Here is a 56,184-nt window from a genome sequence, read left to right on the forward strand (position 1 = left end):
GGCATGATCCTCGGCGTCGTGGGCGATGCGTTCCCGCCGGAGCAGTCGCGGCTTGCTGAGCGTGGCGGCAGGCTCGCGGAGATGGGGCGCCACCTGATTCTCCTTGAAGAGCATGGGGCTGCGATGACCGGGACCGCGTAAAACGGCACTCGATCGCCGACGGGGCCATCGAACATGCGACTCTGAAAAGGATAACCGGAAAAAAACCGGGGTTCGACCCTGTTTGCATCAGGGATGACCCTGACGAACTGCTTGAAATGACGCACAATGAACGCTTTTCATTTGCCGGAAAGAGTCCAGATGTCACGCATAGTCCTGTTCGAAAACATACACGCCAGCGCCCGGGAGGTCTTCGTCGCGGCGGGGTTCGACGATATCGTCACGTACCCTGGGGCGCTCGCGGGGGAGGCCCTGCACGAGGCGCTCCAGGGCGCGCAGGCGGTCGGCATTCGTTCCCGGACCCATCTCGATCAGGGCCTGCTGGCCGAACTGCCCGATCTGCGAGCCATCGGCTGCTTCTGCATCGGCACCAACCAGGTGGATCTGGAAACCGCCGCCTTGCGGGGGATCCCCGTGTTTAATGCGCCTTTTTCCAATACCCGCTCAGTGGCCGAGCTGGTGCTGGGCGAGGCAATCCTGCTGTTGCGCCGCATTCCCGAAAAGAACGCCCGCGTGCATGAGGGTTTCTGGGACAAGACGGCCGATGGCGCTTTCGAGGCGCGCGGCAAGACCCTGGGCATCGTCGGCTACGGCAACATCGGCACGCAGGTCGGCATCCTGGCGGAATCCTTCGGCATGCGCGTCATCTATCATGACATCGAAGCCAAGCTGCCGCTGGGCAATGCCCATGCCACATCCTCTTTGAAAAAATTTCTCGGCCAGGCCGATGTGGTCACCCTGCATGTGCCCGGTGGCAAGGACACGGCCAATCTGCTCGATGCCGACGCCATCGCGGCGATGCGCCCGGGCAGCATTCTGATCAACGCCTCGCGCGGGACCGTGGTGGACATCCCGGCGTTGCAGCGCGCGCTGAAATCCGGCCATCTGTCGGGCGCCGCCATTGATGTGTTCCCGACCGAACCCAAGAGCCGCGATGAGGCGCTGGACTGCCCGCTGCGTGGCATGCACAACGCCATCCTGACGCCGCATATCGGTGGCAGCACCCAGGAATCCCAGGAGAACATCGGCCGGGAGGTCGCGGAAAAGCTCAAGCGCTTCATCAGCAGCGGCACCACCAAGGGCGCGGTCAATTTTCCGGAGATTTCCTACCACGAGCAGGCGGGCGCGGCCCGCATCATCCACATTCACCAGAACGTGCCGGGCGCCATGGGCGCGCTCAGCAACCTGATGGGGGAATACGGCCTGAACATCGTCAGCCAGCAATTGCAGACGCGCGGCAAGATCGGCTATGCCATCACCGACGTCGACGGCGAGGCCACAGATCAGGTCATCGAAGGTTTGCGCAGCCACCCCATCACCATCCGCTGCGACCGGGTGTGACATTTTGGCATAATATTGTCATGAAACCGCCTCTATACTGTGGAGGCCGTTTCAGGTGATTTGATACCGCGATGGGTTTTGTTTCAACTGTCGTTGTCTGGCGCAATATCCGGTCTTTGTTTGATCTAGATCATGGCTGGGAATGCGTGCGGGGACCTATGGTTAAGGGTCCCTGAACCAGGAGTCCTTGCATGAGCCTCCCGCCCAATGACGTAACGCCCGAGGCCCGCCGTGGCCGCTTGCTGACCGTCTGGACGCCCGAGGACAAGGCCTTCTGGGTTCGCGAAGGCAGCGCCATCGCCAACGTCAATCTCTGGATTTCGATTCCCGCGCTGTTCCTGGCCTTTGCTGTCTGGCAGATGTGGAGCGTGGTGGCCGTCAACCTGCCCAATCTGGGCTTTCGCTACACCGAAAACGAACTCTTCTGGCTGGCCGCGCTGCCGTCCCTGTCGGGCGCCACGCTGCGGATCTTCTATTCATTCATGGTACCCGTGTTCGGCGGGCGGCGCTGGACGGCGCTGACGACGGCCAGTCTGCTGCTGCCCACCATCGGCGTGGGACTGGCGGTCCAGAACCCGGACACGCCGTATTCCACCATGCTGATCCTGGCCCTGCTGTGCGGGCTCGGGGGCGGGAATTTTTCCTCCTCGATGTCCAACATCAGCTTCTTCTTCCCCAAGGAACGCAAGGGCTCGGCCCTGGGGCTGAATGCCGGCCTGGGCAACCTGGGGGTCTCCTCGGTGCAGTTCCTGGCGCCGCTGGTCATCGCCATCGGGATCCTCGGGCCCTGGGCCGGCGATCCGCAGATGGCCAAATTGTCCGGCGCCCATGGCGGCCCCGTCGAGGTCTGGGCGCAAAACGCAGCCTTCATCTGGGTGCCGTTCATCATCATCATGTCCATGCTGGCCTGGGTGGGCATGCACGACATCGCCGACGCCAAGGCGTCCTTCCGCGAGCAATCGGTGATCTTCAAGCGCAAGCACAACTGGATCATCTGCTTCCTCTACCTGGGCACGTTCGGTTCCTTCATCGGCTTTTCCGCCGGGTTCCCGCTGTTGACCAAATACCTGTATCCCGATGTCCGGCCGTTGCAATATGCCTGGATGGGGCCGCTGATCGGGGCCATGGCGCGTCCCTTCGGTGGCTGGCTGTCCGACCGGCTGGGCGGCGCGCGGGTCACGTTCTGGACGTTCTTCTGGATGGTGCTGGGGGTGCTGGGCGTCATGGCCTCGCTGCCGGGAGACCAGGCCTCGGGCAGTTTCCTGGGCTTCCTGTTGTCCTTCCTGTTCCTGTTCTTCATGACCGGTATCGGCAATGGCTCCACCTTCGCCATGATTCCGGTGATTTTCGATACGTTGGCGCAGCGCCGGTACGCGGCCAGCGGGCCGGGCGGCGTGGGTCAGGCCAATACCGAGGGGGCCAAGGAATCCGCCGCCGTGCTGGGGTTCAGTGGCGCCATGGGAGCCTACGGCGGCTTCTTCATCCCCAAGAGTTTCGGCACCTCTTTCGAGATGACCGGCACGCCACATGCCGCCCTGGTGTTCTTTATCGTGTTCTATATTGTTTCGATTGCCGTGACCTGGCGGTACTACTCGCGACGTCGCGCGGAAATCCCGTGCTGATGTGCGACAGCATCGCCAATCCCCGGTCCATTTCTTTCTAACGGAGCGTCTATCGTGAGCCATTTCATCGACCGCCTGAAATATTTTTCCCGACCGAAGGAGTCCTTCTCGGACGGGCATGGTGCCGTGGTCCGCGAAGACCGGACCTGGGAAGACGCCTACCGCAACCGCTGGCAGCACGACAAGATCGTGCGCTCCACGCACGGCGTGAACTGTACCGGCTCCTGTTCCTGGAAAATCTACGTCAAGGGCGGCCTGGTCACCTTGGAAACCCAGCAGACCGACTATCCGCGCACCCGGCCGGACATGCCCAACCACGAACCGCGCGGCTGTCCGCGCGGGGCCACGTTCTCGTGGTATCTGTACAGCGCCAACCGCGTCAAATATCCGATGGTACGCGGTCGCCTGGTCCGGCTGTGGCGCGAGCAGCGCAAGACGATGGGCGCCGTCCAGGCCTGGGAGGCCATCGTGTCCGACCCGGACAAGGCCGCCAGCTACAAATCCGCGCGCGGGCAGGGTGGTTTCGTCCGCTCCAACTGGGAAGAGGTCAACGAGATCGTCGCGGCGGCCAACATCCACACCATCAAGCGCCACGGCCCCGACCGCATCGCCGGTTTTTCGCCGATTCCGGCCATGTCCATGGTGTCCTACGCATCGGGCAGCCGTTACCTGTCGCTGCTGGGCGGATCGCTGCTGAGCTTCTACGACTGGTATTGCGATCTGCCGCCATCCAGTCCCCAGACCTGGGGCGAGCAGACCGACGTCAGCGAATCGGCCGACTGGTACAACTCGACCTTCATCATGCTGTGGGGCTCGAACGTGCCCCAGACCCGGACGCCCGACGCCCACTTCATGGTCGAGGCCCGTTATCGCGGCGCCAAGGTCGTCTCCGTGTTCCCGGACTATGCCGAGGGCGCCAAGTTCGGCGACCTCTGGATGCATCCCAAGCAGGGCACCGACGCGGCCCTGGCCCTGGCGATGGGACATGTCATCCTCAAGGAATTCCACCTGGCGGGCAAGAGCGCCTATTTTGACCGGTATTGCCGTCAGTACACCGATATGCCCTTCCTGGTGCGCCTGGTGCGCCAGGGCGACCGTTATGTGCCCGACCGCAAGCTGCGGTCGGCCGATTTTGCCGACCGCCTGGGCCAGGACAACAATCCCGAATGGAAGACCATCGCCTATGACCAGAACACGGGCGAACTGATCGTGCCGCAGGGCTCGATCGGTTTCCGCTGGGGCCAAAAAGAAGGCGAGGACGCCGGCAAGTGGAACCTGGAACTCAAGGACGCCCGGGGTCACGAGGTCGAGCCGCGCCTGTCCCTGCTCGACGCGCATGACGAGGTCGCGCCGGTCGCCTTCCCGTATTTCGGCGGCGTCCATCACGATCATTTCCAGGGCACGGAACACGACGAGGTGCTGGTGCGCAACCTGCCCGTCAAGCGTGTCCAGACCGTCGAAGGCGAGGTCCTGGTGGCCACGGTGTTCGACCTGTTCGTGGCCAACTACGGCATCGACCGCGGCCTGGGCGGCGAGAACGTCGCGACCTCGTTCGATGACGACGTCCCCTATACCCCGGCCTGGCAGGAACGCATCACCGGTGTGCCCCGCGAGCAGGTCATCACCGTCGCCCGCCAGTTCGCCGACAACGCCGACAAGACCGAAGGCAAGTCCATGGTCATCCTGGGCGCCGGCCTGAACCACTGGTACCACATGGACATGTCCTATCGGGGCATCATCAACCTGGTCTCCATGTGCGGCTGCGTCGGTCAGTCCGGCGGGGGCTGGTGCCACTATGTGGGCCAGGAAAAACTGCGCCCGCAGACCGGCTGGACCATGCTGACCTTCGCGCTGGACTGGCTGCGCCCGCCGCGGCACATGAACGGCACCTCGTTCTTCTACGCGCACTCCGATCAGTGGCGCTACGAAAAACTCCAGGTGCCGGAACTGCTCTCGCCCCTGGCGGACGCCTCAAAATACCAGGGCAGCCTGATCGACATGAATGTCCGCTCGGAACGCATGGGCTGGCTGCCCACGGCGCCGCAGTTGCAGACCAATCCGCTCCAGGTCGCGCGCGCCGCCCGCGCCGCCGGCCAGGAACCCAAGGACTATGCCGTCAATGGCCTGCGCGACGGTTCCCTGCGGCTTTCCTGCGAGGACCCGGATCATCCCGACAACTTCCCCCGCAACCTGTTCGTCTGGCGCTCCAACATCCTGGGCTCGTCGGGCAAGGGGCACGAATATTTCCTCAAGCACCTGCTGGGCACCCAGCACGGCGTGCAGGGCAAGGATCTCGGCGAGGCGGGCGGTTCCAAGCCCCTCGAGGTCGCCTGGCACGATGAGGCGCCCCAGGGCAAGCTCGATCTGCTGGTCACCCTGGACTTCCGCATGTCCACGACCTGCCTGTATTCGGACGTGGTGCTGCCCACGGCGACCTGGTACGAAAAGAACGACCTGAACACCTCCGACATGCACCCCTTCATCCACCCGCTTTCGGCGGCCGTGGATCCGGTCTGGGAGTCGCGCAGCGACTGGGAGATCTACAAGAATCTGGCCAAGAAATTCTCCGAGCTGGCGGCCGATGCGGACCTGCCCGACGAGGATCTGGTCTTGCAGCCCCTGCAACACGACTCTCCGGGCGAACTGAGCGATCCCTACGACGTGCGTGAATGGCGCAAGGGCGAGTGCGAGCCGATTCCCGGCAAGACCATGCCGGGCATGATGGTCGTGGACCGTGACTACAAGCACGTCTACGAACGCTTCACCACGCTCGGCCCGCTGGCCGAAAAACTCGGCAACGGCGGCAAGGGCATCTCCTGGGACACCAAGGAAGAAGTCGAATTCCTCGGAAAACTGAACTCCCGCGAGCGCGAACCCGGCGTCGGTCAGGGCCAGCCGCGCATCTTCACCGATATCGATGCCTGCGAGACCATCCTGACCCTGGCGCCCGAGACCAACGGCCACGTCGCCGTCAAGGCCTGGGAGGCCCTCTCCAAATTCACCGGCCGGGACCACTCCCATCTGATCCGCTCCAGCGAACACGAAAAGATCCGCTACCGCGACATACAGGCCCAGCCGCGCAAGATCCTGACCTCGCCCACCTGGTCGGGGATCGAGTCCGACAAGGTCAGCTACAGCGCCGGCTATACCAATGTGCACGAACTCATTCCCTGGCGCACGCTGACAGGCCGCCAGGAGCTTTACCAGGATCACCGCTGGATGCGGGATTTCGGCGAGGCCCTGTGCGTGTACCGGCCGCCCGTGGACACCCGGACCATCGAGCCCATGCTGGACAAGCGTTTCAGCAACGGCGAGCCGCATGTGGTGCTGAATTTCATCACGCCGCACCAAAAATGGGGAATCCACTCGACCTATTCGGACAACCTGATCATGCTGACGCTCTCGCGCGGCGGTCCGATCGTCTGGATGTCCGAAATCGATGCGGCCAAGGCCGGCATCGTGGACAACGACTGGATCGAGGTCTTCAACGTCAACGGCGCCCTGACCGCGCGGGCCGTGGTGAGCCAGCGCGTCCCCGAGGGCATGACCCTCATGTACCATGCCCAGGAAAAGATCGTGAACGTGCCGGGCTCCGAGGTCACCGGCAAGCGCGGCGGGATTCACAATTCCGTGACCCGCACCGTGGTCAAGCCCACGCACATGATCGGCGGCTATGCCCAGCTCTCTTACGGCTTCAACTATTACGGCACGGTCGGTTCGAACCGTGACGAGTTCGTGGTCGTTCGCAAAATGAAAAACGTCGACTGGATGGATGAGACCCATGAGGTCTCCGCCCAGACGCAGGCCTGAGGAGTCCATTCCATGAAAATCCGCGCACAAGTCGCCATGGTCCTGAATCTGGACAAATGTATCGGCTGCCACACCTGTTCGATTACCTGCAAGAACGTCTGGACGTCCCGCGAAGGCATGGAATATGCCTGGTTCAACAACGTCGAGACCAAGCCCGGCGTCGGCTATCCCAAGGACTGGGAAAACCAGGATCGCTGGAACGGCGGCTGGCGTCGCCGCGACAGCGGCCGCATCGAGCCGCGCCAGGGGGGCAAACTGCGCCTGCTCTCGCGCATCTTCTCGAACCCGAACCTGCCTGAAATCGACGACTACTACGAGCCGTTCACCTTCGACTACGATTACCTGCAAAAGGCCCCGGAACGCTCCACGCCCCCCGTGGCGCGGCCGCGCTCCCTGATCACCGGCCAGCGCATGGAAAAGATCAAGTGGGGCCCCAACTGGGAAGAAATCCTCGGGGGGGAATTCTCCAAGCGCTCGCAGGACTACAACTTCGAGGCGGTTCAGAAAGACATCTACGGGCAGTTCGAGAACACCTTCATGATGTACCTGCCCCGCCTGTGTGAGCACTGCCTGAACCCCACCTGCGTGGCCAGCTGTCCGTCCGGGTCGATCTACAAGCGCGCCGAGGACGGCATCGTCCTGATCGATCAGGACAAGTGCCGGGGCTGGCGCATGTGCGTGTCCGGATGCCCCTACAAAAAAATCTACTACAACTGGAAATCCGGCAAGGCGGAAAAGTGCATCTTCTGCTATCCCCGGATCGAGGCCGGTCTGCCGACCGTCTGCTCCGAGACCTGCGTGGGCCGGATCCGCTACCTGGGCGTGCTGCTGTACGATGCCGACGGCATCGAGGCCGCTGCCAGCACGCTGCACGAAAAGGACCTGTACCAGGCGCAGCTGGATCTGTTCCTGGACCCGTACGACCCGGAAGTCCGTCGTCAGGCCCTGGCCGACGGCATTCCCGAGAACTGGCTGGATGCCGCCTGCAATTCACCGGTCTACAAGATGGCCGTCGAATGGAAGATCGCCTTCCCGCTGCACCCGGAATACCGGACCTTGCCCATGGTGTGGTACGTGCCGCCGCTCTCGCCGATCCAGTCCGCCGCCAACAGCGGCCAGATCGGCGCGTTCGGTGAGATCCCCGACGTGCAGTCGTTGCGCATTCCCCTGCGCTATCTGGCCAACCTGCTGACGGCCGGCAACGAGCCGCCCGTGGCCACGGCGCTGGAACGGCTGCTGGGCATGCGCGCCTTCATGCGGGCGCGTTCCGTGGACCGGCAGGAACGCCACGACATCCTGGAACAGGTCGGTCTGACCCTGCATCAGGTCGAGGACATGCACCGCTATCTGGCGATCGCCAACTACGAGGATCGCTTTGTGGTGCCTACCGCCCATCGCGAAAACGCCGAGAATGCGTTCGAAATCCGCGGCGGCTGCGGCTTTACCTTCGGCAATGGTTGCTCGGGGGGCGCCTCCGAAGGCTCGCTGTTCGGCAAGCCTCGCAACAAGCGCAAGCCCAGCGTGGTGTTCCTCGATCCGGCCCGGACGGCCTAGACGGGAGGCGCGACATGAATTCCGTCACGACTTCCCGTCAGGCGCCGGTGTTCTCCGTCCTGTCCGTGCTGCTCAGCTACCCCGAGCAGGACTGGCTGGATGCCCTGCCGGAGCTGCATGCCACGTTGCCCGCCGAGGTGCGCACCCGGCTGGCGCCCCTGTTCGATTTCCTGGACCGGCAGGACGACCTGATCGATCTCCAGGAACAGTATGTCGCCACGTTTGACCGTCGGGCGATTCATTCCCTGCATCTGTTCGAGCACGTGCATGGTGAATCCCGCGACCGGGGGCAGGCCATGGTCGACCTGCGCAACGAGTATCTGAAGCACGGCCTGGAACCCGCCACCACCGAACTGCCGGATTACGTGCCGCTGTTCCTCGAATTCCTCGGCCAGATCCCGACCGGGGCGGCAGAGGAACTGCTGGGCGATGCCATTCACGTGCTGGCCCGGCTGGGTGACAAACTGACCGAATCGGACAGCCCCTACGCCTGTCTGTTCGCCCAGTTGCGAACCATGACCGACGTGCAGCCCGAGGTCCTGCCCGATCCCCCCGAAGGGGATATGGAGGAAACACTGATCACCTTCGGCCCCCAGGCCGATGGCACCGAACCGCTGCTCATGCAGCGTCAGGGTGGCGGAGATGGCGCGCAGCCTCTCGTGTTCCATCCCCCCCGTTCCCGCCAGGCCGGTCCGGCCGGCGGTCAGGCTTGAGGAGAATCCCATGAAAGACACACTCGAACTCTTTTTCTTTGGGGTGTATCCCTACATTGCGCTGACCGTGTTCTTCGTGGGCAGCCTGCTGCGATTCGAACGTGAGCAGTACACCTGGAAAAGCGATTCCAGCCAGCTGCTGCGCACGGGATCGTTGCGCTGGGGCAGCAACCTGTTCCATGTCAGCATCATCGCGCTGTTCTTCACCCACATGGTGGGGCTGCTGACGCCGCCCGAGGTCTATCACATCTTCGTCACCACAGAGGCCAAGCAGATGATGGCCATCGTGGTCGGCGCGATTCTGGGGATCATGTGCCTGGTCGGCCTTTTGCTGCTGATCCACCGCCGCTGGACGGAGATCCGGCTGGCCCATAACTCGAACCTGTCCGACTGGGTGACGCTGCTGTGGATCCTGCTGGTGCTGGTCGTGGGCATTGCCTCGATCTTCACCTCCCTGCAGCACACCAACGGCGCGGTCATGATCCAGCTGGGCGAATGGGCCCAGCGCATCGTCACCTTCCGCAGCGGTGCGGTCGGCGCCCTTGAGGGTGTGCCCGGCGTCTATCGCCTGCACATGGTGCTGGGCATGACGCTGTTCGTGATCTTCCCCTTCACCCGCCTGGTGCATGTCTGGTCGGGTTTCGCCTCGGTCGCCTATCTGGCCCGGGCCTGGCAGATCGTGCGGCCGCGCTGAACGACACGGGACACAGGATGATTACCGTCAACGACACTTCAATCTCCGAGGCCGAGATCCTGGCCGAAGTCCCGCGCCACCAGCACGAGGCCAATCCCCGTCTGGCCGCGGGTCAGGAGCTGGTGCTGCGGGTACTGTGCCGTCAGCGTGCCGTCGAGCTGGAACTGTCGGCCGAGGATGACGATGCCTTGCTTGAATCCGTGCTGGCGCACGACGTGCGCACGCCCGAGGCGGACGAGGCCAGTTGCCGGCGTTACTACGAGCAGCATCCCGACGAATTCCGCGAGGGCGACCGGATCGAGGCCTGGCATATCCTGTTCCAGGCCACCTCGGGACTGGATGTGCAGAAATTGCGTGCCCGCGCCAACGGGGTGCTGGCCGAACTGCACCGCGAGGGGCTGGGCGCATTCGCCGCCAATGCCCGGGCCTATTCCAACTGTCCCTCAGGAGCCGGTGGCGGCGCGCTGGGCGAGCTCAAACGCGGCGAAATGGTGCCGGAATTCGAGCGGGCGATTTTCGCGCTGCCTGAATATACGCTGGGCGGCGAGCTGGTCGAGACCCGTTTCGGGTTCCATATCGTGCGCACCGGGTTCAAGATCGAAGGCCATGCCTTGCCGTTCGAGGATGTGCGGGAACGGCTGGCGGGCTGGCTCGAAGAAGCCAGCCGGAGACGCGCCGTCCACCAATATCTGCAGCAGTTGGTCGGGGCGGCCGAGATTCAGGGCATCCCCATGCAAGGCGCGGATTCCCCGCTGGTGCAATAACAGGCCTGCTTGCGGGTCGTCCCGGTCGGGGCGCCTCTCCCGCACCGTTGCCGTCCGACCGATCCGGACGGCGTGCGGGGCGCCAGACGTGTTTTTTCAGACGTGCGTCGCCAGGCGATCCGGCGGTACGCGGATCGCGGCCGGCGGTGTCGCCGGGATCACATCCGCGAGAGTGTGGGCGTCCAGATGACTCATGAAGGCCTGCATCGCGCCGGTCACGATGGACTTCAGCCCGCAGCAGCCGCTCAGGATGCAGTGGTTGTCGGCGCCCATGCACTCGACCAGCGCCAGATCGTTTTCCATATCGCGAATCAGGGCGCCGAGGCGGATTTCGGCGGGCTCGTGGGCCAGCTCCATGCCGCCATTCTTGCCGCGCACCGTGCGGATCCAGCCGCGCTGGGCCAGACGATGCGTGATTTTCATCAGATGCGGTTCGGAGATGCCGTAGACCTGGGCCACCTCGGCGATCGTGCAGAGGCGGTCGCGGTGGCTGCCCAGATAGATCAGCAGCCGTACTGCGTAGTCGCTCATGTTGGTCAGGCGCATGATGGGTCCTGGTGTCGTGCGGGCCTCAACGCGCCTGGACCGTCGGGGCGGATGCAGAGGCTGGACGGGGCGCGGCCGCGACGGGCGCGGTCTGTTGCGGGCGCGGGCGGATCAGCAGGGGAGAGAAACGCCACAGGTACAGCCCCATGCACAGGATCCAGGCGGTGGCAGCCAGATGCAGCAGATAGGGGCTGGAAGCCGAGGGCCACAACGCGGCCAGGCGGAACACGACGGCCGCGATCATCAGCCAGTAGCTGGCCAGCATGCTGCCGTCCAGCGCCAGCGGGCGTCCCAGATGGCCCAGGGCCGTGCGGGTCAGCATGCCGATGATGAGGATGCAGAAGCCGGCCATGCCGATGAGATGGACATGCGTGGCGCTGCGGGCCAGCAGACCGCGTAGCAGCGTCGGGTCGAACAGGCCGCTGACCTGGATCGCCGCGACCAGCAGTCCCACGCCGATGAAGGCGTAGCCCAGATACAGAATCCACAGCATGGGTTTGTGCAGCACCGCCAGCGGCCGCCAGGCCAGCAACTGGCCCAGGCTGATCAGGCCGGTCAGCGCCAGACTGCAGGCCATGATCAGCGGCAGGAGCGCTGGCCCGCCAGTGGGGGGCGGCACGATCTGCGCCAGGATGCCGGCCACGAGCGCCAGCGCGCTGAAGACCATCTGCGTATGACCGGAGCGGGTCAGCATCGGGATCTGCAGACCCTGGACCATGCGCATGGAAAAGAAGGGGATGACGCGCCTGGCAATCAGCAGGGCGATCACGGCCATGCCGATCAGGCCCAGGTCGAAGCGCTGCATCAGCGTGATGTAGTCGCCGCGCAGCGCGGCCAGCAGATACAGCAGGTCGGCCAGGCCCACGGCCAGCATCAGCACGGGCAGGCCATAATTGCGACGGCTTCGCCCCTTGACCATGACGCGCATCAGACAGGCCGCGGAGATCAGGAAAAACAGCAGTTCAGCCACCGTGGCGAGCCAGAAGCCCGGCAGCCCGCCGGTCAGGAAGCCGATGCGGGCGATGAGCCACAGCAGGCACAGCAGGCCCAGAGGACGGCCGGAGAGCGGGTTGAACCCGGTCCAGGTCGCGCTGGCGGTCAACAGGAAGCCCACGGCGATGGTGATGATGAATCCCCACAGCATTTCGTGCGCATGCCAGTAGACGAGCGGCAGCGGGCCGTTCAGCACCTGGGGAGCAAAGATCCACAGGGCGATCGAGATCAGCGCCCAGGCCGCGCCGGCCATGTAGAGCGGGCGGAAGCCGAGGGCCAGAAAGGCCTTCATGGATGGCCGCGGTGCGGCTGCGGCCGGTTCATCAATATTGAGCAGGCGGGACATGCGTGTCGAACTCCGTCACGGGTTGGTCAGGTTGATGGCTGATCTGGTAGCCGTACCACAGGCTGCGGGCGATGCGGCGGGCAAAATCCTCGGCCATAGACGTGAAGGCCGGGTTGTCGAATTCGTCCAGGGTGTCGCGAAACAGGCTCAGCCAGTGCGCGAACATCGGGCCTTTCAGGCCCGGCAGAGCGATATGGCGCGGCATGGGCGCGCCGCTGTAGGTACCGGTGCGCCGCAGCAGCGAGGACCAGAAGCGCACCATGTGCTCCAGGTGCTTGTCCCAGTCATGGATATGGTCGTCGAAAATCGGCCCCAGCATGGCATCCTGGCGCACACGACGGTAAAAATGATGGACGAGCGTCGTGATCTCTTCCTCGGTACAGACCGGAGCGTCTTCCATGTGGGCTGAGGCGGGAATTTAAAAGATTCATATTATAGTTATCTTAACGAGGATCCGCAAAGGCGCGGCCCAACAAGGCGCGGCCCGATCCATGCGTCCAGGTCCATGCCCCGGCCGGCGCGTCCGGGAAGTGTATTCAGGCCGGCGTGCCCGGATCGTCGCGTCCGGATCATCGTGTCCACGCCCGACATATCGTTTTCCTGAACTGCCCCGGCGCGTGCTCTGCGGGCCGGTTCAGTTATGATCACCAGAATGACTCTTTTTTCTTTTTTTTACCAGGATCGGCTGCATCGCAGCATCGCTGGCATTTTCCTCCATGGCTGAATCCGTTACCTTGTCCTGCATCATTCCCTGCCTCAACGAGCAGGCCAATCTGGGTGTGCTGCTGCCGGAATTGCTCTCCGTGCTGTCGCATCAGGGATGCACCCCGGAAATCATCGTCGTCGACGATGGAAGCACGGACGGGACGCCCGAACTGATGCGTCACTGGACAGGCCTGCACCCGGAAATCATCTATCTGCGGCTGTCGCGCAATTTCGGCAAAGAGGCCGCCCTGACCGCCGGACTGAATATCGCGCGAGGCGAGGTCGTGGTCTGCCTCGACGCCGACATGCAGCATCCCCCGGACATGATCCCCGGGATGCTGGCGCGTTGGCGTGATGGTGTGCACATGGTCTATGCCGTGCGTGCCACCCGCGATGATGAGTCCTGGTTCAAGCGGATCGGGACCCGATTGTTCTATGCGCTGATGCGTACATCCGATGGCCTGGAGGTGCCGCCCAACGCCGGGGATTTCCGCCTGATGGACCGGGCGGTGGTTGAGGCGCTGAAACAATTGCCCGAACGTGACCGCTTCATGAAAGGACTGTTTTCCTGGGTCGGCTTCCGGTCCGAGGCCATGGTCTACACCCCGCCCCAGCGGCTGCATGGCGTCAGCCGGTTCCGGCCACTGAAACTCCTGCGTTTTGCTGTCGATGGCCTGACGGCCTTCACCACCTGGCCCTTGCGCCTGCTCAGCCTGCTGGGAGCTTGTGTTTCGCTGCTGGCCTTCCTCTATGGGCTGTACATCATCGTGACTCACCTCCTTTACGGCGACACGGTGCGCGGCTGGGCGACACTGATCGTCGTGATTCTGTTCCTCGCGGGGGTTAATCTGATGTCGCTCGGCGTGGTGGGCGAATATGTGGCGCGCATCTTCACGGAGGTCAAGGGGCGTCCCATCTATCTGCTGCGTGAACGCGCGGGGACGGGACTGGGCCACGCCGGTCCGGCGCAAGGGCGCGGCGCCGAGGGGCCGTCCGGCCTGGAGGTGCCGCCGCCGCGTTATGCGCAGGTTGACCCGGCCGTCGCGTCCCGCGGGACCGGCGCGCAGGCGATGCCGTCGGCTGATGAGCCGGCGGATGATCCGCTTTCACCGGGAGAGCGTCAGGCATGAGATTTCCCGTCTCTGGCACGCGGCTGGTAAATGCCGGCGAGACTGTCTGGCGCTGGCTGCAGGCCCGGCGCGCCTGGCCCTGGATCGCGCTGTTCACCTTCCTCTGGTTTGCGGCCACGACCGGGATGTATGCGTTGCTGCTGCCCGATGAAGGCCGCTATGTCGGAGTGGCCTGGCAGATGCTGGCTTCGGGGGATTATCTGACGCCGCGCCTCGATGGCATGCCCTTTTTCCACAAGCCGCCGCTGTTCTACTGGCTGACGGCGGCGTCCCTGTCCCTGTTTGGCGACAACGCTTGGGCCGGACGGCTGTGTTCGGTGCTCGCCGCGACAGTGCTCGTGACGGTGTGCTATGTCTTTCTGCGCCGCTATGCCAGCGGGCGCGCAGCGGGCAGAACGGCCCTGATTCTGGCGGTTCAGCCCTTTCTGTTTGGCGCCGCGCACTATGCCAATCTGGACATGCTGGTGGCCGCGCTGATGGGACTGACCGTCATGGCGGGTGCGGATGCGGTGTTCCGCCGCGAGCAGTCGCGCCCCGATGCCTGGTCGCTGACGGCCATGTATGCGGCGGCGGCGGCCGGCTTTCTGGCCAAGGGGCTGATCGGCGTCGTGCTGCCGGGCGGAGTCCTGTTTTTCTGGTTGCTGGGCCGGCGTCGGTACCGGGCGATGGGGCGTCTGCTGTGGTGGCCGGGCATGGTGCTGTTCCTGGCGATGATCCTGCCCTGGATGATCGTCATGGAGATGCGCCATCCCGGGTTCTTCGATTACTACATCGTCTACCAGCATTTTCAGCGTTTTCTCGAATCCGGGTTCAACAATCCGCATCCTTTCTGGTTCTACGTGCCGGTGGTGCTGGGGCTGACGCTGCCCTGGTCGATCCAGCTGTGGCGCTGGTGTCGCAGCCAGGGGCCGCTGCGCACGGCATTCGTGCCGCCCGCCCACCGGAGCGAACAGGTCGATCGTCCGGTGCTGCGCGGCCTGATGCTGTCCTGGCTGCTCGTGGTGCTGGTGTTCTTTTCGATCCCCACCTCCAAGCTGGTCGGCTATGTGATCGCCGTGCTGCCTCCGCTGGCCTGGTTCATCCAGGAGACCTTCGAGCAGCGGATGGAATCCACCGCCCCCGATGCGGGCCGCAGCTTCATCCGTCATGCCCTGGTGGCGGGAGGTTTGTGCCTGCTGGCGGTGGCGGTGATGGTGCTGTTCCCGCAGCACAGCAACAAGCGCCTTGCCCGGGCGCTGGCGGTGTCGATGACGCCGGGCGACCGCCTGGTCATGCTCGATCAGTATGCGTACGATGGGCCCTTGTATGCCGGCTGGCGCGACCCGGTCATCATCGTCTCCAAATGGAATGACCCGAATGCGCTGCGCCTGGACAACTGGCGCCGCGAATTGGCCGATGCGGCGGACTTCATGCCCGACCGAGGCGCCGACAGGCTGTGGCTGCCGCAGCGGTTGCAGGCCTACCTGTGCGATCCGGGCCATGCAACGACCTGGCTGCTGGGTGATCTGCGCGATGTGGGCGATTACCCGGCGCTGTCAGGGCGTGAGCCAGTGGCGCGGACAAAGAAAACCGGGCTGTGGCGTGTCCCGGCCGCCGAAACGGTCAATGGGTGCGGCGAAACGCCCAGTGACGCCCCAGAATGAAGGTCATCGCCGCGATGCCGGTCAGCACCAGGGCCAGCAGCACGTCGTAGCGGATCGTCGTCAGGTGCAGCAGCGTGGCATAGGCGGCTTCGTTGACGGCAAAGCCCAGGGCGGACACCAGGAAGAACCGTACCGCCGCGCGGCCCAGCGGGGCGCGCTGGTGGCGGAAGGTCAGGTGATAATGCCCCCCGAAGGAGACGCCGAACGCCACCAGCCAGCCGGCCACGTTGGCGGTCAGCGGCGCCAGGCCCCCCAGCGACACGCAAGCCACGGTGACCGCCCAGTGGGTGGCCGCCGCAGCGCAGCCTACAATGACGAACCAGCCGATCTGGGCAGCGAGTTTCTTGAACATGAGTACGGATTCACAACCAGCGGAGCATCGATATCGGCGCATTGTATTGTGCGCCGATGATTTCGGGATGAATCCCGCCGTGAATGCCGGCATTCTGTCGCTGGCCGGACGGGACCGCCTGTCGGCCACCAGCCTGCTGGTCGACGCGCCGGCGGCGGGGCGGGACCTCCCGGCGCTGCTGGCGTCCGGACTGCAGCTCGGCCTGCATCTGAATCTCACCGAATCCTTTGGCCAGCCCGGCTTGTGCCTGCCCCTGGGCCGATTGATCCGGATGGCCTGGCTGGGCCGCCTGCCCGAGGACGCCGTGCGCGCCGCCGTGCGCCGGCAGCTGGCCCTGTTCATGGACATCACGGGCCGGGCGCCCGATTACGTCGATGGGCATCAGCATGTACATCAGCTGCCGCGCATCCGCGATGCACTGCTCGACGCGTTGCCCGAGCCCCGGGACGGTCAGCCCTGGGTCCGCGATGTCGGGCGACCGCGCATGGCGGGACTGCCGCCGCGTCTGCGCTTCAAGGCGGCCGTGATCGCCGGGCTGGGGGCCGCCGGCCTGCGGCGGCGCGCGCGGGCGCGCGGTCATGCCCTCAATCCCGGCTTTCTGGGCGTGTATGATTTCCAGGGTGGTGCGCCAGCCTATGAGGGCTGGCTGCGCCGCTGGCTGGCGTCGTGCCATGACGGCGACGTGCTGATGTGTCATCCCGCGCTGGGCGTGGATGATGCCGATGTCCTGTCGGCGCAGCGCCAGGCCGAACATGAGGTGCTGGCCGGTGCGCTGATGACGCGGTTGCTGGCTGAACACCATCTGACGATTTCACCGCTGCTTTCCCGGCCCTAGGAGTCCATATATGAGCCTGAGTTACCAAACCCTGACCCCGGAGTTTTCCGTCGCGCCCCAGTTGCAACCTGCCGATATGCAGGCCCTGGCCGATGAGGGATTCAAGTCGGTCATCATCAACCGTCCTGATGGCGAAGGCGGCCTCGAGCAGCCCCTGTCCGACGCCGTGCTGCGCGCGGCCCGTGACGCCGGCCTGCAGGCGCGCTACCAGCCCGTGGTCAGCGGCGCGATCACGGTCGCCGATGTGGCCGAGTTCGCCGGCCTGCTGCGGGAACTGCCCGCGCCGGTGCTGGCCTTCTGCCGTTCAGGCGCGCGCTGCACGAGCCTGTTCATGGCGGCCCGGGACGCAGGCACAGATCAGGCCGAGGGCTGATCCGACTGTCATTTTGAGGGGGTAGCAGGTATGCTGATATCTCTAGCTTGTATTTTTGGATGATCCGAGCATGTTCAAGAAAATCCTGATCCCCACGGATGGCTCCAAGCTGTCTGCGCAGTCGGCCAACAAGGGGGTGTGTTTTGCCCGTTCCATTGGTGCCGAGGTCGTCGCGTTGCACGTGACCCAGCCGTTTGCCGCCACGGTCGGTTTTGACGGCATGGCCGCCGCCTACGCCATCACTGACGAGGACTACGACCGCACGGCCGCCGAGCAGGCCCAGAAATATCTCCAGGCCGTGCTCGACCGGGCCGAGACTGCCGGCGTCACGGCCAAGTCCCTGGCCGTGTCCAATTTCAATGTGGCCGACGGCATCGTGCAGGCCGCCCAGTCCGAGGGCTGCGACCTGATCTTCATCGGCAGCCATGGCCGCAGCGGTCTGTCGCGTCTGCTGCTGGGCAGCGTCACCGTCAAGGTGCTGGGGCTGGCCAAGATCGCCACGCTGGTCTACTGGGTCAAGGAAAACGACTGACCCCATGCCTGGCGTGATTCCCCGTCAGCCGGACCCGGCGCCCGGCGGTCCTGATGCGGCCCTGGCGTCGGGCGAAGCCGTGCGCGATGCGCTCGGGCGGCCCTTGCGCGACCTGCGGATCTCCGTCACCGACCGCTGCAATTTCCGCTGTACCTACTGCATGCCGCGCGAGCTGTTTGGCACGGACCATCCTTTTTTGCCTCATGGCGCGTTGCTGACCTTCGAGGAGATCACCCGGGTGGCCCGCCTTGCCCTGGCCAACGGGGTGCGCAAGATCCGCCTGACGGGCGGAGAGCCCCTGTTGCGCAAGCAGATCGAGTCGCTGATCGGCATGCTCTCGGACCTGCGCACCCTCGACGGCAACCCGCCCGAATTGACGCTGACCACCAACGGCACCCTGCTGGCCCGCAAGGCGCGCGCGCTGGCCGATGCCGGTCTGACACGCGTGACGGTCAGCCTGGATGCGCTGGACGACGCGCTGTTCGAGCGCATGAGCGACAGCGGCGTGCCGGTGGCCACGATTCTGCATGGCATCGAGGCGGCGGCCGCTGCGGGGCTGGCGCCCGTCAAGGTCAACATGGTCGTGCGCCGGGGCATGAACGATGCCCAGATCCTGCCGATGGCGCGACATTTCCGGGGCACCGGCCACACGCTGCGTTTCATCGAGTACATGGATGTCGGCAACACCAATGGCTGGCGCATGGACGAAGTCGTCACGGGCGCCGAAATCGTGCGGATCATCGGCGGCGAATTCCCTCTGCAGCCGCTTCAGGCCCGTTACCGGGGCGAAGTCGCGGCCCGCTGGGCTTACGCCGACGGCGCCGGCGAGATCGGCCTGATCACCAGCGTGTCCCAGCCTTTCTGTGGGGACTGTACGCGGTTGCGCCTGTCGCCCGAGGGGCGGCTCTTTACCTGCCTGTTCGCCGAACAGGGACATGACCTGCGCGCGCTGTTGCGCGCCGGGGCCGATGACACGGCGCTGGCGCGCCGGCTGGCGGGGGTCTGGCAGACTCGCGACGACCGCTATTCCGAACGCCGCGGCGAGGCCCATCGCGACCACAAGATCGAGATGAGCTATATCGGTGGTTGAGCCTTTTCCCGCCAAAACATCCGCCGCTGGTGCGATGCCGTCATCCGGTGGCGCAGTGCGCGATGGTTTCGATGGTCTGGTCCTGGCAGGAGGGCAATCCCTGCGCATGCGGTCGGCCGATGCGCCGCAGGCCGACAAGGGATTGATGCGCTGGAAGACGGATCCCCTGGTGGCGCACGCCTGCCGTTTCCTGCGAGCCCAGGGGGCGGCGGGGGTATGGGTCAGCGCCAATCGCCATCCGGATGACTATGCCGCCTATGGCCCGGTCCTGCGCGATGCGCCCGAATACGCAGGGTGTGGCCCCCTGGCCGGGGTGCTGGAGGGCATGCTGCGGGCCGAATCGCCCTGGCTGTTCGTGCTGCCGGTGGATGTGCTGCGCTGGCCCGCCGACCTGGGTGCGCGACTGGGGGCTGTGGCCCGGCCCAATGCCCCGGCCTTCGCGCGCACGCTCGAGGGGCCGCACCCGCTCTGCCTGATGGCGCACCGTGATCTGGCCGGCGGTTTGCGGACGTTCCTGGATGCGGGCGGGCGTCAGGTCCAGGCCTGGTTGCGCGCCTGTGGCGCCGTCGCCGTCGATTTTTCCGAGCCGGACATGCTGGTCAACCTGAATACGCCCGAGGACTGGGCGCGCTGGCGCTGAGCGCGCGCCAGTCCCGATGAGAGCATCAGGACAGCCAGTCCGACAGCGTCATCCAGTCGACTTCCGCCCCTGATTCCAGCCGCGCGCCCGCCGGGATGCGCGCCAGACCGTGCGCCCAGGCCAGGCTGCTCAGCGCGCCCGAGCTTTGTTGCGTGTGCGGGATCAGGCGGGGCAACCCCTGACCGTCTTGCGCCTGGACGGCCTGGATCCGTAGAAAGTCATCGCGGTCACCGCCCACCGGACGCGGGGTGTCCAGGATGCCGCGGCGCACCGGCGGCAGTACGTCCCGTCGGCCTTGCAAGCCCCGGAGCAGCGGACTGACCAGCAGGGTGAAGACCGCGAATGCGGAGACGGGGTTGCCGGGCAGGCAGACCACCGGACGATCGTTGAGTTCGGCCAGCGCGACCGGCTTGCCGGGTTTCATGCGTACGCGCCACAGGTCCAGCGTGCCGCCCAGGGCTTCGATGGCGGGCTTGACCAGGTCCTTTTCCCCGACCGAGGCGCCGCCCACGCTGAGCACCAGATCGCAGGCGGCGGTCAGTTCGGTCAGTGCCTGGCGGGTGGCCTGCGCATCGTCGCGGGCATGGCGCAGCACCGGCGCTGCCGTGCCCAGTCCGTGACACAGGCTGGCGAGCATCGGCGCGTTGGAGTTGTAGATGGCGGCCGGGGGCAGCGGGTGGCCGGGGGGGACGAGCTCGTCTCCGGTGGTCAGGATGCCGACGGTCAGGCGCGGAAAAACGGCCGCCCGATCGTAGCCCTGGGAGGCCAGGACGGCCAGCTGGCCGGCTGCCAGCCGGGTGCCTCGGGGCAGGACGATCTGGCCGGCCCGCATGTCCTCGCCCCGGCGCCGGATATGCTGCCCGGTCGCGGGCGGTGTGAGGATGGCGACCCGGCCGTCGTCCTCGCGGCAGTCTTCCTGCATGACGATGGTGTCCGCGCCTGCCGGGATCACGCTGCCGGTGAACAGCCGGGTGGCCTGTCCGGATTGCAGGGGATCGGGCGCCTGGCCGGCAAAGCAGCGCTGCTGGATGGGCAGCACGGCGCCGGGGGTGACTGCGTCGGCGGCACGCAGCGCATAGCCGTCCATGGCGCTGTTGTCGGCGGGTGGCAGATCCAGGCGGGCGGTGATGTCCTCGGCCAGGACGCGGCCATTCAGCGCATCGAGGCGGAGAGTCTCATGACCGGCGGGCGTGCGGCCGCGCGCCGCCAGACGTGCCTGGGCGGTATCGAAATCGAGCATGGTCAGGTTTCCGTGCGCGCGCGGTAGGCGCTGGCGAAATTGCAGGGGAGCTGGCGGCTGTCGAACTGGGACAGGAGGATTTTCTCCCAGGCCAGCTGGCAGGCGCCCGTCGAGCCGGGCAGGCAGAACACCAGGGTGTCGTTGGCTGTGCCGCCCAGTGCGTCGGATTGCAGCGAGGAGGCGCCGATGTCCAGCCACGACAGGTGGCGGAACAGTTCGCCGAAACCGGGGACGGTCTGGTCCAGCAGCGGCAGGACGGCGGGAATGGTGGATTTGCCGTGCGTGAAGCCCGTTCCGCCGTTGCACAGGATGATCTGAACGGCCGGGTCTGCGATCCAGTCGCTGAGGATCCGACGGAGCTGGTAGCGGTCATCTGGGCACAGCGCGCGGGCCTGCAGCGTGTGACCCGCCTGGGTCAGCGCGGTGGCCAGATAGTCGCCGGTCGTGTCGTCGGCGGCGGTACGGCGGCTGGAGACCGTGAGGACCGCGCAGCGCAGGCTGACGGGCGGCAGGGCAGGATTGGCTTTCATGGCGTGTCCTCGGGCAGATTCCATTGGGCGGTTTTTTCGGCGTCGGCGGCCTGCTGTTCGACCCAGAATGCCTGGCCATCGGCCAGAGTCTCGCGTTTCCAGAAAGGCGCGCGGGTCTTGAGGGCATCGATGATGTATTCGCATGCCTGGAAGGCCTGGCCCCGGTGAGCGGCGGCCACGCCGACAAACACGATGGGATCGCCCAGCGGCAGTTCGCCGACCCGGTGGACCACCAGCGTCTCGAGGACGCCCCAGCGCTGTCTGGCATGATCGCACAGCGCCTGGATTTCGCGTTCGCACATGCCCGGATAATGCTCCAGGAACAGGCTGCGGGAGCCCGCGTCGGGACTGTAGTCGCGCACCATGCCGAGAAAATGCACCAGCGCCCCGGCCCGGCCCGCTGCGCGCGCCTGCAGTTGCGCGGCCAGTTCGGCGACGTCGAAGCGTTCGGTCTGGATGCGGATCATGTTCAGCCGCCGGTGACGGGTTCGAACACGGCGACCTCGTCACCCGGACGGATCGTCGCGGTGCGTCCGACGTGTTCCTGGTTGATGGCCAGTTTCAGGCGGGCCGCAGGCCCCAGCGCGGGGCAGCGCACTGCCAGGGCATCCAGCCAGTCTCCCGCCTGGATCGGTGCGTCCAGGGGTTGGGTTTCGTGCCGCAGGCCCATGTGTTCCGCGACCTGGGCGAAATACAGCACCTCAATCGTTGCGCCAGTCGCCACTCTTGCCTCCGGTTTTGCTGAGCAGGCGGACCTGTTCGATGACGATGCCCTTGTCGGCCGCCTTGCACATGTCATAGACCGTCAGCGCGGCGACCGAGCAGGCCGTCATGGCCTCCATTTCGACGCCGGTCTGGTGGTGCGTGCGGCTGGTGGCGCGGATGGTCAGGGTGTGGCTGGATTCGTCGGCCGAGAAGTCCACCCCGACGAAGCTGAGCGGCAGGCTGTGGCACAAGGGGATGAGTTCGGCGCAGCGCTTGGCGGCCAGGATGCCGGCGACACGCGCGGTGTTCAGGACTTCGCCCTTGGCGTTGGCCTGGGCCGACAGCAGTCCCCAGGCATGGGCATTCAGCCGTACCCGGCCTTCGGCCACGGCAGTACGGTCGGTCGTGGCTTTGGCGCCGACGTCCACCATGCGGATCCGGCCGTTTTCATCCAGGTGGCTGAGGATGGGAGGGGTCTCTGCTTCGCTCATGGGTTCTATGATAAACGAGGACGCCGCAAGCCCGCATGCGTCGCTGCTATGATGCTCGTTTGCGAGCAGCGCTGAATCCGGCCATGCTCCCGACCGGAATTCCGCATGACCAAGACGATCGGCGCATTCTTTTCCCTGTATCTGGCCACCCTGATCCTGTTGCTCAGTTCGGGGTTGTTCAATACCTACCTGGGCCTGCGGCTGACGGCGTTGTCCGTGTCCGAGGTCTGGGTCGGAGCGATGATCGCCTCTTACTACCTGGGCCTGATGCTGGGCGCCCGTGTGGGACACCGGCTGATCATCGGCGTGGGGCACATCCGCGCCTATGCGGCCTGTGCGGCCCTGGTCACTGTCACCGTGCTGGCGCTGATCCTGGTCCAGGACCTGTGGTTCTGGCTGGGCTTGCGTTTCGTGGCGGGCGTGGCCATGGTCAGCCTGTTCATCGCCATCGAGAGCTGGCTCAACGAGCAGACCGAGAACGCCTCGCGGGGTACTGTCTTCGGTTTCTACATGATCGCGTCCTGTCTGGGCACCGTGCTGGGCCAGCTGTCGCTGGGCCTGTTCCCGAAACTCGATACTGAACCGCTGGTATTCGTGGCCATCTGCAGCGTGCTCAGCCTGATCCCGGTGACGCTGACCCGGCGGCTGCACCCGGCGCTGCAGGTGCCGGCGCCCCTGGCCCTGCGCTACTACGTGGCGCGTGTTCCGCTGTCCATGACGGTCCTGTTCCTGGCTGGCATGCTGACCGGGGCGTTCTATGGCCTGGCCCCCGTCTATGGTTTGCAGCATGGCATGGACAGCAGTCAGGTGGGGGTGTTTCTGGCGGTATCCGTGTCGGCCGGTCTGGTGTGCCAATGGCCGCTGGGCTGGTTGGCCGATCACATGAGCCGGGTGCGCCTGATCCGCTCCGGTGCGCTGCTGCTGTTGTGTCTGGGGGTGCCGTTGTGGGGCTGGTTCGATTTTTCCTACCCGGTGCTGGTGGCTTTCTCGGGGGTACTGGGCATCGTCCAGTTCACGCTCTACCCCATGGGTGCGGCATTCGCCAATGACAATGTCGATCCTGAGCGGCGGGTCGGTCTGAGCGCCCTGTTGTACATGGTCTATGGGCTGGGCGCGTGTCTGGGCCCGCTGGCGGCGGGCGGTCTGATGCGGGTCTGGGGGCCGGACATCTATTTTGTCTTTGTTTCGGCCTGCGCCGCTTTGCTGGTGGTGTTCATCCGCGAACGCAAGGTCAAGGGCACACACCGCAGCAAGGACGCGCCGACCCAGTTCGTGCCCATGGCCGACACTCTGCAGAATTCCAGCGTGATGGCCGTCCTGGATCCGCGCGTCGATCCGCAGCATGACATCTCGCACGATCCGGTGGTGGACGATCCGCTGGCGGCTTCGGATGAGGAACCGGCATCGTCGGATGGGGAACCGGGGCAGATCCGGGAGTCTGCGTCGCAACGGGCGGATGCGCCGGCATCTGTCTCACAACAGACGCAGATCCCGGCATCGGCGCATAGCAGGCTTCGACGCTTGAGCCCGGAACCTGGCCAGCCCTGACGGCCCTGTTCCTGTCCCTGGCCTGACCGGCCCTGAGTGACCCCGTGACGGGCCGGGCGCGTGTGCCTTGAGGGCGTGTGGGGTCAGCGGGGGAAGAGCAGCACGATCGCGCCCAGGGCCAGGCCGATGCCCAGCATGTTCAGGGCGCTCAGGCGCTCCCGGAACAGACCCGCGCCGACCAGGGTGCCGATCGAAATCACGCCGATATTCATGGCGGCGAACACCAGGGTGGGATTGTCCGGATAGGACTGATGCGCGCGGATGTAGAAATAGATATTGCCGAAATTCAAACCGCCCAGCAGGATGCCCGACATCAGGCTGCGGGCATGCCAGCGTGTGCCCCGGAGCAGCAGCCACAGGCCCATCAACAGGCCGGCCAGCGCGAAACTGAGCAGCAGGCTGCCGGTGAAACCGGCGCCGATGCGCGCCATCTGCTTGAACAGGATGTCGATGCAGCCGTAGCCCGCCCAGACCCCCAGCAGGACCAGCCAGCCGCGTGACGCGGTGCCTTGCGCCCCGTCGTCGGAAGCGGCGGACACCGGGGCCGGTGCGGCGCTGGCGGCCCGGGGGCGCGTCAACAGGCAGACCAGGGCGCACAGCGCCAGGGCGATCCCGATGGCCTTGCGGCCCGACAGGGCTTCGTGGAACACCAGGAAGGCGGCCAGAATCGGCAGAATCAGCGACAACCGCTGCGCCGTGTCGCTGCGCACGATCCCCGCCCGGCGCACGGCGGCGGCCATGACCAGGAACACGCTGGGCAGCAACACGCCCAGCAGGCTCAGGATCAGCCAGACGGCGGGGGGCTGCTGGAACAGTGTGTCCAGGGGGGGGCGCAGCAGCCACAGGCTGAGCGCCACGGCCGTTGCATAATTGACGGCAATGGCCTGGTCGACCCGGATGCCCCCGCTGCGGGCCAGCTTAAGGAAGATCGAGACGGCGACGCTGAAGGAAATGCTGAGGATCAGGGTATGCATGGTCGATGGACGGGTCGTGGCGCGAGAGGAGTGTGTGCCGGTTGCGGTAGCGGATGCTGCGTGGCTCAGGCGAGACTGGCGGCCAGCGGTTCGAAGGCGGACTCGACGGACTGGTCGGGGCCGGCTTCCTGGTCCGCGCCGGGTTCCTGATCCGCGCCGGCGTCGGGCATCGCGACCAGCCCCAGGCGCTCGAACAGCCGGGCATCGGCCTGCGCTTGCGGGTTCGGCGTGGTCAGCAGCCGCTCACCGTGAAAGATCGAGTTGGCGCCGGCCATGAAACACAGGGCCTGGGTGCTGTCGCTCATGTTCTCGCGACCTGCCGACAGCCGCACCACGGCGCGGGGCATGACGATGCGGGTGACCGCGATGGTGCGCACGAACTCGATCGGATCCAGATCCGGGGCATCGGCCAGCGGCGTGCCCGGCGCCTTTACCAGCTGATTGATGGGCACCGAGTCGGGGTAGGGATTCAGGCTGGCCAGGGCGGCGATCAGGCCGGCGCGGATGTCGCGCGATTCCCCCATGCCGACGATGCCGCCGCAGCAGACTTTCAGGCCGGCGCTGCGCACGCGTTGCAGCGTGTCCAGCCGGTCCTGGAAGGTGCGGGTGCGGATGATCTCGGCATAGTATTCGGGCGCGGTATCCAGATTGTGGTTGTAGTAGTCCAGGCCCGCGGCCTTCAGGCGCTCGGCCTGACCGTCTTTCAGCATCCCCAGGGTGACACAGGTCTCCAGGCCCAGGGCCTTGACTGCCTGCACATGCTCGATCACGTGATCGAGCTGACGTTCGGTCGGCGAACGCCAGGCCGCGCCCATGCAGAAACGTTGCGCGCCCGCCTTCTTGGCTTTGCGCGCGGCGGCCAGCACCTGGTTCAGCGGCATCAGGGGCGCGGGCTCGACTTCCGTTTGATGACGCGAGGATTGCGGGCAGTAGGCACAGTCCTCGGGGCAGGTGCCGGTCTTGATCGACAGCAGGCTGGATTGCTGCACGGCGTTGGCCTGATGATGCGCTCGGTGCACTGTCTGCGCTTGCAGCAGCAGATCGTTGAAGGGCTGGGCGAACAGATCCAGAATTGCCTGGACCGACCAGGCGGGCTCCAGGGTCTCGTGTCGGACGTGAGCGTGCATGACGATTGGGCTCCAAGGATGAAAATCAGCTCGGATCGTAGGCGCAGCGATGCGGTCGCGCAAGCGTCAACGTCGGTCAATTTGTCTGAAGATTAAGGGTAGTTTCGCGATTTCGCTGTTTATTTCTGAATAGCGAGGCGGCAGTCACGGATTTTCGGTTCGATTTTTTCTTGCGGATGGATTTGTAAATTATTGTTGCTTGTCACTTTCTGACACCCTGCCGGGACAAGGGAAAACCAGAATGTTCATTGCGCGATTTGAGGGATTCCGAGGTCGCTTGCACGCCCAAAAAAATTCGTGCATAATCTCATCTCTTCGCTAACGAAGACCTTTTTTGGGGGTATAGCTCAGCTGGGAGAGCGCTTGCATGGCATGCAAGAGGTCAGCGGTTCGATCCCGCTTACCTCCACCAAAATCTTCGTTAATGAATGTCCTGTCCCCTTCGTCTAGAGGCCTAGGACATCACCCTTTCACGGTGAGTACAGGGGTTCGAATCCCCTAGGGGACGCCAGTTTTTCTGGCACCGCTGCGGAGCGGTAGTTCAGTTGGTTAGAATACCGGCCTGTCACGCCGGGGGTCGCGGGTTCGAGTCCCGTCCGCTCCGCCAAAAGATTCAAAAAGGCACCTGCGCATGCAGGTGCCTTTTTTTCGTCTCCACGCGCCATCCCGAGCGATCCCGCAAGACCTTGGCGACCCATGCCTGAGCGTATTGTCCTTTGTTGGTGATCAAGTAATATGCAAGAGGATGGCGACCCTGGCCGCCCATCGGCAGGTCGCTGCCGCTGTTCATCACACAGGGATGACATGAGCACGCAGACATCACGTGCAGTCAGGCAGACAGGCATGGGGCCTTACGGATCGAGGACGGTGTTCGCCGTCTTTTTCCTGCTCATGCTGGCTTTTGTGTTGGGCAATGCCGCTGCTGTGCATTTCCTGTTGTCGCGCTATGAAAGCGCGCTCGATCAGGCCGCCACCCTGAATCGCATGCGCATCTCCAGTCAGCAGCTGGTGGTCCGGACGATCCGCCTGGCGGACGGCGCGTACATTCAGACGGGGCAGATCAGCCGGGAAATAGAGCTCATGGACCGCGCCTTGCAGATTCTGGACAAGGGCGGCGTGATCGATGGTCATGAGGTCCCCCCGCTGGCCCAACCGGCCGTGCGCAGTTTCTTGCCGCGGATTCGGCGGGACTGGGCCGTTCTGCGCAACCGGCTGCAGTCCGAGCTGATGGGCGTGCATGTGCGCGGGAAACCCCCGCCGGATGCGCAGGCGCAGGCGTTGCCGCAGACGCTCAAGCGCCAGTGGCTGGCCGATGAGGCCGAGGCGCTGCTCGACACCCTGGATGCCTGTGCCGATGTGCTGATGCCGCTGCTCAGCCGGGTCAAGGATCGCGCGCTGTGGTTCAGCGGCGGGTTGGCGTTGTTGAGCCTGCTGTTTCTGTTGGTCCTGTATCTGCTGTTGCGCCGGCATCTGGTCCGGCCTCTGTGTGAGCTGCGCAAGGCATGCCGTGAACTGGTCCGGGGGAATTATGCCGCCCGGGTCGGTTTTCAGGGCCAGGGCGAGCTGGGCCAGGTCGTCCAGGATTTCAATGACGGCATTCAGCAGGTTCACGATCAGTTGGCGAGGATGCGCGAGGATCAGGCGGGGTTGGTCCGGGCCGACACCATTTTTCAGGGGCTGGCGTCGAACTCCATCGTCGGCATTTTTCTGGTCGAGCACGAGCATTTCACCTTTGTCAGCCACAAGATGGCCGAGATCTTCGGCTACGAACCGCACGACATGGTCGATGTCATGACCCTGCTGGACATCGTGGTGCCGCGCGAACGGTTCGTGATGGCTGAATCGATCAAGGCCAGCAGGAGCCGGCGGGATGGCACGTTGCGATCCGAGCGCCATGGCCATCGCAAGGATGGTTCGACGATCAATATCGAGGTGTTCAGTTCGACGATGCGGGTGGGCGGGCAGGTCGCCATCATCGGTATCGTCCAGGACATCACGGCGCGCAAACAGGCCGAGTCCACGGCGCTGTTGGCCGCCATCGCCTATGAGAACAGCAGCGAGGGTATCGCCATCACCGATGCGGCTGGCGTGGTTCTCGATGTCAACCCCGCCTATACGCAGATCACGGGGGCCTGGCCCGACGAAGCCACCGGCGAATTGCTGCCCCTGTTGCGGCCCGGGCGTCACAACCGCGATTTCTACGACGAGATGTGGCATGCCATCAATACGCAGGGGCGCTGGAAGGGCGAATACTGGAGCCAGCGCAAATCGGGGGAGGAATACGCCGAGCGTGTGGCCATGGATACGGCCTGGAATCGCGATGGTTCTGTCAGTTGCCGAGTGGCGATGCTCAGCGACGTGACACAGAAAAAGCAGATCGAAGCCCGGATCTGGCACCAGGCGCACCATGATCCTCTGACGGGGCTGCCGAACCGCAAATATTTCAATGAACGCCTGCAGGCCGCTGTCGAGTCGGCGGATCAGTCGGCGCAGTCACTGACCCTGTTGTTCCTGGATCTTGATCTGTTCAAGGAAGTCAACGATTCCATGGGCCATGCCACGGGGGATCTGATGCTGGTCGAGGTCGCCCGGCGCCTGCGGGCCTGTGTGGAACAGGAGACCTGTTTCGTGGCGCGTCTCGGGGGCGATGAGTTCGTCGTCCTTCTGGACGACGGATCCGACAGGATGGAAATCGATGCGCTGTGCCGCACCATTCTCGACAGGATCACCGCAACCTATCCGCTGGGCGGCAGTCATCTGCGGATTTCGGCCAGCCTCGGGGTGGCGCTGTATCCCCAGGACGCCGACAGTGCCGAGGCGCTGATGCGTCACGTGGACATGGCGATGTACGCTGCCAAGGATTCCGGACGCAACCGCTTCCACTATTTCGACCGCAGCATGCGGGTGCGCGCGCGCATGCAACGCGACCTGATGTATGCCTTGCCGCAGGCCATCGAGGATGCGCAGTTCTTTCTTCAGTTCCAGCCGATTCATGCTTTCCGCACCGGCCGCATCGTCCAGGCCGAGGTCCTGCTGCGCTGGCGTCATCCGGAGCTGGGCGTGATCGCGCCGGCGGATTTCATCCCCTTTGCCGAAGAACGCCTGCTGATCCGGCCGCTGGGCGACTGGGTGTTTCGCGAGGCGGTTCATCAGCTGGCCCGCTGGCGCAGCGAGCTGGCGCCGGATCTGCGTCTGACGATCAATGTCTCGCCCGGCCAGTTGGGTCTCGAAGACGCGGGGTTGGAGGCCTTGTTCGGTTTGTTCAATGCCCTGGACCTGCCGGCGGACTGTCTGATCCTGGAGCTCAGCGAACAGATGTTGACGGCCCGGGAAACCCGGGTGGAGCAGGGTCGGCTGCAGCGTCTGCATGATGCCGGATTGCGCTTCAGCGTGGGCGCCGTATCGATCGGCATGCCGGCGCTGCTGGCGGTGCACCAGCTGCCATTCTATGCCCTCAAGCTGGAACGGGCGACGACGGAAAGGCTGCTGGACGGTGAATACGCCCCCATGGTCAGCGAGGCCATCATCACGCTGGCGCACCGGCTGGGCCTGCGGGTGACCGCCGAGGGCATCACCCGCGCGGCGCAATATGAGCTGTTGCGGGCGGCGGGCTGCGACGAGGGGCAGGGCTACTGGTTCGATGAGCCTCTGGATCAGGCCGACTTCGAGCAGCGCTTGCGCGCGCAGGCGGGGTAATACCGTGCCAGGGTCGCGAGCGCCAGCCCCAGTAACGTCCAGATCAGGATCGGCGCATTGCCCCAGCGCACATAGGGCGTCAGCCCCTGGGCGCCCTGGACTTCGGCGTCCAGGACACCGGGCCGGCCGGGTTCGAGGGCGCCCAGTATCTGGCCCCGGGCGTCGATGACCGCCGTGGCACCGGTATTGGTGGCGCGCACCACGGGGCGCGCGGTCTCCAGGGCCCGCATGCGGGCGATCCACAGATGCTGGCGCAGGGCCCAGCTGTTGCCGAACCAGGCAAGATTGCTCAGGTTCACCAGGATGCTGGCACCGGCCTCGCCGTCGGCGCCGGGGGCGACGGTTGCGGCGATTTCCTCGCCGAAGGTGTCCTCATAGCAGATATCGACCGCCAGGAACTGGTCGCCGACCGCCAGCGGCGGCTGTCGCGCCGGGCCGTGGTTGAAGTCCCCCAGAGGGATGTCCAGCGCGCGCACGAACCAGCGGAAACCGGGCGGAATGAATTCGCCAAAGGGCACCAGATGGCGTTTTTCGTAACGCCAGGGGTCGAGGTCGGCAGGGGACGAGGCGGTTTGCGGACGCAGGGCAACGACGCCATTGGTATAGCGGTCATCGGCCGCGGAGGCCTGATGTAGCGGCACCCCCAGCACCAGGGTGGCCCGCATGGTGTCGGCCGCGTCCCGCCAGGCCTGCCAGACGGGATCGGGCACCTGGTCCTGGAAGATCGGGAGCACGGTTTCCGGCAGGATGATCACGGCGGGACGGTCCGCCTCGCTCTTGGGCGTCAGCGTAGCCAGGCTCTGGATGCGGGTCTGGGTGGGCAGGAACTGCGCCGGCTGGAATTTTTCGGATTGGGGCGTCGCCGGCTGGATCAGGCGCACCATCAGGGGGGTGCCCAGAGGGCGCGACCATTCGATGTGTCCCCAGAGAATGCCCAGGAGCCCCGTCAGCAGCGCCAGCCCCACCACGGCGGCGGCGCTGCGGTCGTACGCCGTGTCCTTGGCGCGGGCCATCAGGGCGACAGCGGCGGCGGCAAACGCCGCCAGCCAGGCCAGGCCGTATACCCCGGTGAATGGCGCCCAGGAGGCGAACATGCCCTCGGCATGCGCGTAGCCGATATTCAGCCAGGTGAATCCCGTGAACAGGGTTCCGCGCAGCCATTCGGCCAGTGTCCAGGCCGACGCCCAGACGACGGCATTCAGGATCTGGCGCGGGGCGCGCCGTTCGGGGTTGGTCTGGCCGACGCACAGCCAGGCGGTCAGGGCGCAGGCGCCGGCTGCGTAGAGCGCCATGGCCGCGGCGAACAGCAGCAGGGCCGCAATGGCCAGCGGCAGGGCCAGCCCGCCGAATTCGTGCATGCTGATCGTCATCCAGTAGACGCCGATGCCGAACTGCGCCAGGCCGAACAGCCAGCCCAGCCCCGCCGCCTGGCGTGGCCGGGACGCCTGGAAGATCAGGGCGGCCAGGACCGCCAGCGCGGCAATCTGCACGAAAGGCAGACTCCAGGTCGGCAAGGGGCCGGGGGCGAAGCAGAGCGCCTGCAGGCCGCCGGCCAGCAGCGCCGCCAGGCGGCGGCGCCAGACAGGTTGCACGGCAGGATTTCCGGCCAGGGTCGCGGGAGAAGACTCAGGCGGCATGTTCCGTCGCGAGTGAGGGCGGATCGAGTCGTTGGATATGCAGCCAGCGCGCCCGCTTGCCGTCAGCGCTCACGACGGTGAAGGCCAGGCCATGGCGTTCGAGCCGCTCGCCCCGCCGCGGGATATGGCCCAGTTCGGCGGCGAGCCAGCCGTTGAGCGTATCGACGTCCTCTGCGGGCAGCTGCACCTCGAAGGCCTCGTTGAAATCCTCGATTTCCGCCGTGCCCATCGCGCGCCAGCTGTTCTCGCCGGTGCGGAAAATGGTCTTTTCGGCCTCATCGTCGAACTCATCCTCGATGTTGCCGACGATCTGTTCGAGTACGTCTTCCATTGTCACCAGGCCGCAGATGCCGCCGTGTTCGTCGATGACGATGGCCAGGTGATTGCGGCTGACGCGGAATTCGTGCAGCAGCTCGTTGAGCCGCTTGGATTCGGGAATGAAGACGGGCGGGCGTACTAGCGCGCGGATGTCCAGCGCGTGGTCCGCGAGCGCCAGCAGCAGATCCTTGGCCAGCAGCACGCCGACGATATTGTCACGATCGCCCTCATAGACGGGAAAGCGCGAATGGCCGGTGTCCGTGATGAACGGCATCAGTTCCGGCAGCGGCCGGGAGATGTCGAGCAGGTCCATGCGGGCGCGCAACACCATGATGTCGGTCACGGTCTTGTCCGCGACGGCCAGGGCGCCTGAAATCATGGCATACGACTCTCCGTCGAGGACGGAGTGATCATGAGCGGCTTCGAGGACGGCGCGGATATCGTCGCGGTCGGCGGGCGGCGCCGGGCGCAGCAAAGCCTTGACGCGGGAAAGGAGGGAGCGCGGGGGACGAGAAGGTCGAGGCTCCGAGTCGGAGGCGTGGGGGTCTGGCATTGTCCTGGGGACGAGTGACGGTTTCTGTAGCATAACCGATTCCGGACGGCCTGCAGATCGCGAGAGGCCTGCCGCCGCCGGGTGCGTTTGCAGTGGAATCGGCCGGGTCATGCGCTCCGGTAGGGATCGGCAATGCCCTGAGCCGCCAGAATGCGGGTTTCGAGCGCTTCCATGCGTTCGGCCTCGTCGGGTTCGGTGTGGTCGTACCCCAGGGCGTGCAGCACGCCGTGGGTGACCAGGTGGGCGGCATGGTGCAGCAGGGGCTTGCCTTGTTCGGCGGCCTCCCGCGTCAGAACCGGCAGACAGAGCACGATATCGCCCAGGATCAGACCGCTCGGATCCGCGCCGTATTCAAAAGTCAGCACATTGGTGGCGGCATCCCGTCCACGCCAGGCGGCGTTCAGGGCGCGGCCTTCTTCGGCATCGACGATGCGCAGGGTCAGGGCCACCGGACTGCCGGCGCGCGGGTCGGGGGGCGCCAGGGCGGCGGCGAGCGCGCGTGTGACCCAGCGCCGCAGGCGCCAGCGGGGCAGCGCTGGCGCCTCGGTCGCGTACTGGATCGCCAGGAAGAAATCAGGAGACATGGTCGCCGGCCCGTTCATACGCATCGACGATCCGGCCCACCAGCGGGTGGCGCACCACGTCCTGGCTGGTGAAACGGGTCTGGGCAATGCCCGGCACGCCATCGAGCACATCCAGGGCATGCAGCAGGCCGCTCCGGTGACCTTTGGGCAGGTCCACCTGGGAGGGGTCCCCGTTGATGACGGCCTTGCTGCCGAAACCGATGCGCGTCAGGAACATTTTCATCTGTTCCGGCGTGGTGTTCTGCGCCTCGTCGAGGATGATGAAGGCATGGTTCAGTGTGCGGCCGCGCATGTAGGCCAGCGGGGCGATCTCGATGGTCTGTTTCTCGAACAGGCGCTGGGTGCGCTCGAAGCCCAGCAGGTCGTACAGGGCGTCGTACAGCGGCCGCAGATAGGGATCGACTTTCTGGACCAGGTCGCCGGGCAGAAAGCCCAGGCGCTCACCGGCTTCCACGGCGGGACGCGTCAGCACCAGGCGGGACACGGATTCACGTTCCAGCGCGTCGATGGCGCAGGCCACCGCCAGCCACGTCTTGCCGGTCCCCGCAGGCCCCACGCCGAAAGTCACGTCGTGTTTCAGGATGGCATTCAGATAGTCGCGCTGGCGCGGAGTGCGCGGACGCAGATCGGTCTTGCGGGTGCGCAGGTTCAGGCTGGCGTCGTCCACCGGGGGCAGTTCGGGCAGCGCCGGGGTGCCGTCGGCGGCTGCGCCGGAGCGGGCCCCCAGCTCGACCAGCCCGAGTTGCAGCGCATCCAGGGACAGCGGGGCCTGGGCGGCGCGTTTGTGAAACCAGCGCAGCGCCCGGGCGGCCGAACGTGCCTGGGCGCCCCGCAGGGTGTAACGGTTGCCGCGTCGGCCGATCTCCACCCCGTAGGCCTGGGCGATCTGGCGCAGATTCTCGTCCAGCGGGCCGCACAGGTTGGCCAGGTGGATGTTGTCCGCCTCCAGCTGGAGCGTGAGCGGGCGGGCCTTTGTTGGGGTGTGCCCGGAGGGCGCCGATGTCGTGCCGGCGGCGTGGCGGGGAGCCATCATGCGCGCTCCCGCATCGTGTCCTGCATCAGGATCTCGCCGCGCAGGGTATTGGCCAGGGCGGCGGTGATGCGCACATCGACCATCTGGCCGATCAGCCGCGGCTGGCCGGCGAAGTTGACGATGCGGTTGTTTTCCGTCCGGCCTTTCATGTCGCTGGGATCCTTTTTCGAGGGGCCTTCGACCAGCAGACGCTGGGCGCCGCCGACCATCGACTGGCTGATGGCGGCGGCCTGGTCGTTGATCAGGGCCTGAAGGCGATACAGGCGGTCGAGTTTTTCGGCCTCGGGGGTGGTATCGGTCAGGTCGGCGGCCGGCGTGCCGGGGCGGCGCGAATAGACGAAAGAAAACGACTGATCGAAACCGACATGGCGCACCAGGTCCAGCGTTTTCTGGAAGTCGGCCTCAGTCTCGCCGGGAAAGCCGACGATGAAGTCCGAGGACAGTGTCATGTCGGGGCGCGCGGCGCGCAGACGGCGGATGATGGACTTGTATTCCAGCGCCGTGTAGCCGCGCTTCATCGCCGCCAGCACCCGGTCGCTGCCGGCCTGGACCGGCAGGTGCAGGAAGGGAACGAGCTTGGGCAGCCGGCCGTGAGCCTCGATCAGCCGCGCGGTCATTTCCTTGGGATGAGAGGTCGTGTAGCGGATCCGTTCGATGCCGGGGATCTCGTGCACATAGTCCAGCAGCATGGCGAAGTCGGCGATCTCGCCGTGGTCTCCGGCCGGTCCTCGGTAGGCATTGACGTTCTGGCCCAGCAGCGTGACTTCGTGCACGCCCTGGTCGGCCAGATCGGCGATTTCGACCAGCACATCGTCGAACGGCCGCGAGACCTCCGCGCCCCGGGTGTAGGGCACGACACAGAAGCTGCAGTATTTGCTGCAGCCTTCCATGATGGAGACGAAGGCCGAGGGCCCGTCGATGCGGGCGGGAGGCATGGCGTCGAACTTCTCGATCTCGGGAAAGGAAATGTCCACTTGCGACTGGCCGGTGGCGCGACGCCGGTCGATGAGCTCCGGCAGCCGGTGCAGGGTCTGGGGGCCAAAGACCACGTCCACATAGGGCGCGCGACGCACGATGGCCTCGCCTTCCTGGCTGGCCACGCAGCCGCCCACGCCGATCACCAGATCGGGATTGCTGCGTTTCAGGTGCTGCACCCGGCCGAGATCCGAAAAGACTTTTTCCTGGGCCTTCTCGCGCACCGAACAGGTGTTGAACAGGATGATGTCGGCATCCTCCGGCGTCTGCGTCAGTTCCACGCCCTTGGCCGCGTGCAGCACATCGGCCATTTTCTCGGAGTCGTATTCGTTCATCTGGCAGCCAAAGGTGCGGATGAACAGTTTTTTCGTGCGACCAGGTTCCACGGGCCGCAGCAGGGCGGCCAGGGTCTGGTCCGACAGGGGATTGGAGGCAGGGGCGGCTGCGGGGTCCGCAGGCGCGGCGCCGGGGCGGCGCAGGGTGGTTTCTTGCATGACGGGTGCCGTGACGGGTTTATATCCCGGGGGCGAAGTTCTGAAACCCCGCATTGTACTGCGGCCTGTCATGAACAGGACGCTGCCCCATGATGAATGCGCCCATGGATCATGGCTGATTCAATTCCATGATGGTTGTAGGGACAATAGAGCATGGGTTATAAAAAAATATCAGAAGCAACAAGAACAGAAGATTTGCGCCGGTGGCGATGCCTGCTCGTGCGGGATGGCTGGCCGGTCTAACCAGGGAGATCAGACATGACCAATCGATATCTCATCAATCCCGGGCGGCGGCGCGCCCTGACTGTCGGTGGCGGGCTGGCGGCGCTGGCAGGGTTGCCGGTGGTTGCGCTGGCTGACGGGGTTCGTCAGGACCCGCCCGCCAAGGCGGCCGGCGGCGGCAAGGCGCTGCCAGACTATGCGGCCTGGAAAGACGCGGACGCCATGATCGTGCATAGCGCCAATACCATCGAGTTGCGGCGCGATGCATTTGGCAACAGCACGATCACCCCCCGCGAGCGCCTGTACGTGCGCAACAATCTGACACCGCCATCGGCCGACATCGTGCGGGATCCGGATGTCTGGTCGCTGGAGGTTTCCGGAGTGGCCAAGCCTGGCAATCTGACTGTGGCGGAACTCAAGCGCCTGGGGCTGACGGCCGTCACCATGGTGCTGCAATGCTCGGGCAATGGCCGGGCCTGGTTTCCGCACAAGCCCAGCGGAACACAATGGACAGTCGGCGCGGCAGGCTGTGTCGTGTTTGCCGGCGTGCCGGTGAAGGATGTCGTGAAGGCCCTGGGGGGAGTGGCGGATGGCATGAAATACATGACCAGCACGGGCGGCGAGGTCCTCCCGGAAGGTCTGGACCCCAACACCGTGAAGGTGGAGCGTTCCGTGCCGCTCGAGGCGATGGAGGACGCGATCCTGGCCTGGGAATTGAATGGTGCGGCATTGCCGCTGGCGCATGGTGGGCCGTTGCGCATGATCATTCCCGGCTACATGGGGGTCAATCACGTCAAGTACATCCGGCACCTCGCTTTCACGGCGGGGCAGTCGCCCGCCAAGATTCAGCAGAGCAGTTATCGCTTCTATCCGGTGGGTGAAAAAGGTTCCGACAAATATCCTTCGATCTGGGAAATGCCGGTCAATTCCTGGATCACCTCGCCTTATCAACCGGGCAAGTCGCATCCAGCGGGTCGCGTGTTCCTGACGGGTGTTGCCCTGGGCGGATTCCATGCGCTCAAGGGGGTGGAAGTCTCGATCGACGGTGGCCAGACCTGGCGGGCGGCGGACTGGTTCGGACCGGACATGGGACGTTACGCCTGGCGCAATTTCGCGCTTTCGGTGGATCTGAAACCGGGCAAGTACATGATTGCCACGCGGGCGACCAATGACAAGGGCGATACCCAGCCCAAGGAACGGCGGGAAAACAACCGGGGCTACAACAACAATAGCTGGCTGGATCACAGCGTCGAACTGGAGGTGGTCTGAGTGCGCGGGTCGATGAGCTTGAAGGCCTGGCCGGGCCTCGCCGCGCTCTGCGGCGCGCTGGGTCTGGCGGCCTGCGGCGCTGCGTTCGCCGGCGCGCCCGATGTGGCGCGGCTGGAGGAGGGCCGCGCCCTGTTCCAGAAGAACGCGGTCCCCGCCTGCGCGGTCTGTCACACGCTGGAGGACGCGCAAGCCACGGGACCCATCGGGCCGAATCTGGATGAACTACAGCCCGACCGCGACCAGGTGCTGGCGGCGCTGCGGGACGGCGGCGGCGCCATGCCGTCCTTCGCTGAAACCCTGACCCGGGAACAGCGCGAGGCCGTGGCGGATTACGTGGTCTGGGCCACGCATCCGCGCTAGCCCCAATGCTGCCTAATTAAAAACAATTTGGACGTCAAAACGAGTATGTCGATTCAGCGGGGCGCCACGTATCCGCAGAGGAAAGTTCGACATCTTGCGCTTGACTCCCCTGGGATTGATCGCTGGCGCGCGAGTTCAGCCTTCTTGCTGCGCAGCGCCATCCCACCGGCCAACTGGGTCTTGATCTCACCGATGGCCACCTCAATGCGCCAGCGTCGGTGATACAACGCGGCCAGCTCGGCGGCGGGCGCCTGATCGGCTTCGAGCCAATTGGTCACAAGCCGATGGTGCTGACCACCGTCGCCGAGCCGGTACTCGATGACGCGCACGACAGTGCCCTCATTGCACCGCCTTGCCTTGGGCGATTCATACAGCTTGCTCAGATAGGAGCCATCGGCCAGCACCTCATGCACGGGCAGCACCTGGCTGTCGCGCGCTCGATGAACCTGTGAGCGGTACAGGGTCTCGAACACTTGCGCCCCTACGCGGGCGCGCGCCGTGGAGATCGCCCCCTTGGTGATCACCACATCGCGGATCTCCGCGCCATAGATGCGGCGCAATCCCTCAATCACGATATGCAGCACCTCCTCGTAGGCGGTTTGCCGGTATAGGCAAAGGCACATCACGTAGTACACCAGCATCTCATGAGGCAGGCCCCGTTGGCGCTGGCTGTGTCGGTCGTGTTCGCTCAACACCTCGCGCACCTTATCAAGCGGGCAGTCCAATGCCTCAGCCGCCTCGGCCCCTATGGCGATGAGGCTGATCATGTCCTGACGGAGCGCGCGGTGGCGGGTGGTTCTCCGACAACCGCGTGAGGCGCCGGCGGCTTCCGAAGGGAGGCCGAGGGAATTCGGCGGGTGTGTCTGAGCCGCGCAGCGGCGAGTTCGCCCGCCGCCCGGCCGGACGAGGAAGGGCCGGGCAGTCCGACCGCAGGGAGGACCGCCGAACAGGGCGGAGGGGAACCGCCCGTCGCCGCGTGCGGATCAAGAATCCAAAAAGACAGGGCCGACTGTCTGAAGACGCCGGCCCTGGAATCAGACGGAAAGGAAACGGATTTACCCGAGTTCCACTTCCGGCCCATCCTTCTTGACCTGCTTGACCAGGTCTTCGCGCTTGATGCCCATCCACATGGCCAAGGCGGCGGCCACGAACACCGACGAGTAGATCCCGAACCAGATCCCGATCGTCAGGGCCAGCGAGAAGTTATGCAGCGTCGGTCCGCCGAAGAAGAACATCGACAGTACCATCATCTGCGTCGAGGCGTGCGTGATCACGGTCCGGGAGATGTTCTGCGTGATCGATGCATTGATGATTTCCCGCACCGAGGCCTTGCGCTGCTTGCGGAAGTTCTCGCGGATCCGGTCCATCACCACCACCGACTCGTTGACCGAATAGCCCAGGACCGCCAGCACCCCGGCCAGCACCGACAGTGAGAATTCCCACTGGAAGAACGCGAAGAATCCCAGGATGATCACCACGTCGTGCAGGTTGGCCAGCGCGCATGAGGCGGCCAGTTTCCATTCGAAGCGGATGGCCAGGTACGCCATGATGCCCGCCACCACGAACAGCAGCGCCATCAGGCCGTTGTGCAGCAGCTCCTGGCCGACCTGCGGTCCCACGAATTCGACCCGGCGCAGTTCGACGCCCGCATTCTGTGCCTGCAGCGCCGACAGCACCGTGCGGCTCTGGGTCGCGGTGTCCTCGTCGGGACGCACCGGCAGGCGGATCATCACATCCTGCGAGGTGCCGAAGTTCTGCACCTGGAAGTCCGTATAGCCCAGCGCGTCGATGGCCGTGCGGATTTCACCCACGGGCGCGGACTGCTGGTAGTGGACCTCCATCACCGTGCCGCCGGTGAATTCGATCGACAGGTGAAAGCCCCGGGTGGCGATGAAGAAGACGGCGGCCAGAAAGGTCAGCAGGCTGATGATGTTCAGGATCAGCGCATGCCGCATGAACGGGATGGTGCGATGGATGCGGAAAAATTCCATGATGTGTCCTGGGGTGCGAAGTGGACGGTCTCGGCGTCGAGGTCCGTCAGTCCTGCTTGGGTTTCCAGATCTGGCCGATGGAGATCGACTTGAGTTTGCGCTTGCGGCCGTACCACAGGTTCGCCAGGGCGCGCACGCCGACCACCGATGAGAACATCGAGGTCAGGATGCCGATGCAATGCACCACCGCAAAGCCGCGCACCGGCCCGGAGCCGAAAGTCAGCAGGGCCAGGCCCACGATCAGGCTGGTCAGGTTGGAGTCGAAGATCGTTGCCCAGGCGCGGTCGAAACCGAGGTGGATGGCCTGTTGTGGCGGCAGTCCGGCGCGCAGTTCCTCCCGGATGCGCTCGTTGATCAGGACGTTGGCGTCGATGGCCATCCCCAGCGTCAGGGCAATGGCGGCGATACCGGGCAGCGTCAGCGTCGCCTGCAGCATCGACAGCACGGCCAGCAGCAGCAGCACGTTGAAGCTCAGGCCCAGGGTGGAGAACAGGCCGAACAGGTGGTAGTACAGGATGATGAAGATCGCGATGGCAGTAAAGCCGTACAGCGTCGAGTCGAAGCCCTGTTTGATGTTGGCGGCGCCCAGGCTGGGGCCGATGGTGCGTTCCTCGATGATGCGCATCGGCGCGGCGAGCGAGCCGGCGCGCAGCAGCAGCGCCACATCGGCGGCTTCCTGGGCGTTCATGCTGCCCGAGATCTGGACCTGGCCGCCGGGGATTTCGGTGCGGATCACCGGGGCGGTGACGACCTCGCCCTTGCCGTTCTCGAACAGCACGATGGCCATGCGCTTGCCGATGTTGTCCCGCGTCACGTCGCGGAAAATGCGCGCGCCCTTGGAGTCCAGCGTCAGGTTGACGGTGGGTTGCTGGGTTTGCTGGTCGCGGCCGGGCTGGGCGTCCTGCAGGTTTTCGCCCGTCAGGATCACCTGGCGGCGCAGCAACATGGGGCGGCCATCGCGATCGGTGTAGCGCACCAGACCGAAGGGCACGCGGCCCGAGGCCAGGGCGGCCGTGGCGGTGGGCGAATCGTCCACCATATGGATTTCCAGGGTGGCGGTGCGACCCAGGATGTCCTTGGCCTTGGCCACGTCCTGGACGCCGGGAAGCTGGACCACGATGCGGTCGCCGCCCTGCTGCTGGATCACGGGTTCGGCGACGCCGAGCTCGTTGATCCGGTTGTGCAGCGTCTGGATGTTCTGTTTCAGGGCGTTGTCCTGAACCTGGGTGACGGAGGCCGGGCTGAGCGTACCTTCGACGAGCCATTCATCGCCGGATTTGCCGGTCGTGAAGACCATCTCGGGCATCGTGCGGCGCAGCACATCGACGGCAGCATCACGATTTTCCTGGGAGGAGAAGGTCGCACGGATCGATTGCTGGTTGCGCTCGACGCCTCCGGCTTCGAGTTTGGCGTCGCGCAGGGTGGTGCGGGCCTCGCCGGCCATCGAGTCGTAGCGGCTGGTCAGGGCGCCCTGCATGTCCACCTGCAGCAGGAAGTGCACGCCGCCGCGCAGATCGAGGCCCAGATACATGGGATTGGCGCCCAGGGACGTCAGCCAGTTCGGCGAGGACGACATCAGATTCAGGGCGACCGTGTAGTCGGGATTCTGCGGGTCCGGGTTGAGGGCCTTTTCGAGCTGGTCCTTGGCCTTGAGTTGCGTGTCGGGGGAGTCGAAACGCAGCCGCACCGTGCCGACCGGACCGTTCATCTCGAAGGAACCGGCCGTGGGCTGCAGCCCGGCCTGGTTCAGAACCTGTTCGGCCCGGGTGAGGGTGTTCTGATCGATCTTGACGGCCGTCTTGGCCCCGGCGATCTGGACTGCCGGCGACTCACCGTAGAGGTTGGGCAGCGTGTAGAGCACGCCGATCAGGACGGCGGCCAGAACGATGAGGTATTTCCAGAGGGGGTAACGGTTCATGATCGATCAGGTAAGGCGGATCTTGAGAGACGAGGCGCCGCCGGTGCGGCGCCCGCCGGATGGATCAGAGCGACTTGATCGTGCCCTTGGGCAGCACGGTGGTCACGGCGCTGCGCTGCACGATCGTTTCCACAGCCTTGTCGCCCGACTGGGCGATCTCGATGGTCAGGTAGTTGTCGCTGACTTTGCTGATCTTGCCCAGCATCCCGCCCGACATGATGACCTCGTCGCCCTTGGCCAGGGCCTCGACCATTTTCTTGTGCTCTTTCTGACGCTTCATCTGCGGACGGATCATCAGGAAGTACAGGATGACGAACATCAGGATGATGGGCAGCATGCTCATCAGCGCGTTCGGTTCGCCAGCGGCTTGGGCTGGAATCAGGGTCAGGGTGTCGACAAGGGACATGAAGGCTCCTGCTGGGTCGGTAAAAAAGGACGGGCACGGGCCGGACGGGATGTGGCTCGTGCGTGAAATTAACTTTTGATTGTAGCGGGATATCCGTTTGGCCGCGTTTCCCTCTTTATTCGATGCCGCGCGCCCGATCCCGGGCGAATGCCTCGCGCCAGGACTCGAAGCGGTTCTGTTCGATGGCCGCGCGCATGTCTTCCATCAGATGCAGGTAGAAATGCAGGTTGTGCAGGGTGTTGAGGCGGGCGCCCGAGATTTCGCCGGCGCGCTGCAGGTGGTGCAGGTAGGCGCGTGAAAAATGCCGGCAGGTGTGGCAGCCGCATGTCGGGTCCAGCGGCCGGGTATCGTCGCGGTAGCAGGCATTGCGGATCTTCAGGTCGCCGTAGCGCGTGAACAGCCAGCCGTTGCGCGCGTTGCGGGTGGGCATGACGCAGTCGAACATGTCCACCCCCCGGCTCACGCCCTCGACCAGATCCTCGGGCGTGCCCACGCCCATCAGGTAGCGTGGCGCGTTGGCTGGCATGCGCGGGGCGACGTGGGTCAGCACGCGCATCATGTCTTTCTTGGGCTCGCCGACCGACAGGCCGCCGATGGCGTAGCCCTCGAAACCGATCTGCGTCAGCCCGTTCAGGGATTCATCGCGCAGATCTTCGTACATGCCGCCCTGGATGATGCCGAACAGGGCGTTGGGGTTGCCCACCTCCAGAAAGGCCTGACGCGAGCGGCGCGCCCAGCGCAGCGACATGCGCATCGAGGTGGCGGCCTCCTCGTGGGTGGCGGGGCGGTCGTCGATGCGGTAAGGGGTGCACTCATCCAGCACCATGGCGATGTCGGAGTTCAGGCTGCGCTGAATGCGCATGGACTCCTCGGGTGTCAGGAACAGCCTCGATCCGTCGATGGGCGATGCGAAACGCACGCCTTCCTCCGTGATCTTGCGCATGCCGTCCAGGCTGAAGACCTGGAACCCCCCCGAATCGGTCAGAATCGGACGGTTCCATTGCATGAATCCATGCAGGCCGCCATGGCGGTCCAGAATGTCGGTGCCGGGGCGCAGCCACAAATGGAAAGTATTGCCCAGCACGATCTGGGCGCCGGCGTCGTCCAGTTCGTGCGGCAGCATGGCCTTGACGCTGCCATAGGTGCCCACGGGCATGAAGATCGGTGTCTGGACGATGCCGTGGTTCAGCGTCAGTCGGCCGCGCCGGGCGGCGCCATCGGTATGCAGCAGTTCGAATTGGAGTCCGGTCATGGTGTCGGGGTCCGGGGCGAGACGGTGGGGGCGAGGTTCCGGGCGGCCTCGATGAACATGGCATCGCCGTAACTGAAGAATCGGTAGCGGGATTGCACGGCGTGGGCATAGGCGCGGCGGATCGGGTCCATGCCCGCCAGGGCGGAGACCAGCATCAGCAGCGTCGATTGCGGCAGATGGAAATTGGTGATCAGGGCATCGACATTCGAGAATCGATAGCCGGGTGTGATGAACAGCCGGGTGTCGCCCTCGCAGGTCTGCTGGCCGTCGCCGTCATGGGCCGCGGCTTCGAGCGAGCGCACACTGGTGGTGCCCACGGCGATCACGCGGCCGCCCCGGGCGCGGGCTTCGCGGATCTTGCGCAGCGTCTCGGCCGGCACGACGTACCGCTCGGCATGCATGACGTGTTCACTGATGCGCGCCACGCGCACCGGCTGAAAGGTGCCTGCCCCGACATGCAGGGTGACGAAGGCCCGCTCCACGCCCTGGGCCGCCAGCCGGTCGAGCATGGTCTGGTCGAAATGCAGACCGGCGGTCGGCGCGGCGACGGCGCCCGGTTTGTCGGCGTAGATGGTCTGGTAGCGGGCCTCGTCCTCTGCGTCGGCGCCGTGCGTGATATAGGGGGGCAGGGGGACGCTGCCGTGGCGTTCCAGCAAGGTCAGCACGGAGGTCGGAAAGGCCAGCTCGAACAGCGCATCCTGTCGCCCCAGGACTTCGACCTCGAAAGCGCCGTCGACCAGCGTCAGCCGCGTGCCGGGGCGGGGCGATTTGCTGGCCCTGATGTGTGCCAGGGCGCGGTGGGGCTCAGTGATCCGCTCGACCAGGACTTCGACCTGGCCGCCGCTGTCCTTGCGGCCATGCAGCCGGGCCTTGATGACGCGGGTATCGTTGAAGACCAGCAGGTCGCCGGCCCGCAGCAGGCCGGGCAGGTCGATGAACTGCCGGTCGTGCAGGCTGCTGCCGCTGTCCAGGTGCAGCAGCCGGCTGGCATCGCGCCGTTCGGCGGGGTGCTGGGCGATCAGTTCAGGGGGCAGGTCGTAGTCGAACTGGGAAATATCGAGAGAATCAGTCACGGGGAGCCGGCCGCCTGCGAAGGCGCGCCGGGAAGGCAAGGATCAGGAAAGAAAGCGGGGTATTTTAGTCTGTTGGACCGTATCGCCGTCAGCCGCCGTCTTTGGCGTCCGCCGCCGCCCGCCATGGACACTTTGGATTATGCTGGTGTTTTTGTCAGGTGATGGCATGCGACCGACGGGACGGATTGGGCGGAGTGCGTGGCAACTGCGGTGGAAGCAGCGCCTGGGCGCTGGCCTGGCCGCGTGCCTGCTCGTCGGCGTGTCGCCGGGGCTCGGCGCGCAGGCCCTGCCGCCCGAGTTGCAGCAGGCCTGGAAGGACACAAAACTGCCGTCGTCGGCGCTTTCGCTGGAAATCCGCGAGGCCGGCGGCCCGGTCATCGCCCGGGTTCAGGCCGACGAGCCGCGCAATCCCGCCTCGGTGATGAAGACCGTGACGACCTGGAGCGCGCTGTCGGCGCTGGGACCGGAATATGTCTGGCGCACCCGCTTTCTGTCCGACCCGGGCGCCCGGGTCGATGGGCAGGGCTCATTGCAGGGGCCGCTCTATGTCCAGGCGGCCGGAGACCCCTGGTTCCGCCAGGAGGACCTCTGGAACATGTTGCGCGAACTGCGCCTGCGTGGGGTGAAGAACCTGTCCGAGGTCGTCGTGGATCGCAGCCGTTTCGGCAACGTGGCCATCGACCCAGGGGATTTTGACGACGCTCCCGACCGTCCCTATAACGCCAGTCCGGACGCGATGATGGTGGGGTTTGGCGCGACCCGGGTGGTGTTCATGCCCGACGCCAGGGCGCAGCAGTGGATTCCCCTGCTCGACCCGCCGACCCGCAACGTGCGCGTCGAAGGCCGGATCGACTGGCTGGACGGCATCTGCAAGGGCTCGCCCTCCGTGTCGGCCCAGGTGCAGTCCGAGGGCGGCCAGTCCGTCATCCGGGTTTCGGGCAAGGCCGTGGGCGGATGCGGCGAATTCAGCGTGTACCGTCTGGCAGGCGGCCAGGGCGACCATTTCGAGGCCCTGTTCCGGCTGTTCTGGCGTGAGCTGGGCGGGACGTTGTCGCGCGGTATCCGCAGTGGCCGCGCGCCCTCGCGCGGCGAGCCACTGGTCTGGCACGATTCGCCGCCGTTGGCCGATGTGATCCGTCAGATCAACAAGTACAGCAACAACGTCATGGCGCGCATGACCCTGTTGACGCTGGGCGCCGAAATCAATGGCCCGGGCGCCACGCCGGAGGGCGGCGGCCGGGCCGTCAGGCAGCTATTGAACGACCAGGGCGTGGACACGGCGGGCTGGACGCTGGACAACGGCTCGGGGCTGTCGCGACAGGGCCGGATCACGGCGCGGGGTCTGGCGCAGATGCTCGATGTGGCCTGGCGTTCGCCGTTGATGCCGGAATTCGTCTCTTCGCTGGCGATCTCCGGGGTGGACGGGACCGTCCGTCGCCGTCTGCGGTCCGAGGAGACTCGCGGCCAGGCGCACCTGAAGACCGGGACCTTGCGGGATTCCCGCGCCCTGGCCGGGTACGTGCGCGGCGTCAGTGGCAAGCGCTACATCCTGGTCAGTCTGGTCAATGATCCGAACGCGACCGCCGTGCGTCGGTTCGACGATGCCGTCGTCGAATGGCTTGCCGCGCGTTGAGCGGAGTTTTCGCCGCCGGATTTCCGCGCGGGGCCGGTGCGCCCTTGTGATTGACAGCTGCTTAGTTTATTTCTAAATTAATCGCAACTAAAGGAAAGGAGGCTGGCATGTATACCGCGCACCTGGATACCTTCGCCCGTGACAATCTGCCACCGCCCGAGCAACAGCCCGAATTTCTGTTTGACTTGCCCGAGCTCCGGTTTCCGGAGCGCCTGAACTGCGCCACCGAACTGCTCGACCGCCATGTCGCGGAGGGGCGCGGCGGGCGACCCTGCCTCCTCGCGCCCGGCATTGCCTGGACCTATGCCGATCTGCAGGCGCGGGCCAATCGCATCGCTCATGTCCTGGTGCAGGATATGGGGCTGGTGCCGGGCAATCGGGTGCTGCTGCGCGCGCCCAACAACCCCATGCTGGCGGCCTGCTGGTTTGCGGTCATCAAGGCCGGGGGAATTGCCGTGGTGACGATGCCGCTGTTGCGGGCCAAGGAGCTGAAGGCCGTGCTGGAAATCGGCCAGGTCACGCATGCCCTGTGCGATGCCTCGCTGGTCGAGGAAATGGAGCTGGCCAGGCAGGTGTCTCCCGGATTGCGGCAACTGCGGTATTTCAAGCAGGACGGCCCGGACGGGCTGGAAGCCGCCATGGCGCGGATGCCGGCTGAATTCGAGAACGTCGAGACCGCCGCCGACGACACCTGCATCCTGGGCTTTACGTCCGGGACGACGGGCGTGCCCAAGGCCACTATGCATTTTCATCGTGATGTGATGGCGGTCTGCGACTGCTGGCCCAGGCACATCTTGCGGCCCACGGCCGACGATGTGTTCATTGGCAGCCCGCCGCTGGCCTTTACCTTTGGTCTGGGGGGATTGCTGCTGTTCCCCTTGCGCGCGGGCGCGTCTGTGGCGCTGCTGGAAAAGGCCAGCCCGCCGCAACTGCTCGAGGGCATTCGCGAGTTCGGCGCCACGGTGGTGTTTACCGCGCCGACCTCGTACCGGGCGCTGGCGGCGCACGATGCCGAGCTGCGCCGGACCGCGTTGCGCAAGTGCGTGTCGGCCGGGGAGGCGTTGCCGGCGGCCACGCGGGCCTTGTGGAAAGCGGCCACGGGCATCGAGATCATCGATGGCATCGGCGCGACCGAAATGCTGCACATCTTCATTTCGCATGATGAAGCCAGCGCCCGTCCCGGCGCTACGGGCAGGCCGGTGCCCGGCTACCGCGCCAAGGTGGTGGATGACGCGGGCCGCGAGGTGCCTCCCGGCACGATCGGAAAACTGGCCGTGCAGGGGCCCACGGGTTGCCGCTATCTGGCCGATTCGCGCCAGAAGGACTATGTGCGGGATGGCTGGAACCTGACCGGGGACGCCTACCTGATGGATGCCGATGGCTACTTTTTCTATCAGGCGCGCACGGATGACATGATCATCTCTTCGGGCTACAACATTGCCGCGCCCGAGGTCGAGGAGGCCCTGATGCAGCATCCCGCCGTGGCGGAATGCGCCGTGATCGGCGTGGCCGACGAGGGCCGGGGACAGATCGTCAAGGCCTTTGTCGTCCTGCGTTCCGGCCATGCCCGGGATGCGGCGATGATCAAGACGCTGCAGGACTTCGTGAAAGCGACGGTCGCCCCCTACAAGTATCCGCGCGCGGTGCAGTTCGTGGATGTGCTGCCTCGCACCCAGACCGGCAAGCTGCAGCGTTTCAGGCTGCATGAACCGGATTGAGCTCATGGCAGACAGCGACCCGCAACGCTTCATCCCCGAAGGCAGGAACTTTCATTACGATGAATTCCCGTTCTATTGGCTGGTTCGTCTTCACGCGATCTACACGCTCGAGCTCGAGCGGGTGCTCAAGCGCCTGAAAACCGGCATTCCCCAGCGGCGCGTCCTGATCGTCCTGCGCCAGCACGGTATCGTCAGCGTTTCAGTGCTGGCGATGCATGTGGTCATCAAGCCCTCGACGCTGTCGCGCATCCTGCAACGGATGCGCGAGGCCGGGCTGATCGAGATGCGCACGAACGAGGAGGACGCGCGCGTGACGGATGTCCTGATCACGCCCGCGGGCGAAGAACTGGCCGCCCGGATCGAGGATGCCACCCACAAGATTTTCGTGCGCGGCTACCAGGGCCTGGACCCGGACGAGCTGGATCGTCTGATGAAGATGCTCAAGCGCATGTTCACGAACCTATCCGATCACTGAGTCGGGCAGGTCGTGTTCCTTGTCCACAACCTCGGCCCTGTCCGGCAGGGTCGAATGCAGTTCGATGATCTGGCGCAGCGTCTTTTTCAATTCCTCGGCCCGGGCAAGTCCGAAGGGCGCCAGAACGCGGTTTTCGTGTTCGCGCGCCAGTTCGATCAGGTGTTCGATCGTCCGCGCCCCCTGGGGCGTGATGCGCACCAGCGTGATACGCCGGTCGCTCGGGTGGGGCAGCCGCTGGATCTGACCCTTGGATTCCATCCGATCCAGGAGCCGGGTGACCGTGGGCTGCTTGATGACGGTGATCTGGGCCAGATCGCCGATGCTGATGAGACTGTCATTGGCCAGGGAGGCCATCACGCGCCATTCGGACACCGAAAAGCCGTGTTCACGGACGACCTTGTGGAACTCTCCCGAGATGAGCTGGCTCGACAGCGCCAGCAGGGCGGGCAGGTAACTGTCGACGAAGCGGGGGACGGCAGGTAAGCTGGGTTCCGTGGTGTGTGGCATTGGATTCCTATCATCGAAGACGGCCTCAATTCTATGCCTTCCCGTGGCGGGTTTGCCATGGTCTTAGGGTAAATCATGATAATGGATAAGTTTATTTATAAACTATAATTCCCCCGAGAGCCGCCCCTGGAGAGGGCCAATCCATGATTCTGGAGCGAGACAATGGCTGAGCGTTCATTTGTCGCCGAAGTCAAGAAGCTGAGATTGTCGGCAGGAGAAGTCTTTCGAGGCGAGGGGATTCTCGCCATCACCAAGGCGCTTCTGGAATCCGGCGTCGCCTACGTGGCGGGCTACCAGGGCTCGCCCATTTCGCATCTGATGGACGTGCTCGCGGATGCGCAGGATATCCTGGCCGAATACGGCGTTCGTTTCGAGAACAGCGCCAGCGAGGCGACGGCCGCCGCGACACTGTCGGCTTCGGTGAATTACCCCTTGCGCGGTGCAGTGACATTCAAGGCCACGGTCGGCACCAACGTCGCGTCTGACGCGCTGGCGAACCTGTCCTCAGGCGGTGTGACGGGCGGCGCGCTCGTGATCGTGGGCGAAGACTACGGCGAGGGCTCTTCGATCATGCAGGAACGCAGTCATGCGTTCGCCATGAAATCCCAGATCTGGCTGCTGGACCCGCGGCCGAACCTGCCCTGCATGGTGCAGGCGGTCAAGGATGGTTTCGATCTGTCGGAGGCCAGTCACACGCCCGTGATGCTGCAAGTGCGTATCCGCTCCTGCCATCTGCACGGTCAGTTCATCGCGTCCGACAATCGCGCCCCGGCGTTTTCCGTGCGTGATGCGCTGGAAAACCCCGTGCGCGATGTCAACCGGATCGTGCTGCCTCCGGCCAGCTTCCTTCATGAAAAGGAAAAGATCGAAGATCGTTGGCCCGCGGCCGTGCGTTTCATTCAAGAGCACCAGCTCAATGAATTTTTCTCTGAAAAGGCGGCCGATGTGGGTATCGCTCTGCAAGGCGGACTCTACAACACCGTGATCCGGGCGCTGCAGCGGCTGGGACTGGCCGATGTGCATGGCGAATCAAAGATTCCGCTGTATGTGATGAACGTGGCCTATCCCCTGGTGGATGAGGAATTCGAACGTTTCAGTCAGGACAAGAAGGCGCTGCTGGTGGTCGAAGAAGGCCAGCCGAATTTCATCGAGCAGAATGTCGCCTCGATCGTGCTCCAGCGGCGCCTGGATATTCAATTGCATGGCAAGGACGTGCTGCCGGTGGCGGGCGAGTACACGACCGCCGCCGTGCATGCCGGGATTGGCGCCTTTCTGGCGCAGTACGGATGGGATGTGCCGGGAGCCGCCGCCGAGGTTCAGCCGCTCCAGATGGCGGCGGCCATCGGAGCGGAGACGGAAGTTGCGGCGCAAGCGGCTGTTGCAACAGAGACGGCCGTTGCGACAGAGATGGCCGCCGTGGCAGAGACGGCGGCTGCGACGGAGATGGCCGCCGTGGCGTCAGCGGCCGGCGAGCGCGAGGAGGACGTCCTGCCGCCCTTGAGCGAGACCGTCTATCCGCGGCCGCCCGGGTTGTGCACGGGATGCCCCGAGCGGCCTATTTTTTCCGCCATCCGGCTGGTCGAACGCGAACTGGGATCCCACCATATCAGCGCCGACATCGGCTGCCAGCTCTTTTCCATCCTGCCGCCCTTTGGCCTGGGCAATACCACCATGGGCTATGGCCTGGGCAGCGCGAGCGCCTCGGCCCTGAATGTGGCGACCGGCAGCGCGCCCGCCAATCGACGCGCCATTGCCATCATGGGCGATGGCGGATTCTGGCATAACGGTCTGACCAGCGGCGTGGCCAACTCGGTGTTCAATCAGAGCGACAACCTGACCATCATCGTGGACAACAACTACACCGCGGCCACCGGCGGTCAGGACCTGCTCTCCACGCACAATACCGTCAATCCCAGCCGCAGCACGGGTCACGAGATCGAAGAGGCGGTGCGCGGGGTGGGGGTGAAATGGGTGCGCACCATCCGGCGCACGTACGACACCAAGGCCATGACGGCCGCTTTGCGCGAAGCGCTCACCACGGTGTCGAAAGGCCCCAAGGTCCTGATCGCCCAGAGCGAATGCATGCTCAACCGCCAGCGGCGCGAGAAACCGCAGCGGCGCAAGGCTATCGCCGAGGGCCAGCGTGTCGTGCGTGAGCGCTTCGGCGTCGATCCCGATACGTGCACGGGCGATCATTCCTGTATCCGTCTGTCGGGCTGCCCGTCGCTGACCATCAAGGACAATCCCGATCCGTTGCGCCAGGAACCCATCACGGCGGTGGAAGACTCCTGTGTGGGCTGCGGCCATTGCGGCGAGGTCGCGCATGCCGCGGTCTTGTGCCCGTCTTTCTACAAGGCCAGCATCATCAACAACCCGACCGGGTGGGACAAATGGAAGTCCCGCATGCGGGGGGCAATCATTGCCTGGTTGCAGCGCGGCCTGGCCCGCCGCCGCGATCGGCATGCCTTCTAGGGCTTTGTTGGGGTGATCCATCATGTATGCTGAACCGATCAAGATTGCGATTCTGGCCATGGGCGGCGAGGGCGGTGGTGTGCTGGCCGACTGGATCGTCGACATGGGCGAGGAAAACGGCTGGTTCGCCCAGACCACGTCCGTGCCCGGCGTGGCGCAGCGTACCGGCGCCACCATCTATTACGTCGAGCTGTTTCCAGGGGCGGATCAGCCAGATGCCCGTCTGCCGGTGCTGGCGCAGTCGCCCATGCCGGGGGATGTGGACATCATCCTGGCCTCCGAGCTCATGGAAGCCGGGCGGGCCGTCCAGCGCGGGCTGGTCACGCAAGACCGCACCACCCTGATCGGATCCACCCACCGGGTCTATGCGATTGCCGAAAAGTCCCATGCGGGCGACGGCCGGGTCGACAGCGAGACGCTCTATCGGCAGATTCGCCGGGCCGCCCGGCGGCTGGTGATGTTCGATATGGCCGCGACCGCCGAGCGCAACGGCAGCGTGGTCAGCGCCGTGCTGTTCGGCGCGCTCAGCGGCGCGGGGGTCCTGCCTTTCAACCGGTCGCAGTTCGAGGCCACCATCGAGCGGGGCGGCGTGGGCGTCAAGTCCAGCCTGGCGGCCTTTGCCGATGCGTTTGATCAGGCGCGGCTCACGCAGAGCGAAGTCTCGCGCCCGACGGTGCGCGCCCGGGAGGGCGGGCAGCAGGATGGCGGCGATGCAAAATCCGCGCTGCCGGATCCGGCCTCGGTGGCCCCGCGTCATCCCAAGGTGGCCCGGCTGGTCGAACATGCCCGTGGCTATCCCGCGGACATCCAGCCCATCGTGATCGAGGGGATCCGCCGCTGTGTGGATTACCAGGACCCGGCCTACGGTCGCCTGTACCTCGACCGGCTGGATGCCCAGCGGGCGGCGCCCGGCGGCGACGATATCGAGATGATGCGCGAAGTGGCGCGCCATCTCGCGCTGTGGATGACCTACGAGGACACCATCCGGGTGGCGGACCTCAAGATTCGCGGAACCCGCTTTCAGCGGGTTCGCGATGAGGTGCATTCCACCGAAGAGCAGGTGCTGTCGATCTCCGAATACATGCATCCGCGGATCGAGGAAATCTGCGAAACGCTGCCTGCGGGCCTGGGGCGCTGGCTGTCCAGGCCGCATGCCGTGCATCGGCTCGTGGCCCGATTCACGCGCGAGGGCCGGGTGGTCACCACCAGCTCGCTCAGCGGGTTTCTCCTGCTGTATGGGCTGGCGCAATGGGGCCGCTGGCGACGCGTGACCTTGCGCTACGCCATCGAGACGACGCGTATCGAGGCCTGGTTGCAGCGCCTGCGCACAGCGGCGGCCATCGATCCGCGCCTGGCGCTGGAGGCGGCCAAGTGCCAGACGCTGGTGCGAGGCTACAGCGACACGCACGAGCGGGGGCTGCGCAATTTCGAGGTCATCATGACGGTGCTCGACCAGCATGCCAAGGCGCTGGCGCCCGCCATCCTGCGTGAGATCCGCAATGCGGCCCTGGCCGATGAGCATGGCCGTTTTCTGCGTGACACGCTGGTGCGGCGGGGATTCCCGGTCGACGGGCTGTTCACCTGATTCTCAAGCAATTGTGCATGGCTAGGAGGAATTCCTGATGGCACGCCTGGGGTATGACGACGTTGCTGTGGCTGTGCCGGTCACCGTGCCCTATCAGCGCTTTTCGAACGAAGGCGCGCACTGGTTCATCGGCCAGGCCGTGCTCGGGCTGGTGACGCGAAGCGGTGTGGACAAGGATCAGATCGATGGGCTGTGCCTGTCGAGCTTTTCGCTGGCCCCCGATACGGCCGTGGGCGTCACCCAGCACCTGGGCCTGTCGCCGCGCTGGCTCGATCATATTCCCACCGGCGGCGCGTCCGGCGTCATGTGCCTGCGGCGGGCGGCCCGGGCGGTTCAGGTGGGCGATGCCGATATCGTGGCCTGCGTGGCGGCCGATACCAACCATGTGGATTCATTCCGCCAGACGCTCGGGGCGTTCAGTGATTTCGCCCGGGATGCGACCTATCCGTATGGATCGGGCGGACCAAATTCCGTTTTCGCCATGATCACGGCGCACTATATGCGCAAGTTCGGCGCCCGGCGCGAGGATTTCGGGCGCATCGCCGTGGCCCAGCGCGAGAACGCGCTGCGCAACCCCAATGCCCTGTTCAAAAAGCCGTTGACGCTGGATCAGTACATGGCGGCGCGCCCGATCGCCGATCCGCTGCACCTGTTCGATTGCGTCATGCCTTGCGCCGGCGCCGAGGCCTTTCTGGTGATGAAGCAGCAGCGCGCGCGCGACCTGGGGCTCGATCACGTGCTGGTGCGGGGCGCCATCGAGCGCCACAACGCGTTTTCCGATGATCCGGTCATGGTGTGTGGCGGCTGGCGCAGGGACCGGGATGATCTTTACGCGCAGGCCGGCGTGCGGCCAGACGATATCGATCTGCTGCAATCCTACGATGACTATCCCGTCATCGTGATGATGCAGTTCGAGGATCTGGGATTCTGCGAAAAAGGCGAAGGGCCGGCGTTCGTGCGTTCCCACACCCTGACGGTGGAGGGCAGTTTCCCCAACAATACCAGTGGCGGCCAACTGTCGGCCGGCCAGCCGGGCGCGGCAGGAGGATTCATGGGGCTTACGGAAACGATCCGTCAGCTGACGGGCCAGGCCGGCGATCGCGCCGTCGCGCAGGCGCAGCTGGGGCTGGTGGCGGGCTTCGGCATGGTGACCTATGACCGGTGCCTATGCACGGGCGCGGTGATTCTGGGGAGCAGCCGATGACCATGCCTTTGATGCGGCCCCCACGCAAGAATCCGGTGTTCCGGACCCGGCAGATGAATCTGCCCCCCTGGGCGCGAGGCCGGGTGGCCTTGGGCATGACGGCGGCGGCGGCCGAAGGCCGCTTCGAGCTGCAGGTCTGCGAGGCCTGCGGCACCTTGCAGTATCCCCCCCGCGCCGCTTGCCACAAATGCCTGTCCGGCAGGCTGACCTGGCGCGAACAAAGCGGCGGGGGCGAGTTGCTCACGGAGACGACGTTGCATCACAGCAATGATCTGTTCTTCCGTGAACGCCTGCCCTGGCGGCTGGGCTTTGTGCGCCTGGATGCCGGGCCGACCCTCATGGTGCATGTGCACGGCGATGTCGGGCCTGCGCCGCAGCGGGTGCGCGTCGGGGCGCGGCTCGATCGCGCCGGGCAGGCCGTCTTGATTGGATTCCCGATGGAAGGAAGTGCGAACATGGCAGATGATCCGATGCTGCGTGAGATGGGGTGCGACCCCAAGTTCCGCAAGGTGCTGGTGACCGATGGCAAATCCCTCGTGGGCCAGGCCATCGTGCGGGCCATGGTGGCGGCCGGCGCCGATCTGGTCTGGGTGGGGCATGCCGAGCCCTGGAAACAGTTCGGCGGTCTGGAGGATATCGCCGCCTTGCCGCAGGTGTCGCTGGTGCCCCTCGATCTGAGCGACAGCCGCAGTATTTTCGAGCAGGCCGGTTCCATCGGCGGCAAGGTGGATATCGTCATCAACAATGCCGAGGTGCACCGGACGCATGGCATCGCCTCGCGGCGCGGCACCGATGTTGCGCGGGCCGAGATGGATATCAATTATCTGGGTCTGCTGCGGCTTGCCCAGGGGTTCGGTCCTGCGCTGAAGGGGCGCTCGGCCGATGGCACGGCCAGCGCCATCGCCTGGGTCAATCTCCTGTCGATCTATGCCCTGTCGAATTTTCCCGCCCAGGGCACCTACAGCGCCAGCAAGGCGGCGGCGCATTCCCTGGCGCAATGTCTGCGGGCGGAAATGACGCCGGCGGGCATCCGTGTCATCAATGTCTACCCGGGACCGGTCGATGATGAATGGAACCAGAACATGCCGCCGCCCAAACTGAGTCCGGAGTCCCTGGCCAGCGCCATCGTCAAGGCCCTGAAGGAGGGGATCGAGGACGTCTATCCCGGCGAAGTGGCGCAGGAGTGGTTGCAGCGCTGGCGCGACAACCCCAAGGTCCTGGAACGTGAACTCTCGATGAATCGTGGCGCCTGAAGGCCCGGAGACGCAAGACATGACATCATCCCACACTGATCCGACGACGGGCGCCCAGACCCTGATGGGGCTCGCCCAGGCCCTGCTGGGGGGCGGCATCCGCGTCGTCGATCTCACCCAGACGCTGACGCCCGAGTTTCCGCAGATCGCTCTGCCGCCGGAATTCGGCCAGTGCTGGCCTTTTCGTATCGAGGAGGTCTCGAAATACGATGAGCGCGGGCCTGGCTGGTACTGGAACAATTTTTCCTGCGGGGAGCATACCGGGACGCACTTCGATGCGCCCATTCATTGGATCTCGGGACGCGACCTGCCCAACAACTCGGTCGATACCATCCCGGTGCGGCATTTCATCGCGCCGGCCTGCGTGCTCGATTGCTCGCCGCAGGTCAAGGATGATCCCGATTATCTGTTGACCCTTCAGGACATCGAAACGTGGGAGTCCGCGCACGGCCGCATCCCGGCGGGCTCGTGGGTATTGATGCGGACCGACTGGTCCAAGCGGACCGATCCCGCCCAATACCAGAATTATGACGAAACCGGCCAGCATACGCCCGGGCCCAGCGCCGAGGCTGTGCGCTTTCTGATCGAGCAGCGCGATGTGCTGGGATTCGGTTCCGAGGCGATCGGCACCGATGCCGGGCAAGGCTACCATCTGCGCCCGCCTTATCCCTGTCACTACCTGATGCACGGGGCGGGGCGTTATGGCTTGCAGTGCCTGTGCAATCTGGATCTGCTGCCGCCGGTTGGCGCTGTGCTGATCTGCCCGCCGCTGAAAATCGAAAAAGGCAGTGGCAGCCCTCTGCGGGTGCTGGCACTGGTCGCGGACGCCTGAAGCAGGCGCCTCCGCCGGATGTCCGGTACCCCATGCTTATGATTCATAAGTAAATTTTATATGGATCAAAATTATGGTCCTTTTTGGAGGAGTCCGTGATGAAGTCTTTTCGCTCTCTACGCGGCCTGGCCGCTACCGTTTCGGTCACCGCGCTGATGGCCGCCATGCCATCGGCGCAGGCAGCCGATTACAAGGTCGGATTCATCACCTCGCTGGTGGGTCCGGTTTCCTCGCTGGGCATTCCCTACGAAAAGGGCATCAAGGCAG

51 protein-coding genes and 3 tRNA genes (2 of these 54 only partly in view) are annotated in these 56,184 nt (G+C 65.2%); 30 read left to right on the forward strand and 24 right to left on the reverse strand.

Annotated elements, in window-relative coordinates; translation table 11 throughout:
• Positions 1 to 93: the 5' end (the start) of a helix-turn-helix domain-containing protein gene (locus ACK5JE_RS10825; protein ID WP_416801717.1), read on the reverse strand. The gene continues 897 nt to the left of window position 1, outside the view; the window shows 93 of its 990 coding nt (coding positions 1-93); the start codon lies at positions 91 to 93; the stop codon falls past the left edge of the window.
• Between the two features lie 207 nt (positions 94 to 300).
• Here ACK5JE_RS10825 and serA point away from each other — a divergent pair, with 207 nt between their 5' ends.
• The 7 genes from serA to ACK5JE_RS10860 all read left to right on the forward strand — a co-directional run bounded on the left by serA (position 301) and on the right by ACK5JE_RS10860 (position 10,657).
• Positions 301 to 1,500: a phosphoglycerate dehydrogenase gene (serA, locus tag ACK5JE_RS10830; protein WP_416801718.1), complete on the forward strand. Its 1,200-nt coding sequence runs from the start codon at positions 301 to 303 to the stop codon at positions 1,498 to 1,500.
• Between the two features lie 191 nt (positions 1,501 to 1,691).
• Positions 1,692 to 3,122, forward strand: coding sequence for a NarK family nitrate/nitrite MFS transporter (locus ACK5JE_RS10835; protein ID WP_416801719.1), 1,431 nt, complete (start codon positions 1,692 to 1,694; stop codon positions 3,120 to 3,122).
• Positions 3,123 to 3,176: 54 nt separating this feature from the next.
• Entirely contained in the window at positions 3,177 to 6,932 is a 3,756-nt protein-coding gene (locus ACK5JE_RS10840) for a nitrate reductase subunit alpha (RefSeq protein WP_416801720.1), read from the forward strand.
• 12 nt (positions 6,933 to 6,944) lie between these two features.
• The gene (gene narH, locus ACK5JE_RS10845; protein ID WP_416801721.1) at positions 6,945 to 8,486 is read left to right on the forward strand and encodes a nitrate reductase subunit beta; all 1,542 of its coding nucleotides are present in this window, start codon (positions 6,945 to 6,947) and stop codon (positions 8,484 to 8,486) included.
• Between the two features lie 14 nt (positions 8,487 to 8,500).
• The gene (gene narJ, locus ACK5JE_RS10850; protein WP_416801722.1) at positions 8,501 to 9,199 is read left to right on the forward strand and encodes a nitrate reductase molybdenum cofactor assembly chaperone; all 699 of its coding nucleotides are present in this window, start codon (positions 8,501 to 8,503) and stop codon (positions 9,197 to 9,199) included.
• A 10-nt stretch (positions 9,200 to 9,209) separates the two neighbouring features.
• A complete protein-coding gene (gene narI, locus ACK5JE_RS10855) occupies positions 9,210 to 9,893 on the forward strand; it encodes a respiratory nitrate reductase subunit gamma (protein WP_416801723.1) in 684 nt (227 codons plus the stop codon).
• 17 nt (positions 9,894 to 9,910) lie between these two features.
• Positions 9,911 to 10,657 (forward strand): peptidylprolyl isomerase, encoded by a 747-nt coding sequence (locus tag ACK5JE_RS10860; RefSeq protein ID WP_416801724.1) that lies wholly within the window; start codon positions 9,911 to 9,913, stop codon positions 10,655 to 10,657.
• Positions 10,658 to 10,753: 96 nt separating this feature from the next.
• Here ACK5JE_RS10860 and ACK5JE_RS10865 read toward each other — a convergent pair whose 3' ends face one another.
• The 3 genes from ACK5JE_RS10865 to ACK5JE_RS10875 are packed head-to-tail and all read right to left on the reverse strand — an operon-like array spanning position 10,754 to position 12,942.
• Entirely contained in the window at positions 10,754 to 11,203 is a 450-nt protein-coding gene (locus ACK5JE_RS10865) for an RrF2 family transcriptional regulator (protein ID WP_416801725.1), read from the reverse strand.
• A 25-nt stretch (positions 11,204 to 11,228) separates the two neighbouring features.
• A complete protein-coding gene (locus ACK5JE_RS10870; protein WP_416801726.1) occupies positions 11,229 to 12,542 on the reverse strand; it encodes an NnrS family protein in 1,314 nt (437 codons plus the stop codon).
• Complete coding sequence (locus ACK5JE_RS10875) at positions 12,520 to 12,942, reverse strand: group III truncated hemoglobin (RefSeq protein WP_416801727.1); 423 nt, start codon at positions 12,940 to 12,942, stop codon at positions 12,520 to 12,522. Before ACK5JE_RS10875 ends, ACK5JE_RS10870 begins: the two co-directional genes overlap by 23 nt.
• 316 nt (positions 12,943 to 13,258) lie before the next feature.
• Between ACK5JE_RS10875 and ACK5JE_RS10880 the strand changes: the two genes are divergently transcribed.
• Together ACK5JE_RS10880 and ACK5JE_RS10885 are read left to right on the forward strand one after the other, a co-directional pair.
• Entirely contained in the window at positions 13,259 to 14,377 is a 1,119-nt protein-coding gene (locus tag ACK5JE_RS10880; RefSeq protein WP_416801728.1) for a glycosyltransferase family 2 protein, read from the forward strand.
• A complete protein-coding gene (locus ACK5JE_RS10885; RefSeq protein ID WP_416801729.1) occupies positions 14,374 to 16,020 on the forward strand; it encodes an ArnT family glycosyltransferase in 1,647 nt (548 codons plus the stop codon). The genes ACK5JE_RS10880 and ACK5JE_RS10885 overlap by 4 nt, the downstream gene beginning before the upstream one ends.
• On the opposite strand, the gene ACK5JE_RS10890 is transcribed toward ACK5JE_RS10885, so the two are convergent.
• Positions 15,980 to 16,372, reverse strand: a complete 393-nt coding sequence (locus ACK5JE_RS10890) for a GtrA family protein (protein WP_416801730.1) — start codon at positions 16,370 to 16,372, stop codon at positions 15,980 to 15,982. The genes ACK5JE_RS10885 and ACK5JE_RS10890 overlap by 41 nt on opposite strands.
• Between ACK5JE_RS10890 and ACK5JE_RS10895 the strand changes: the two genes are divergently transcribed.
• The 5 genes from ACK5JE_RS10895 (at position 16,371) to mobA (ending at position 19,842) form a co-directional block, all read left to right on the forward strand.
• Complete coding sequence (locus tag ACK5JE_RS10895; protein WP_416801731.1) at positions 16,371 to 17,207, forward strand: ChbG/HpnK family deacetylase; 837 nt, start codon at positions 16,371 to 16,373, stop codon at positions 17,205 to 17,207. The two genes, ACK5JE_RS10890 and ACK5JE_RS10895, sit on opposite strands and share 2 nt — an antisense overlap.
• 10 nt (positions 17,208 to 17,217) lie before the next feature.
• The gene (locus ACK5JE_RS10900) at positions 17,218 to 17,580 is read left to right on the forward strand and encodes a TIGR01244 family sulfur transferase (RefSeq protein WP_416801732.1); all 363 of its coding nucleotides are present in this window, start codon (positions 17,218 to 17,220) and stop codon (positions 17,578 to 17,580) included.
• A gap of 70 nt (positions 17,581 to 17,650) precedes the next feature.
• The gene (locus ACK5JE_RS10905) at positions 17,651 to 18,112 is read left to right on the forward strand and encodes a universal stress protein (RefSeq protein ID WP_416801733.1); all 462 of its coding nucleotides are present in this window, start codon (positions 17,651 to 17,653) and stop codon (positions 18,110 to 18,112) included.
• Positions 18,113 to 18,116: 4 nt separating this feature from the next.
• The gene (gene moaA / locus ACK5JE_RS10910; protein ID WP_416801734.1) at positions 18,117 to 19,202 is read left to right on the forward strand and encodes a GTP 3',8-cyclase MoaA; all 1,086 of its coding nucleotides are present in this window, start codon (positions 18,117 to 18,119) and stop codon (positions 19,200 to 19,202) included.
• Positions 19,203 to 19,236: 34 nt separating this feature from the next.
• Entirely contained in the window at positions 19,237 to 19,842 is a 606-nt protein-coding gene (mobA, locus tag ACK5JE_RS10915) for a molybdenum cofactor guanylyltransferase (RefSeq protein WP_416801735.1), read from the forward strand.
• Positions 19,843 to 19,867: 25 nt separating this feature from the next.
• Here mobA and glp read toward each other — a convergent pair whose 3' ends face one another.
• The 5 genes from glp to moaC are packed head-to-tail and all read right to left on the reverse strand — an operon-like array spanning position 19,868 to position 22,808.
• Positions 19,868 to 21,082 (reverse strand): gephyrin-like molybdotransferase Glp, encoded by a 1,215-nt coding sequence (gene glp, locus ACK5JE_RS10920; protein WP_416801736.1) that lies wholly within the window; start codon positions 21,080 to 21,082, stop codon positions 19,868 to 19,870.
• Positions 21,083 to 21,084: 2 nt separating this feature from the next.
• Positions 21,085 to 21,612, reverse strand: a complete 528-nt coding sequence (gene moaB, locus ACK5JE_RS10925; protein ID WP_416801737.1) for a molybdenum cofactor biosynthesis protein B — start codon at positions 21,610 to 21,612, stop codon at positions 21,085 to 21,087.
• A complete protein-coding gene (locus ACK5JE_RS10930; RefSeq protein ID WP_416801738.1) occupies positions 21,609 to 22,079 on the reverse strand; it encodes a molybdenum cofactor biosynthesis protein MoaE in 471 nt (156 codons plus the stop codon). The genes moaB and ACK5JE_RS10930 overlap by 4 nt, the downstream gene beginning before the upstream one ends.
• A gap of 2 nt (positions 22,080 to 22,081) precedes the next feature.
• Positions 22,082 to 22,336 (reverse strand): MoaD/ThiS family protein, encoded by a 255-nt coding sequence (locus ACK5JE_RS10935; RefSeq protein ID WP_416801739.1) that lies wholly within the window; start codon positions 22,334 to 22,336, stop codon positions 22,082 to 22,084.
• The gene (gene moaC, locus ACK5JE_RS10940) at positions 22,314 to 22,808 is read right to left on the reverse strand and encodes a cyclic pyranopterin monophosphate synthase MoaC (RefSeq protein ID WP_416801740.1); all 495 of its coding nucleotides are present in this window, start codon (positions 22,806 to 22,808) and stop codon (positions 22,314 to 22,316) included. Before moaC ends, ACK5JE_RS10935 begins: the two co-directional genes overlap by 23 nt.
• 105 nt (positions 22,809 to 22,913) lie before the next feature.
• On the opposite strand from moaC, the gene ACK5JE_RS10945 reads away from it, so the two are divergent.
• Positions 22,914 to 24,356, forward strand: coding sequence for an MFS transporter (locus ACK5JE_RS10945; protein WP_416801741.1), 1,443 nt, complete (start codon positions 22,914 to 22,916; stop codon positions 24,354 to 24,356).
• 83 nt (positions 24,357 to 24,439) lie between these two features.
• On the opposite strand, the gene ACK5JE_RS10950 is transcribed toward ACK5JE_RS10945, so the two are convergent.
• Positions 24,440 to 25,330 (reverse strand): EamA/RhaT family transporter, encoded by an 891-nt coding sequence (locus tag ACK5JE_RS10950; protein ID WP_416801742.1) that lies wholly within the window; start codon positions 25,328 to 25,330, stop codon positions 24,440 to 24,442.
• 65 nt (positions 25,331 to 25,395) lie between these two features.
• A complete protein-coding gene (gene bioB, locus ACK5JE_RS10955; protein WP_416801743.1) occupies positions 25,396 to 26,457 on the reverse strand; it encodes a biotin synthase BioB in 1,062 nt (353 codons plus the stop codon).
• 336 nt (positions 26,458 to 26,793) lie between these two features.
• On the opposite strand from bioB, the gene ACK5JE_RS10960 reads away from it, so the two are divergent.
• From ACK5JE_RS10960 to ACK5JE_RS10975, 4 genes are all read left to right on the forward strand, one after another.
• Positions 26,794 to 26,869 (forward strand) — tRNA-Ala (locus ACK5JE_RS10960).
• Positions 26,870 to 26,892: 23 nt separating this feature from the next.
• Positions 26,893 to 26,968, forward strand: a tRNA-Glu gene (locus ACK5JE_RS10965).
• A 19-nt stretch (positions 26,969 to 26,987) separates the two neighbouring features.
• Positions 26,988 to 27,064, forward strand: a tRNA-Asp gene (locus ACK5JE_RS10970).
• Positions 27,065 to 27,324: 260 nt separating this feature from the next.
• Complete coding sequence (locus tag ACK5JE_RS10975) at positions 27,325 to 30,153, forward strand: putative bifunctional diguanylate cyclase/phosphodiesterase (protein WP_416801744.1); 2,829 nt, start codon at positions 27,325 to 27,327, stop codon at positions 30,151 to 30,153.
• On the opposite strand, the gene lnt is transcribed toward ACK5JE_RS10975, so the two are convergent.
• The 5 genes from lnt to miaB form a co-directional block, all read right to left on the reverse strand.
• A complete protein-coding gene (gene lnt, locus ACK5JE_RS10980) occupies positions 30,111 to 31,745 on the reverse strand; it encodes an apolipoprotein N-acyltransferase (RefSeq protein WP_416801745.1) in 1,635 nt (544 codons plus the stop codon). The genes ACK5JE_RS10975 and lnt overlap by 43 nt on opposite strands.
• A gap of 34 nt (positions 31,746 to 31,779) precedes the next feature.
• On the reverse strand, positions 31,780 to 32,661 hold the full coding sequence (locus ACK5JE_RS10985) for an HlyC/CorC family transporter (protein WP_416801819.1): 882 nt from the start codon (positions 32,659 to 32,661) through the stop codon (positions 31,780 to 31,782).
• A gap of 107 nt (positions 32,662 to 32,768) precedes the next feature.
• Positions 32,769 to 33,245: an rRNA maturation RNase YbeY gene (gene ybeY, locus ACK5JE_RS10990; RefSeq protein ID WP_416801746.1), complete on the reverse strand. Its 477-nt coding sequence runs from the start codon at positions 33,243 to 33,245 to the stop codon at positions 32,769 to 32,771.
• Positions 33,235 to 34,278: a PhoH family protein gene (locus ACK5JE_RS10995; RefSeq protein ID WP_416801747.1), complete on the reverse strand. Its 1,044-nt coding sequence runs from the start codon at positions 34,276 to 34,278 to the stop codon at positions 33,235 to 33,237. Before ACK5JE_RS10995 ends, ybeY begins: the two co-directional genes overlap by 11 nt.
• Positions 34,275 to 35,747, reverse strand: a complete 1,473-nt coding sequence (gene miaB, locus ACK5JE_RS11000; protein WP_416801748.1) for a tRNA (N6-isopentenyl adenosine(37)-C2)-methylthiotransferase MiaB — start codon at positions 35,745 to 35,747, stop codon at positions 34,275 to 34,277. The genes ACK5JE_RS10995 and miaB overlap by 4 nt, the downstream gene beginning before the upstream one ends.
• Positions 35,748 to 36,005: 258 nt before the next feature.
• On the opposite strand from miaB, the gene ACK5JE_RS11005 reads away from it, so the two are divergent.
• Positions 36,006 to 37,238: a sulfite oxidase gene (locus ACK5JE_RS11005; protein WP_416801749.1), complete on the forward strand. Its 1,233-nt coding sequence runs from the start codon at positions 36,006 to 36,008 to the stop codon at positions 37,236 to 37,238.
• A 12-nt stretch (positions 37,239 to 37,250) separates the two neighbouring features.
• The gene (locus ACK5JE_RS11010) at positions 37,251 to 37,598 is read left to right on the forward strand and encodes a c-type cytochrome (RefSeq protein WP_416801750.1); all 348 of its coding nucleotides are present in this window, start codon (positions 37,251 to 37,253) and stop codon (positions 37,596 to 37,598) included.
• 53 nt (positions 37,599 to 37,651) lie between these two features.
• Here ACK5JE_RS11010 and ACK5JE_RS11015 read toward each other — a convergent pair whose 3' ends face one another.
• From ACK5JE_RS11015 to queA, 6 genes are all read right to left on the reverse strand, one after another.
• On the reverse strand, positions 37,652 to 38,365 hold the full coding sequence (locus tag ACK5JE_RS11015; RefSeq protein WP_416801751.1) for a transposase domain-containing protein: 714 nt from the start codon (positions 38,363 to 38,365) through the stop codon (positions 37,652 to 37,654).
• Between the two features lie 288 nt (positions 38,366 to 38,653).
• Positions 38,654 to 39,589: a protein translocase subunit SecF gene (gene secF / locus ACK5JE_RS11020; RefSeq protein ID WP_416801752.1), complete on the reverse strand. Its 936-nt coding sequence runs from the start codon at positions 39,587 to 39,589 to the stop codon at positions 38,654 to 38,656.
• Positions 39,590 to 39,635: 46 nt separating this feature from the next.
• Positions 39,636 to 41,507 (reverse strand): protein translocase subunit SecD, encoded by a 1,872-nt coding sequence (gene secD / locus ACK5JE_RS11025; RefSeq protein WP_416801753.1) that lies wholly within the window; start codon positions 41,505 to 41,507, stop codon positions 39,636 to 39,638.
• A gap of 64 nt (positions 41,508 to 41,571) precedes the next feature.
• Positions 41,572 to 41,913, reverse strand: a complete 342-nt coding sequence (gene yajC, locus ACK5JE_RS11030; RefSeq protein ID WP_416801754.1) for a preprotein translocase subunit YajC — start codon at positions 41,911 to 41,913, stop codon at positions 41,572 to 41,574.
• 115 nt (positions 41,914 to 42,028) lie between these two features.
• Positions 42,029 to 43,165 (reverse strand): tRNA guanosine(34) transglycosylase Tgt, encoded by a 1,137-nt coding sequence (tgt, locus tag ACK5JE_RS11035; protein WP_416801755.1) that lies wholly within the window; start codon positions 43,163 to 43,165, stop codon positions 42,029 to 42,031.
• Positions 43,162 to 44,238 (reverse strand): tRNA preQ1(34) S-adenosylmethionine ribosyltransferase-isomerase QueA, encoded by a 1,077-nt coding sequence (gene queA, locus ACK5JE_RS11040; RefSeq protein WP_416801756.1) that lies wholly within the window; start codon positions 44,236 to 44,238, stop codon positions 43,162 to 43,164. The genes tgt and queA overlap by 4 nt, the downstream gene beginning before the upstream one ends.
• Positions 44,239 to 44,404: 166 nt before the next feature.
• Here queA and dacB point away from each other — a divergent pair, with 166 nt between their 5' ends.
• The 3 genes from dacB to ACK5JE_RS11055 all read left to right on the forward strand — a co-directional run bounded on the left by dacB (position 44,405) and on the right by ACK5JE_RS11055 (position 48,064).
• A complete protein-coding gene (gene dacB, locus ACK5JE_RS11045; protein WP_416801757.1) occupies positions 44,405 to 45,871 on the forward strand; it encodes a D-alanyl-D-alanine carboxypeptidase/D-alanyl-D-alanine-endopeptidase in 1,467 nt (488 codons plus the stop codon).
• Between the two features lie 107 nt (positions 45,872 to 45,978).
• Positions 45,979 to 47,589: an AMP-binding protein gene (locus ACK5JE_RS11050; RefSeq protein ID WP_416801758.1), complete on the forward strand. Its 1,611-nt coding sequence runs from the start codon at positions 45,979 to 45,981 to the stop codon at positions 47,587 to 47,589.
• A gap of 4 nt (positions 47,590 to 47,593) precedes the next feature.
• Positions 47,594 to 48,064, forward strand: a complete 471-nt coding sequence (locus ACK5JE_RS11055; protein ID WP_416801759.1) for a MarR family winged helix-turn-helix transcriptional regulator — start codon at positions 47,594 to 47,596, stop codon at positions 48,062 to 48,064.
• On the opposite strand, the gene ACK5JE_RS11060 is transcribed toward ACK5JE_RS11055, so the two are convergent.
• The gene (locus ACK5JE_RS11060; RefSeq protein ID WP_416801760.1) at positions 48,050 to 48,571 is read right to left on the reverse strand and encodes a MarR family winged helix-turn-helix transcriptional regulator; all 522 of its coding nucleotides are present in this window, start codon (positions 48,569 to 48,571) and stop codon (positions 48,050 to 48,052) included. The genes ACK5JE_RS11055 and ACK5JE_RS11060 overlap by 15 nt on opposite strands.
• Before the next feature lie 162 nt (positions 48,572 to 48,733).
• Here ACK5JE_RS11060 and ACK5JE_RS11065 point away from each other — a divergent pair, with 162 nt between their 5' ends.
• The 6 genes from ACK5JE_RS11065 to ACK5JE_RS11090 form a co-directional block, all read left to right on the forward strand.
• The gene (locus ACK5JE_RS11065) at positions 48,734 to 51,043 is read left to right on the forward strand and encodes a thiamine pyrophosphate-dependent enzyme (protein WP_416801761.1); all 2,310 of its coding nucleotides are present in this window, start codon (positions 48,734 to 48,736) and stop codon (positions 51,041 to 51,043) included.
• Between the two features lie 22 nt (positions 51,044 to 51,065).
• The gene (locus ACK5JE_RS11070) at positions 51,066 to 52,628 is read left to right on the forward strand and encodes an indolepyruvate oxidoreductase subunit beta family protein (RefSeq protein WP_416801762.1); all 1,563 of its coding nucleotides are present in this window, start codon (positions 51,066 to 51,068) and stop codon (positions 52,626 to 52,628) included.
• Positions 52,629 to 52,665: 37 nt separating this feature from the next.
• A complete protein-coding gene (locus ACK5JE_RS11075; protein ID WP_416801763.1) occupies positions 52,666 to 53,832 on the forward strand; it encodes a thiolase family protein in 1,167 nt (388 codons plus the stop codon).
• The gene (locus ACK5JE_RS11080) at positions 53,829 to 55,085 is read left to right on the forward strand and encodes an SDR family NAD(P)-dependent oxidoreductase (RefSeq protein ID WP_416801764.1); all 1,257 of its coding nucleotides are present in this window, start codon (positions 53,829 to 53,831) and stop codon (positions 55,083 to 55,085) included. Before ACK5JE_RS11075 ends, ACK5JE_RS11080 begins: the two co-directional genes overlap by 4 nt.
• A 19-nt stretch (positions 55,086 to 55,104) precedes the next feature.
• Positions 55,105 to 55,917 (forward strand): cyclase family protein, encoded by an 813-nt coding sequence (locus ACK5JE_RS11085; RefSeq protein WP_416801765.1) that lies wholly within the window; start codon positions 55,105 to 55,107, stop codon positions 55,915 to 55,917.
• A gap of 98 nt (positions 55,918 to 56,015) precedes the next feature.
• A protein-coding gene (locus ACK5JE_RS11090; RefSeq protein WP_416801766.1) for an ABC transporter substrate-binding protein crosses the window boundary here: on the forward strand, positions 56,016 to 56,184 show its beginning. It continues 998 nt past the right edge of the window; only the first 169 of its 1,167 coding nucleotides appear in the window; it begins with the start codon at positions 56,016 to 56,018; the stop codon falls past the right edge of the window.

Source organism: Castellaniella sp. (genome assembly GCF_047971665.1).
GTDB lineage: Bacteria > Pseudomonadota > Gammaproteobacteria > Burkholderiales > Burkholderiaceae_B > Castellaniella.

Excerpts from the sequence above, each read along its gene's own strand:
- serA (WP_416801718.1), top strand. The coding sequence starts at position 301 with ATGTCACGCATAGTCCTGTTCGAAAACATACACGCCAGCGCCCGGGAG.
- ACK5JE_RS10835 (WP_416801719.1), top strand. The coding sequence starts at position 1,692 with ATGAGCCTCCCGCCCAATGACGTAACGCCCGAGGCCCGCCGTGGCCGC.
- narH (WP_416801721.1), top strand. The coding sequence starts at position 6,945 with ATGAAAATCCGCGCACAAGTCGCCATGGTCCTGAATCTGGACAAATGT.
- narJ (WP_416801722.1), top strand. The coding sequence starts at position 8,501 with ATGAATTCCGTCACGACTTCCCGTCAGGCGCCGGTGTTCTCCGTCCTG.
- narI (WP_416801723.1), top strand. The coding sequence starts at position 9,210 with ATGAAAGACACACTCGAACTCTTTTTCTTTGGGGTGTATCCCTACATT.
- ACK5JE_RS10860 (WP_416801724.1), top strand. The coding sequence starts at position 9,911 with ATGATTACCGTCAACGACACTTCAATCTCCGAGGCCGAGATCCTGGCC.
- ACK5JE_RS10865 (WP_416801725.1), bottom strand. The coding sequence starts at position 11,203 with ATGCGCCTGACCAACATGAGCGACTACGCAGTACGGCTGCTGATCTAT.
- ACK5JE_RS10870 (WP_416801726.1), bottom strand. The coding sequence starts at position 12,542 with ATGTCCCGCCTGCTCAATATTGATGAACCGGCCGCAGCCGCACCGCGG.
- ACK5JE_RS10875 (WP_416801727.1), bottom strand. The coding sequence starts at position 12,942 with ATGGAAGACGCTCCGGTCTGTACCGAGGAAGAGATCACGACGCTCGTC.
- ACK5JE_RS10880 (WP_416801728.1), top strand. The coding sequence starts at position 13,259 with ATGGCTGAATCCGTTACCTTGTCCTGCATCATTCCCTGCCTCAACGAG.
- ACK5JE_RS10885 (WP_416801729.1), top strand. The coding sequence starts at position 14,374 with ATGAGATTTCCCGTCTCTGGCACGCGGCTGGTAAATGCCGGCGAGACT.
- ACK5JE_RS10895 (WP_416801731.1), top strand. The coding sequence starts at position 16,371 with ATGAGTACGGATTCACAACCAGCGGAGCATCGATATCGGCGCATTGTA.
- ACK5JE_RS10890 (WP_416801730.1), bottom strand. The coding sequence starts at position 16,372 with ATGTTCAAGAAACTCGCTGCCCAGATCGGCTGGTTCGTCATTGTAGGC.
- ACK5JE_RS10900 (WP_416801732.1), top strand. The coding sequence starts at position 17,218 with ATGAGCCTGAGTTACCAAACCCTGACCCCGGAGTTTTCCGTCGCGCCC.
- ACK5JE_RS10905 (WP_416801733.1), top strand. The coding sequence starts at position 17,651 with ATGTTCAAGAAAATCCTGATCCCCACGGATGGCTCCAAGCTGTCTGCG.
- moaA (WP_416801734.1), top strand. The coding sequence starts at position 18,117 with ATGCCTGGCGTGATTCCCCGTCAGCCGGACCCGGCGCCCGGCGGTCCT.
- mobA (WP_416801735.1), top strand. The coding sequence starts at position 19,237 with ATGCCGTCATCCGGTGGCGCAGTGCGCGATGGTTTCGATGGTCTGGTC.
- glp (WP_416801736.1), bottom strand. The coding sequence starts at position 21,082 with ATGCTCGATTTCGATACCGCCCAGGCACGTCTGGCGGCGCGCGGCCGC.
- moaB (WP_416801737.1), bottom strand. The coding sequence starts at position 21,612 with ATGAAAGCCAATCCTGCCCTGCCGCCCGTCAGCCTGCGCTGCGCGGTC.
- ACK5JE_RS10930 (WP_416801738.1), bottom strand. The coding sequence starts at position 22,079 with ATGATCCGCATCCAGACCGAACGCTTCGACGTCGCCGAACTGGCCGCG.
- moaC (WP_416801740.1), bottom strand. The coding sequence starts at position 22,808 with ATGAGCGAAGCAGAGACCCCTCCCATCCTCAGCCACCTGGATGAAAAC.
- ACK5JE_RS10945 (WP_416801741.1), top strand. The coding sequence starts at position 22,914 with ATGACCAAGACGATCGGCGCATTCTTTTCCCTGTATCTGGCCACCCTG.
- ACK5JE_RS10950 (WP_416801742.1), bottom strand. The coding sequence starts at position 25,330 with ATGCATACCCTGATCCTCAGCATTTCCTTCAGCGTCGCCGTCTCGATC.
- bioB (WP_416801743.1), bottom strand. The coding sequence starts at position 26,457 with ATGCACGCTCACGTCCGACACGAGACCCTGGAGCCCGCCTGGTCGGTC.
- ACK5JE_RS10985 (WP_416801819.1), bottom strand. The coding sequence starts at position 32,661 with ATGCCAGACCCCCACGCCTCCGACTCGGAGCCTCGACCTTCTCGTCCC.
- ybeY (WP_416801746.1), bottom strand. The coding sequence starts at position 33,245 with ATGTCTCCTGATTTCTTCCTGGCGATCCAGTACGCGACCGAGGCGCCA.
- ACK5JE_RS10995 (WP_416801747.1), bottom strand. The coding sequence starts at position 34,278 with ATGATGGCTCCCCGCCACGCCGCCGGCACGACATCGGCGCCCTCCGGG.
- miaB (WP_416801748.1), bottom strand. The coding sequence starts at position 35,747 with ATGCAAGAAACCACCCTGCGCCGCCCCGGCGCCGCGCCTGCGGACCCC.
- ACK5JE_RS11005 (WP_416801749.1), top strand. The coding sequence starts at position 36,006 with ATGACCAATCGATATCTCATCAATCCCGGGCGGCGGCGCGCCCTGACT.
- ACK5JE_RS11010 (WP_416801750.1), top strand. The coding sequence starts at position 37,251 with ATGAGCTTGAAGGCCTGGCCGGGCCTCGCCGCGCTCTGCGGCGCGCTG.
- ACK5JE_RS11015 (WP_416801751.1), bottom strand. The coding sequence starts at position 38,365 with ATGATCAGCCTCATCGCCATAGGGGCCGAGGCGGCTGAGGCATTGGAC.
- secF (WP_416801752.1), bottom strand. The coding sequence starts at position 39,589 with ATGGAATTTTTCCGCATCCATCGCACCATCCCGTTCATGCGGCATGCG.
- secD (WP_416801753.1), bottom strand. The coding sequence starts at position 41,507 with ATGAACCGTTACCCCCTCTGGAAATACCTCATCGTTCTGGCCGCCGTC.
- yajC (WP_416801754.1), bottom strand. The coding sequence starts at position 41,913 with ATGTCCCTTGTCGACACCCTGACCCTGATTCCAGCCCAAGCCGCTGGC.
- tgt (WP_416801755.1), bottom strand. The coding sequence starts at position 43,165 with ATGACCGGACTCCAATTCGAACTGCTGCATACCGATGGCGCCGCCCGG.
- dacB (WP_416801757.1), top strand. The coding sequence starts at position 44,405 with ATGCGACCGACGGGACGGATTGGGCGGAGTGCGTGGCAACTGCGGTGG.
- ACK5JE_RS11050 (WP_416801758.1), top strand. The coding sequence starts at position 45,979 with ATGTATACCGCGCACCTGGATACCTTCGCCCGTGACAATCTGCCACCG.
- ACK5JE_RS11055 (WP_416801759.1), top strand. The coding sequence starts at position 47,594 with ATGGCAGACAGCGACCCGCAACGCTTCATCCCCGAAGGCAGGAACTTT.
- ACK5JE_RS11060 (WP_416801760.1), bottom strand. The coding sequence starts at position 48,571 with ATGCCACACACCACGGAACCCAGCTTACCTGCCGTCCCCCGCTTCGTC.
- ACK5JE_RS11065 (WP_416801761.1), top strand. The coding sequence starts at position 48,734 with ATGGCTGAGCGTTCATTTGTCGCCGAAGTCAAGAAGCTGAGATTGTCG.
- ACK5JE_RS11070 (WP_416801762.1), top strand. The coding sequence starts at position 51,066 with ATGTATGCTGAACCGATCAAGATTGCGATTCTGGCCATGGGCGGCGAG.
- ACK5JE_RS11075 (WP_416801763.1), top strand. The coding sequence starts at position 52,666 with ATGGCACGCCTGGGGTATGACGACGTTGCTGTGGCTGTGCCGGTCACC.
- ACK5JE_RS11080 (WP_416801764.1), top strand. The coding sequence starts at position 53,829 with ATGACCATGCCTTTGATGCGGCCCCCACGCAAGAATCCGGTGTTCCGG.
- ACK5JE_RS11085 (WP_416801765.1), top strand. The coding sequence starts at position 55,105 with ATGACATCATCCCACACTGATCCGACGACGGGCGCCCAGACCCTGATG.